The sequence below is a fragment of the Cuniculiplasma thermophilum genome (assembly GCF_052315355.1).
Lineage (GTDB): Archaea > Thermoplasmatota > Thermoplasmata > Thermoplasmatales > Thermoplasmataceae > Cuniculiplasma.
Window position 1 is genome coordinate 1 of the sequence record NZ_JBLSDF010000016.1, and the last position, 40,846, is coordinate 40,846.

Sequence of the window (40,846 nt, forward strand, 5' to 3'; positions counted from 1 at the left end):
ATCCCAGGACGAACGTGGTATCAATGCCATGAAAATCCTGGGAATAGAAAATATGAATTAGCACCCTAAACTTGAATTACATTACAAACTGGAATAGAGCCACTGGGAAGTTCAATTAAAAATTAACCATGTAAAGTCACGCACACGGGTTTATTTTTTTCCAACAAAATTAACTCCGCAAACTAAATATATATATATTTACTCATGTTAGGGGAAATTTAATTAAGAGGTAGTGATACTCATTCGATTTACATGAGCGTCCTTAAAAGAAACGTTCTGATAAAAGCCCTTCAAAACGTATACGGAAGTAAAGGTGTGAGTAAGGCGGATGTTGTGGAGCTTGGCGACTTTCTTTTGGCGTTCTTTGGATATGAGGACTATGTGCTTGACAATGTTCTCTCCTCTCCTGAGAGAGATGCCTTTTATGATCTGGAAGAGAATGGCTTTCTGAAGACGCACAGAGAGGAGATAACTCTTCCCAAGGGAAAGGTGTGGAGAGTTAATCAATGGAAACTCAGAAAAAACAAGATTGAAGAACTTTCAAAGAACATAAAGGAAGAAGAAGAGATAGAAAAGAAATACGAAGAGATTTTTAAAATGATGGAAAATCAGGGGATTACTCAGTAAAATGCCCTGAAAAACTCACTTATTGCAACGAGTACAAACAGGGATCCCAGGAAAAGATATATTGTCGCCGGCTTAAGATCGTTGGCTTTTTTGCCAAAGAAATAGCCTGAGATCAGTCCAAAGATACCTATTATTAAAGCTGCTTCAATATCCACTGTGCCAGAAAGGAGATAGGCGCTTGCACCACTTCCTGCTGAAAGAAACATTGCAAGTGTGGCTGTTCCAACCATAGTTTTTACCTCCATCCCACGGAAGATCAGCATCATCACTGCTATAAACATGATTCCACCGCTTGCCCCCATTGTTCCAGTTACAATTCCAACCAGAATGGAAAGGGATCCTGCGGCTATATACCAGATTCTTCCTCTCTTTACCTCATCACCTTGGACCTGAGATTTAATGTGCTTCTTCCTGGACCTGAATGCCCTGAAAGCCATAAAAAGTGTGAATATGGCAAATGCCACCTCAAGGGGTACTTCTGGCAGCGAGAGAGCTATAAGGGCTCCCAGTTGGGCACCAATAATTGCTCCCGCGCCAAGACTTAGACCTAAGGCTATTCTTACGTTCTTCCTTGCGAAGTATGCATAGGTTACTGATACAGTTGTTATTACATCCACGAGAAGACTTGTCCCAACCGCCTGCTGAAACGTGTGTCCCAAAAAGGAAAGTGCTGGAACAACAATGACAACTCCACTGCTACCAGTAATTCCCGTGAGAATACCGGTCATGATTCCAATGAGGATATAGATACCAATGAAAAGTGTGCTTGTCATTGATGGGGATTCAATTATAAGAGATGTATTTTTTCACTGCTTTGTATACATTTTGTACATTTCTGTATCATTTGTAGAAGACCTGCCTGTTTCTTGAAAACTTCAGGTAAATCAAAAGAAGACTTATAAGTGATATAAAACCGAGGGATACAAAGGAGAATGTATATCCAATCAGTGATGAAAAATATCCAAAAACAGGAGGGACAGCAAGGAAGAGAATATTATTATATGACGTGAAATAGGAATTGGCCGCATTGAGCCTTTCCCTTGGCGTGCCTCTTGATATAAGTATGGTGGCAATAGGAAATATGCCGCCATGTGGAATGCCCATAATGGCAATAAGCGCAAAATAAATATACATATTATTAACAAATCCTATTATAAAAAAGGTTACAACTGTTATCATTATGAAAAAGGTTAAAGGGACTCTCAGATGTTTAAATGGACGAAACTGCATGTATATCCTTGTGAGAAGTGAAGCACCAAAGAAAAAGATAAAAACATAATAGGCGAATGAAGAACTAACACCAAATTTTCCCTTTGTGTAAATATCCATGAAAACAGTGAATGCTGCAAATGGGACATTATAGGCCGTTATTGATATTATAGATGCAAGAAAACCGGGAGTGGTTACAGCACCCTTCACATCTCTTTTTTCTACAATTTCCGGAGCCTTGATTTTGAATGACAGTATGGATGCCACAATCATCAGGGGAAGAAATTCTATAAAAATGCCATCATAACCTACCTTGCTAAGGGAGAACCGTTCTATTATTGGTCCAATTAATAGAGACAGGGAAAGAGCCATGGAATAGGCGGCCAGACCTCTCTCCCTTGATATACCCTCCATATTTGTTGATATGGAAGTTAGTATATTGGTAAAGAGAAAACCCGTGAAAAAACCAAATATTGAGAGAAATGACCAGAAGAGTATAATGCTTTGAAAATACAATCCTATGAGTGAGAGGGAGGTCAAGAACATTGATAGTATGAAAACTTTCTTCTTTGCTAATCCCTGTAATCTAGGATTTACAAAGGCTGTTGATATAAGAGTAAAAAGATAGATCACTGTCCCAGTAAGACCCACATCGGTGCTATTCAAGGAGTAGGTGTATTTAGCCAGGATTGGTGCGGTTGTATTTACCATGTTGTTTGTCATTCTTATGAAGAATGCCAGAGTAACCGCAATCAGTATTATTCTTGTCTGTTCCTTGATAGCCCCCTTACTTATCATTTCCCCAAAATCCTCTTAATGAGTGACAGGGCGACTATAGAAACACCGGTCAGAACCGCTCCGTATACAGGGCTATCATAAAGCAGGTGTTCTACTGGTTTTTTGTAAGGGTCGAACTGATCCACGTGTATTTCATAATGATCTCTGAATTCGACAACGTGTATTCCCTTGGTTGATCCATCAATGGACGATCTCCAGTCGGACATCTGGCCTCTTATTTCACCAAGAGACCTCTTGAAAAGCCCTGAATCCGAAGGTCTCGGAACTTCTTCTCCGTTTTCATCGATTTTATTTATATTAATTCTGCCGGTGGATAGGGCCTCAGAAATAGCTTTTTTCCAAAATAATCTGGCATCATATGTCATATATAAGCAGGTTATTACTTTTATACTCATAACTGTTTTTGAGAAATTTTATGATAGGACTTTATCTATCTCTGACTTGTTATTTGCATATGCATAACCATACTTTAAGGATGTAAAAATTAATGAAAACGTAGTGCCACCTGCATATTAAGGCAGACAAAAGGATGGATGAACATTTGTCAAAATTCAAAATGAACATCGTAATCCAAAAAACATCAGGTTTGGAAATAGATGAAAAATTAGAGATGCAGAGTTTTATACATCTTGTAGAAATTTCTATTATAGATTATTAAGGAATGAGCACCAATTTTGCCCATATGAAAAGTTTCTATGAGGGTTAGACGTCGCATTTTTATGATCTTCACCATGATTCCCCTTACTGTAATATAACGCGATTCAAAAATAATCGAAAGATTACTTTTTCCTACCCTAATTTCTCGTATTATAAATCCATATATTTTCATATTATCCAATAATAATAGATAAACGATACTAGATGCTGATTAAGGTGGAAAATCAAGATTATGATAGAATTCCCCTATGTTAAGATTGGGGCGTATATAATTTCTTAAAGTTAAAATAATGATGGATATCTTCCATATGTTTTAAAGGTAATATTAAAACTGTTTTAGATCTTTAAAATTAAATATACTATCTATATATACTAAAATTAATATATCAAGAACAATTATGACCTATTATGAAGTATAAATTCAATGGAGATATGCTAAATTGTGGGGGCAATAGCATTTACTATAGTATCCTTTGGTCTAACTCCTGATTGAATATGAAAGCTAAAAAATTGACTTTAATTGTTATTTTTGTACTTTCTCTCATTTCGGTCATTGCATTAATAGCCCCCGTTGAAGAATTCCAGATCGAAAGAAGTTCTATGGTTTCCAATCCTCTCTCCCCGGATTCTTTCTATACATACTATTTTTGCACTGAAAGAAATTGCATCGAAAGTGGAACATATGGTCACAATTATAGCGCATTTCCATCAGGACTTATCAAATTTACTGTTCATCAGAATGGTGTTCAGATGAGTGAGAAGATATATGAATCACCAAATAATCCAAATGCAATTGATTTCATAAATGAGAGTTACAAAACGAACAGTTCATTTATTCAATTCTTCTTAAACAATAAGCAGATAAGTAGTGGCTCCTTTTATGAGTTACCCTATGGAATAGTTGGAATACCTGAAAAGGATGGCCAGAATTACGAGGTAATATATTCTACAAAAAATACCACCCTTTTAGGATTGGAGGAAAAAATTGGAATAACCTGCCCCAGGGAAGTGCTGATAAAAAATATAAATGAATCGATGCTCCCCAAGCACGATAGTTACTATCTCAATATAGATCCAAATCAATTTGATTACGACTATTCAGGAGACATAAACATACTGGTTAGGGCTTTCCTGACTGGAAATAACTCATTCCTAAATGATATTTTCCAAACCGAAGGATTGCGATATTCAGTGGGTTTTATGATTTTCCTTGTTGCAACCAATGTAGGACTCAAACCCATAGACTATTTTCATTATATTACACAGTTTCTTCCTCTACTTCCTCCTATATGGATTTTCTCTTTGTTAGTGTTGTACTTAGTCATAAGAAATGCAAGGAAAAGACTCGGGAGAAACGATGCCTAATGCCTTTAATAGATATTTCTGCAATAAAAATAAATTACGCAAATAATAATATGCTGAACAATCTTAAAATTTCAATTAATGAAGGTATTACAGTTATTATAGGTCAAAATGGTGTGGGCAAGAGCAGTTTGATATCAGTGGTGGAGGGACTTACAAGAATAAATGACAGAAATGGCGTTAAGGTGATGGGACTTTCTCCCTATATGGAACCAGAGAGGGCGTTTTCAGAGGTTGCGTTTCTACCAGAGAAACCCGTAGGAATAGGGATTACGGTTAAGCATTGGGTTAAGTATTATTCCTACCTTAGGAAAATCTCCTTTGAGACATTTAAGGAACTCCTGACTCTATTCGACATTGAGTTTACCTTGAAACGAAAGTGGAAGGACCTGAGCAGCGGGGAATTACAGCTCCTTTCCATATCTTTGTGCCTCAGTTCAAAAGCAAAACTCTTTGTGATGGATGAACCTAATTCAAATCTGGATATGGTTAACAGAATGCGTCTTTCAAAAGTTTTAAAAAAAATGAAGACCGAGCAGGGAGCGTCCTTTTTAATAACAAGTCACCTCCTGGATGAGATATTACCAATTTCAGATTATGTTGTTATCGCAAATAAGCAATCAATATCCTCACCCATCTCTTTAGGAGAAATATCTGAGGAAAATGGCCTCCTTGTAATAAGAGTAAAGGATCCAGAGTTCATAAGGGAGAAGATGGATAAAATGGCCGATATAAGTACGGGAGACAATGAAATAATTTTGAGAAATTCCAATCTCATTAAGTTTATTTCCCAAGCTGACCAGGATGTGCTTGAAAATATAGTAAGTGTTCACATATTTCCGGGCATTATGGAGGGGTTTTTGAATGAACGAAAGATTTGACAGAGTGAGATTTGCTGAGTACATTTCAGACCCCTTTTATATAGCTGAAATATTGGGAATAATTTCAGCGGCAGTGATTATGGATTCTTCAATTGCTGGAATCCATCGATCTGAAGTATCATTTTCAGATGGCTTAGTCATTATGCAGATACTATTCATATTATACTCATCACTGGTTTCATACTATTACACTTACAGGATTGAAAGAGGCATAATGGGTTATATTTTCACCATGCCCGTAAATAGATATTCATTCCTTGGGGTTACCTTTCTCTTCGAAAACCTAGTTCCCGCAATCTTAATTATGCTAAGCATTTCACTGGTAATGGCTTTGGCATACTTTTCCATAATGTTATATTATATTACATTTTTATTTTTACTAACCATATCTGAGCTATGCCTGATGACAGCCATTGGAAGATTGCTTGGAACGATCATAAGAAACGGCATTCTGACCTTCGTTTTGCTTTTTGGTTTATTCTATAGTTTAAATTATATATCCCTCTACTTCCCAAAAGGAGGCTTCCTATGGCTAATTGCCTATGGAATTGAGGCTTTGGATTTTATTAAGCCCTCGATCTACTTCACATGGCTTATCATGGCAATACTAGTTGCTTCATTTTTCATATATCAGGCATCTTTCTTTATTCTGAAGCAGATAAATTTGAAAAGTGGGAGGTAATCGATGACGCTTTATAATAAAATAATTGCAATTGGGGTATCATTTCTTATAATTTCTATGGGATTTCTCTTTTTCAGTATAAATGATGGAAAGATGCAGGATATTATGGCGTATCCAAATTTTACCTACGAAAATAATACCCAGAACATTTCCTATAACTCCTCTTTAATTAATTCCTATGGCTATGGAGGTATTCTCTCAATTTTCAGTTCTTATGTATACCCAGGGGTTGAACTTCCCTATGCATATATATTTGAAAAGATATATATTAAAAAAGAGACTCTTTCCGGAAATAACTGGGTTTTATGGAAAAATTATTCAGTTAACATGAGTTTAAAAAACTTCTATTTAATGAATATTCATCTGGTTCCAGGGAGATACAAATTTATGTTTGGAACCTTAATAGACTACAGAAATCAAAGTGCCTTTATTAATGGAACTCTTCCCCCTTCCCATAATTCTTTCATGTTGATTGACCTGCCTTATCCTTCAATTCTGGTTGATCTTATTGTTATAGAAATACTACTTCTGGTTCTAATTGCAATATTGGATTACCGCAGTATTCTTAGAAAAAACCGACAAATATGAACTTGTGGCCTGGTGTAAGGATAGGGATCGGATGGTAGTATTAAATTTGTCAGAGAACTTACAATTACATCTATTATGGAACTTTCATTGTAAAAGAGATCAATGTTTATAACAAAATGGCAAGTTGCATTGGGCAATAAACTAAATTCGTCAGTAAAAAATGAAACTTTTAAATGCTAATTGATTTCAAACGAGAGGAAAATGGAAAATCACAAGAATATTTATTCATTTTTATGAAAATATCATTTTCCAAATATCTGTTTAAGAGCTTCGCTTATTTTATCATACTTTATCTTATAGCCAAGCTCATCCATTCTTTCGCTTTTGATAAGCTGACTCCTGAGAACAAGATCAGAGGCTTTTCCAAACATAGAGCGAATGATCACCTTTGGTATAGGTAAACGGGAACTCTTTCCCATGGCAATTCCTATTTGATTGGAAAATTCCTTTGAGGTGACGGTACCTCCAACGCTGTTAATTGGACCGTGGAATTTATCATTTTGTATTGCCTGAATTATAATACCAGTTTCATCATCTATATGCACCCACGGGAATATTTGATTTCCAGGCGAAACATATCCTCCCAGACCCTTTCTGAAGTATGGTTCAAGTGCTTTTAGAGCCCCCTCTCCTCTCATTAAAACAAGAGTTGTTCTTATCAAAACAGTTCTTACGCCAGACTTCTCTGCTTCCAAAGCCGCTTTCTCCCAATCAGATACAAGTTTTCCCCAGTAATCTTCCCCAGCTGGTGAACTTTCCACTGCTGCCTTATTCTCGTCATAGCCATAAAAACCGGCTGCAGAGGCATTAATAAGAACCTGAGGTTTTTCCTGGCAGTTCCTTATGGCCTCCACAACATACCTGGTTCCTTCTATTCTGCTTGAGAAAATCTCCTTCTCGTAATTACCTCTCCATTTTGTGAGAAGAGGCGCTCCTGTCATGTTTATAACTGCCCGGCCCCCCTCAATCAGGGATGATAGTTCATCAGGTCTGTTTATATCCCATTTGATGCATTCTACCAGTCCCTTTACCTTGGATTTAGCCTCATCAGGGTTTCGTGCCACTCCATAAACTTCATAGCCTTCGTCAATGAGCCTTTTAGCCAGATTTGATCCTATTGCCCCCGTTACTCCTGCCACTATAACTTTTTTGGAATCCATAAAGTAATATGAAATAGAGGCTTATTATATTTTATTAAAAATTTTATGTCAAATTTCTGTTAAAAAATAAAAATAGATGGTAAGCAGTATTAGGTGAAAAATGACTCCCGTATTGTCATATCAGGAATCACTCTTTCCGTAAAGAATGTTGTACATGTTATAAAAGAGCCCTTTTTTATCCATAAGTTGTTTGAAAGTACCGTTTTCCACTATTCTCCCTCCATCTACCACCACTATCTTATTTACCAGGGATATCATAGAAAACCTATGTGTTATAAGGATAAGTGTTCTGTTCTTTGCAAACTTTTCAAGGCTCATGAATATGTCTCTCTCGGAAAAAGGATCGATGTTTGAAGTCGGCTCATCCATTATTATTATGTTGGGTTCTCTTATGAGAGCACGCAATATTGCAATTGCCTGTTTCTGTCCTTCTGAAAGATTTCTCCCCAGCTCTCCAACGTCTGTGTTCATACCATCAGGAAGCTTTGCGAAGATTCTGGCCAGCCCAAATTCCTTGGCCCTTTCTCCTATCTCTTCATCAGTTGCATCCTTTTTAGCAATTCTCACGTTTTCATAAATTGAACCTCTAAACAGGAATGGTTCCTGAAGCACTGGAACTATTATGTCTCTGTATGATTTTGTTTTAATCAATTTTGTATTAACAAGATCAAGATCAATTTCCCCATCCTTTGGAAGATATAACTTTAAAATAAGATTGGATAGTGTTGTTTTTCCTGCTCCAGTGTGCCCAACTATACCTATCTTATCTCCTTTCTTAATCTCCATGTTTATTTCTTTGAGCGTGTCACCCATTCCATAACTGAAATCGACGTCATTGAGTGAAAGATCACTGTTAAAATCTCTCTTTTCCCTTGAACCTTCTGGAACCTCCTCCTTTTCACTGTCTATGATTCCATAAATTCTTCCTGCTCCCACAATAGAGGACTGATATGCGTTATATAACTGAGAGAGTTGAATCACTGGATCAAAGAACTCCTGAACATAGAATATGAATGCCACGAGTATTCCTATGGATATGAGATTGGCCTGAAGTTGTACAGCACCTGCGTATATGACAATAACGATTCCAAGGAATTCAATTACCCTTACAACAGCACCATAAAATGATGAAAGTCTGGATGCCTTTATATTGGCCCTAAGATTTTCCTCGTTTAATGTGTCAAATCTCTCCTCTACATATTCCTCAACGTTAAATGCCTTAATGCTCCTTATTGAACTTATATTTTCAGCCAAATTTCCGGTGATTGCAGCTATTGTTTTTCGAGTTTTTAAATAATTTTCCCTTACCTTCCCTTGAAGGGATATGGTAAAAAGAGAAAGAAATGGCAAAACAATAAGGGCATAAAGAGTCAGATTGAAATCAAGATAGAGCATTATTCCTATTGACAGTATAACAGTGGTGAAACCTGATACTACTTGAGGAATCTGAAATGTGAGAAAGTCCCCTATTGTTTCACCATCATTTGTTATTCTGCTTATTAAAAACCCGGATTTTACCACACTAAAAAATGAAACAGGTACTTTGTGAATGCTTCTGAATGCGCTATCTCTCATATTTTTAACAGTCTTTTGTGATACCTCTGTTGAACTTATGGCCCTGAACCTGTTAGAGAGGAATTGAATTAATCCGAGGCCGATGAATACCAGAGAGAACAAGAGGACTCCGGAAACGCTTCTTTCACTAACGCTATTTACAGCCTCTCCAATAGTTAAGGGTATGAAAGTTCCGGCTACAGCTGTGGTTATGACAGAAATGACAAGTATGGCCAGACCCCTTCTGTTTCTGGCGATATCTTTCATCATTCTGAATAGGGCCTTTCTCCCCTTTAGAGTCCGGATTACCCGCTCCTCTGCATTTTCATAACTCTCTGTCACTGGGAATCACCATAACCAAAAATATCAAGACTCTCCATATCCTCAAGGATTTCTGCCCTGCCATCCTTTATTATATAGGTTTCCTTTGAATATTTCATTGCAGAATATCTTAGTGAAACAAGTATTACTGTGATTCCCTTAACATTTTTCACTATTTCCGAGAATATTTTAAGTTCTGTCTCAGGATCAACGCTGGAAGTGACATCGTCTAAAATCAATATGGACGGCTTTGTTACTATAGCTCTTGCAATGGCCATTCTTTGCCTCTGGCCTCCAGAAAGGGTCAGACCTCTTTCACCAATCAGTGTATCATATCCATCCTGAAGTGAATCGATGAAGTCGTCAATTTTGGCTATTTTTGCTGCCCTGACAACGTCTTCGTGCTTTATTCCGCTGCGTCCGAATATTATATTTTCCTCAATTGTCCCTGAAAGAAGATTTATCTCCTGCGGGACAATAGATACGTTTTTTCTTAGTGTTCCAAGGGGAATTTCTTTAACGTCTATGCCACCAATAAGCACCTCTCCCTCTTTGGGTTCCTCAAGTCTCGGTATTAAATTTACTATACTGCTCTTTCCACAGCCCGTTTCTCCTGTAATACATATAAAGCCACCCTTTGGAATTTTCATATTTAGATTCCGTATTATCTCACGCTTTCCCTTAACAATTCTTATGTTCCGAAGCTCAACGTCATTATCCTCCGGGAAATGGCCGTCTGAATCCAGATTTTCGTCCATATCCTCCTTTAAAACTTCGTTTATTCTTCCTATTCCTGCCCTTGCATTTTCAGACCATACAATTAATCTGCCCAGAAAACTCACAGGCATTGTGACGAGGTTAAATATATTTACAGCGGCGACTAGATTTCCAACCTGTGTTTTAGCAATTATGGATGTGTAGCCTCCGTATAAAATAACCCCCGTAGCCGCCAGGCTTATTATGAATGGCATCAGATTGTTATAAAAGCCCCTTAAGTGAGCTATATCCATATATTGCTCATAATAGGCACCGGTTATGTTTTCAAATTTTTCTATTTGATTATCTTCCAGGGAGTATGTTCTTACTGTTCTCTGGCCATTTATATCCTCCTGAAGCCTTTCAGTCATTTCTCCATATTGCTTTCTTATGGTCATCCAGTGTTTTCTCTGCTTTCTCTGAAATATAATCCCTATATACACAAGAACAGGAACTGTTAATAGGAAAAATAGTGAGTAAACGGGATTCAGGAAAAAAAGATACACAATTGCAAAAATGATTATCATTACTGTAGGTATGAGCTGAGAAAGCGTATTCATGAGGAAATTTCTTGTGGCATCTACATCCATCGTGGTTCTCGATAATAGATCTCCAGAAGTGTTACCCTGGAAAAAGTTAACTTTTTTTCTTGTTAGACTCCCGACCAATTTTTTTCTCAGATTGTATGCATAAATTTGGCTTGAATATTGAGAACCAAAATTGGTTACGAATGTTGATACGGCTGAAACCACTGCAAGGAGCATTATCAGCTCAATGGCAGGTAAAATTGATCCAAATGCCTTTGTTTCGAGTGAATCTATGATAAATCCTATAAGTATTGGTACATACAATCTTGTTGCGGTAGAGATCGCTGCTGTAATTATTAGAACATAGATAATCCAGCGTTTACCCTTCAGGTATTTAAGAGAGAATATTAGGGGTTGCAATACACCTGTTACCTTTTTTAAAAAATTAGTATCAGACAAATTAATAGTTAATTACTTTATTATTTTTAATGTTTACCGGAATTTAATGTAAATTTGGATTACAAATTACCCGATTAACATTATTTTTTTATATTTCTGTAAGAAAATATTCATAGAGATATTGAATTTATTAGTCCTTTATATTGACTAAATATGTATTTATATCATTAGCTCCTTTACGTGCCGTGTCTACCTCAAATAGTAACATTAATACAACTTTTCAAGTTCTATCTGCTTTCAGCGGATGGCTGATGGATGGTTACGTCTCCATAGGATACGTAATTGTTGCTCCCATACTGGCCAGTATATTTTTCCCTTCTAACTTTTCTGAATCTTTTAGTCTGCTTTTAACGTTCCTGGGCCTGGCTGTTGGTGCAATTGCAAGATTTGTTGGTTCGATAGTTCTTGGTAATTTTCTAGGAGATAGACTGGGAAGGAGAAAAATGCTTGTTTATTCCATTATTGGATTCTCAGTATCTTCATTCTTTATAGGTTTTCTTCCCGTGTATTCTCAAGTGTCATTTCTAGCCCCGGTTTTGCTGTACTTTATTCTATTTGTGGTTGGACTCTTCGCAGGTGCTGAATACTCAGGAGGAGCGACATTATCCATGGAGGCCGTTCCTCCGAAGGCCAGACTCCCAGTTGGAGCCTTTGTCCAGAGTGGTTACGGTGTTGGTTTCTTTATAATGTTACTGGTATTGGCCTATTTGAAGACGGTTTTCGGACTATCTGAATATGATAATTTGGTATGGAGGGTTATGTTCTTTACCACAATAATTCCAGGAATTATAGCTCTCATTATAAGAATGTTCACAAAGGAGACCGAAGTATTTTCCGAAATGAAAAAGGACAATGAATTGGAAAAAATACCAGCAACTGGAATTTTTAAGCAATTGGATTCCACAATATCTGCATTTATACTTATAACTGGTCTCCTGCTATTGAATACTGTAACACTTTCCTTCTATCCAACCCTTTTGGGAGATCTGTATACAAGCCTTGCCAATAATCCGATACTTGATGATTATAATGCCGAAATTAACCTCATTTCACTGGTTGGTGTATGGATTGGTGGTTTGATAGCATATTTCATTTTCAGAAGAAAACTTACCCTTGGCATATATTCACTTATCTTCGTTATTCTCCTTTATCCAATGTATGTACTAACAGTATCCGGTAATCTCTTTGACACGCTTCTTGCCTTTTCAGTGATTGCCTTTTTTGAGGCTGCCATTTTTTCCAGTATTCCTGCCTATCTTGCAGAGATCTTCAGCAAATCACACAGAACAACAGCAATGGGGACCATTTATAACGGAGCAGCGATCCCGGCAAGTTTTGGAATATCTGCAATATATCTAATAAGCTCATTCCCACATACTTCCCTTACAAATTCACGGTTTATTATGATGATAGTCGGATCAATATTCCTTAATAACGGAGCAGCGATCCCGGCAAGTTTTGGAATATCTGCAATATATCTAATAAGCTCATTCCCACATACTTCCCTTACAAATTCATGGTTTATTATGATGATAGTCGGATCAATATTACTCATACTTGGGATATTTCTATCAAGAGAAACTGGAATTAAAGGTACTGATCCTATAACAAAATAACACTAAAATTTTATCTTTTATTAAAAAGATTCCTTTCTAAAAATGGTTAGAAAACTGCGAAAATTAAAATTTAATCAATTAATATCTAATACATGAGTGAATATGAAAAATTAGTACCTGAAAAGACTGCTTTGGTAATAATTGACCTTCAGAAAGGAATAACATCTATGGAAACTAAACCCACTCCAACATCAGAAGTTATAAGGAATGCTTCAATTTTAGCAAAAAGTTTTAGAGACAGAAAGATGAGGGTGTTTCCAGTCCATGTAAATCCAGCGCCTGAAATTGCCTTAAAGCCTAAGAGCGATTCCCCCATGTCAAGAAATGGACCTATGCCTGACGACTGGGCTGATTTTGTTCCGGAACTTAATATTTCAAAGGATGATATAATAATTGAGAAAAAGCAGTGGGGAGCATTTTACGGTACTGAACTGGATCTACAATTGAGGCGAAGAAAAATAGACACTATAGTGCTTTGTGGCATTGCAACCACATATGGTGTTGAAAGCACAGCCAGATTTGCCTATGAATACGGTTACAACCAGATATTTGCCTCAGATGCAATGGGTGACATGTCTGAGGAGAGTCATAATGCTTCAATAAAATACGTGCTGAAGAGGATAGGAATGGTTTTAACCACTGATGAAATATTGAAGCTGCTCTGAATTTATAGTTTCTTATAAATAATCAATATATTTATATTGTCTAATTTTTTGTGCATATATGGAGAACATAGATAAATCCACAGACGGGGATTTCCATCTGAATACAGGTCCTGATTCTAATGCAATTTCCAAATATTATTTGCTGATTGGAATAGGCATAATTATCTCCTTTGTTCCTGATATAGGTGGTCTCGGTTTGTTTATAGATTTTATAGGCTTCATTTTACTCTATATAAAGAGACATGCAATGGGAGAGTTTCAGCACAGACTCCTGAACTATGACATAATTATTTTTATATTGTCACTCTTTATCATAACTGTATCTTTTGTGGTTGCATTGGTAACGATCATAATAGGCGTTGGACCTTCTTATGGTACATCAAATTCTGGAATATCCACAGCTGTGGTTAACAGTATTTTGGGTGATGCTCTGTTGTTTGCAATTGCCCTGGATTTAATCCCCTTCGGGTTATGCTACCTGCTCATGGGATATGGTATAGTGAAATCAGTTCAGAGAAGAAACTTTTCACTTTTGATACTCCTGGGAATTGCAATATCTGTTGTCAGCGTATATATGGGAGTCACTTCACTGAATGCAAACGCCATTGTTAACAGTTCATCTAGTGGAACAAACATTAACACCACCAACATTCTTACAGGCAGTATATATGATGGTTCACTGGTCCTTTCTTTTGTCAGATCAATAATTATGGGCCTCGCTTTTATATATCTGTGGAAAGTAGTTAAGGAAGGTTATGGAGATGTTGTGAATCTTTCTTCCATGAGCTCGGTTGAACCCTACTAAATTTTTTAATTGTTCGATTAAGAATCGTTAATTAAGGCCTCCTTTCCTATTTTTCTAACCTCATCCAGAATTTCCCCGTTATCAAGACCTGTAACATCACCAATGCTGGTATCTAAAAATGCTGCTTTTAAAAGCCTTCTCATAATCTTTCCATTCTTGGTTTTTGGCAATGACGGTATACAGAAAACATATTTTGGCCTGAATGACTTTCCAAGGGATCTTTCAACCTGTTGGTAAATATTCTTTTTCACTGCTTCGTCATCATTACCGGTGTAGAAGATTACAACCGATTCCCCTTTTATGGGATCAGGGATTCCGAAACAGGCGCTTTCAACTACAGATTCCACTCGATTTGCCGCATCTTCTATTTCTCCAGGCCCAAGCCTCTTTCCTGCTATTTTTATGACATCGTCCGCCCTTCCGAGTAGTATGTAGTACCCATCTTTGTCTCGAACTGCCCAGTCACCCTGAATCCAGTAACCTTTAAACTGATTCCAGTATGTTTCCAAGTATTTTTTCTCATCTTTCCAGATTCCTCTGGTCATAGAGGGCAAATGCTCTCTTGATGCCAGAAGACCCACCTCATCTGTAATCTCTTTTCCCTCCTGAGATAATACGGTAACTCCCATTCCCAGTCCACGATACAGACACCGTGGTTTGAGTGGAATAACTGGTGTTGATGCAAGAAAGCATCCTATGATATCCGTACCACCTGAAACGTTACATATGGGGATTCTTCCTCCGCCAAGCCTTTGAAATAGATACATCCATGATTCAGTGTCCCATGGTTCACCTGTTGATGCAAAGGCTCTCAGTCCTTTGAACTCCCTTACCACACCCTTAGATTTTGCTGTTCTTACAAACGTTGGAGAGAGACCAAGAACGGTTATTTTGTTTCGCTCAACCATATCCCATACTCTCTCCATATTGGGATAGTCGACGGCCCCTGGATAAATAAATACTGTTGCGCCAATACTGTTTGCTCCAATAATTTCCCATGGACCCATCATCCATCCTAAATCGGTTATCCAGTAAATTATCCCGTCCTCTTTCAGATCTGTGTAATAATAAACCTCCTTGGTTATATTGACAATAGTTCCCCCATGAACATGTACAGTTCCCTTAGGTTTGCCCGTTGTTCCCGATGTATAGAGCATTATGGCGGGATCTTCGGAATCGGTGTGAAGACTATTTACATAAGGGCCCCCCTCAAGAAGATTGTAGAAATCATACTTATAACCACTTCCTCCTACAACTATCAGATCAATTCCTTCAATTCCCCTTATTGTTTCTGCCATTTTCACCTTTTTACCCTTTCTTTCATAGGAATCCACAGTGAAAATATATTTTATTCCGGCATCCTTAACCCTTACCTCAACGCTCTCTCTCCCATATCCCGAAAACATTGGAACAGCAACAGCACCAATTCGCATAATTCCATACATTGCTATGATTGCTTCCGGAATCATTGGCATGTATATACCTACCCTGTCTCCCTTTTTGACACCCATATGAAGAAGGGCTCCAGCCAATTTCCCGGATTTTTCGTCTAACTTCTCATATGTCAGATTCCCTCTTTCGCCATTCTCATTTTCCCATATTATGGCATCTTTCTTCCTCTGTCTGTGCCTTTCAACACAGTTAAAAGTGATGTTTATCTGTCCTCCTGTAAACCATTTTGTAAATTCCTTACCACCTGAGGAGTCTCTTATTTTATCAAACCTCTTGAAAAACCATATACCCATATGGGTTACAATGCCTTCATAGAACCTTTCCATTTCCATGTCAGCATAACTATAGAGTTCTCCAAGACTTCCCAGATTGAAAAATTTTCTTAAAGAATCCAGATTGCTCTTCTCAATTACTTCGTCATTTGGAAAATAAACGAATTCGCTGCTGTCCATATGAAGATAAACGAATACATTATAATTTAATTTTTGGGAGTATAAATTTTCATTGAACAGAAAATGAGGAAAAAACAAAAGTCGAATTTTTTGATAATTATCAAAATATGGATAAATAAGATTTGTATATTGTGATGATCTAAACCTTCATTGAATGGAAGTATATATGAACGGGAACTAGTAGGAATTCTATCTGGTAACAACAAGACAATAGAAAGAATAGGAAAAAAACTGGATTTTCTTGCAAGAGAATCCTTCGAAGATCTTAAAAAGTATCCATTTTATGTTACAAGGGCTGCAGGATCAAAGGGTGCAGACCTTGTAGCGGTGAGATTTGATATTACCTTTGTTATTGAAATAAAAAGCTCTGTGAACGATGTTCTTGCCTTTTCATCATCTTCAGGGAAGAATCAGGAACAGGCAGAGAGGCTCTCTGAAAAATGTAGCAAAGCAGGTCTCTTTCTTACATACGGTTTCAGATTGAAGAACGCAGATGGTGATCCATGGAGGATATTCAAAGTGCCCGGTGAACCGAGAGGAAGATTCAGGAATATCTATTCCATTATACCTGAAATTGAAATAAGCAAAAATGAGAACTATGTCATGAAATGGAAAAATGGCCTTCCATTACATGATCTTCTATCCTACTTGAAGGAATCACATTGACTGTTTGATTCCCTTTTCGAAGGCGTCCATTCCTTCATCTATCTGGTTATCGGTTATTATCAATGGAGGTATTAGTCTTATTGCACTCTCGCCTGTTCCAAGAACGATTACCCCATTCTTAAAGGCGTTCATCTCAACGGAATCCCTGAACTTTACGAATGGCTCCTTGGTTCTTCTGTCCTTTACAAAGTCTACAGCCTGCATCAGTCCTATTCCTCTAACATCACCAATGACATCGTACTTTTCTTTAAGCTCTTCCAGTCTCTTTCTCAGGTGGAGCCCTCTCTTTGCTGCATTTTCAACTGCATTTTCCTTTTTCATCGCTTCGATTGTAGCCAAACTTGACACCGAGGCAAGAATGTTCCCTCCGTATGTATTTGAATGCAGACCTGGCTCTGGGAAGTCCAGTTCTGATTTTATAACCACGGCGCCCATTGGAATTCCGTTGGCTATTGCCTTTGCGAGAGGAATGATATCAGGCTCGACTCCGAAATGTTCTGATGCAAACCATTTCCCTGTTCTTCCAAAACCAGCCTGAACCTCGTCCATTATCAGAAGCATATCGTTGTCGTGAGCCAATTTAATAAGCCTTTTGTGAAAATCCATAGGTGGCACTATATATCCTCCCTCACCCTGGATCGGTTCAACCATGATTGCGGCTACATTTTCCGGGGGCATATACATTTTCAGAGTGTACTTTTCAATAAAATCGATTACAGCATTGGTTAATTCCTGTGGATTTTCGTATCCGTCAATTCCAAAAACGTTTCTGTAAGGATTTGGGAAAGGCACATGCTCAACACCAGGCATTGAAGGGAAAAGCCATTTTTTCTGTATTCCCTTAGATGCTGTAAATGAAAGGGATCCCTGAGATCTCCCATGAAAACCTCCGATGAAACTTATAAATTGCTGCTTCCTCTTATTTACCTTTGCAAATTTGATTGCTGCCTCATTACTTTCAGTTCCACTGTTTGTAAAAAATACCTTCTTTGGGAATTTACCAGGGGTGACTTCTTCAATTGCCTTTGCTGCGTCTACCTGTTCCTTATAATAGAAATCTGTTCCTGCAAAATGCCACATTTTCCATAGCTGTTCCTGAACTTTTTCTGTTATATATGGATGTACATGACCCATATTATTTACACTTATTCCGGCGGCAAAATCAATGAATACATTGTCATCTACGTCTTCAACATAAACTCCTCTCCCTCTTCTTGCAACAACAGGTAAGGATTTTGTACTTGTTGCCAGATACTTCTCATCCTCTGAAACAATCTTTTTTGCGTTTGGTCCAGGGGGAGTGGTTTTAATATTAACTCCAGGTTTAAATGTTTCCTCATAATTTTCTTGCATAAAATCACCTATTTATCTATGTATATTATAAATATATAGATTGTGGAATGAAAATCGAAAATTAATTACGAAATTCGTCATGATAACTTTACATAAAAATTTATCATAGAAGGGATTACGCATTTGATGGAAAGTGACAATGAAATAAAACTCATCAAGGAATTTTATAGAGATGAGATCACCGACAGAGAATTCTATAGAAGACTTTCCTTAAGAGTCAAACAGAATAATATAAAAGAGAGACTGAAAAGCCTATCTGATGTGGAGGATTATCATGCTAATTACTGGGCAACCCGTCTTTCTTCACTAAGTTATGATAGCAAAAAACTTCAGCCATACAGGCTCAAGTTGAAATTACTTCTTATTTTTACCAGAATAATAGGTCTGAGTTTGACCATAAATTTAATGGAGAGAGGGGAAGTTGAAAGTATTATAAAATACAGAAATTTCCTTAAAAAATTAGACGATAAAGAAATTTTAGAAGGACTTTCCAGAATAATTGATGATGAAATAAGTCACGAAAATCTTTTCAATGATATGAACGAAAGGAATGAAAAGTTTGTAGATAAGATTCAATCTTTCATTTATGGAATGAGTGACGGTCTTGTAGAAGTTCTGGCGGCCATAGCCGGACTTACCGCGATTATTGAAAATAATTTCATAATAGCCATGAGTGGCCTTGTTGTGGGTATAGGCGGAACGATCAGCATGATGCTTGGAGCATATCTGTCCAAAGCCTCAGAGAGTGAATTCAGAATATCAACTATTAAAAGAGAGATGCTTGTTGAAGAAAAAACTGAAAGTGAAACCAAGGCAGTAATTAAAAAGGAGACGGGTAGATCGAAGGATTCTGCCGTAACAACAGGTCTTTCCTATGTATTTGGGGCAATTTTTCCAATTTCACCCTTTCTCTTTCCCCTTGGAATTCTGTCGCTCATCATAGCAGTAGCACTTGTAGCTATTGTTCAGGCAATCAGCAATGGACTTATTGCCATAGCCCTGAACACCTCAATACTTAAATCTTCTTCCAGAGCCGCCCTTCTTTCTCTGCTTGCAGCAGGGATAACGTTTTTCGTTGGATTTGTCTTTCACACATATTTGCATCTTTATATTACGTAAAGATAGAGAAGAAAAGGTTGAAGTGCATTTGAAAAATAGTTAGACCAATAACGTTTGTTAATTTTTAATACTTAAACAACTTTCATATGGTACAAATCTTTCAATTGGAATTTTTGAAAACTATTATAACAGGAAGAACATTCTTTTTATCACGAATAAAATTGAAGCAGAAAATATCTCAAAAAAATACGGAAGTAAGTTCGCGCTTTCAGAACTGAATCTATCATTCAATAAAGGTATTGTTGAGGGGGTTATTGGTCCAAATGGATCTGGGAAAACTACAGCACTGAGAATTATTTCAGGCATAATTAAGTACGATTCTGGATTGATAAAGATCGACGGCAACATAATGGAATCCTATGAAAAATTTGCCAGGAGGAACATTGCTTATGTACCCGAAACACCAGTACTCTATGAAACCCTTACAGGAAATGAGTATTGTGATCTTTATTCCGGTGTAAGGGGCGCAGACATTGATGAATACCAGAGCATGAAGGAAAGGATAGCTGACGCACTTGATCTCACTGAGATTATGGACAGACCTATTGGAATGCTCTCCTTTGGCACAAAGCAAAAAATAGCCATACTTTCTGCACTTTCTTCAAATCCAGAGGTTTTAATTTTTGATGAATCCTTAAATGGCCTTGATCCAACTTCAATAATTGTGGTTAAGGAAGTTATAAGGGAAATGATCAAGAACGGTCACTTTGTAATATTTTCCACACATATTCTTGATGTTGCTGAAATAATATGCAACAGGGTCCAAATTCTCGATTCCGGAAGAAAAATATTGGAAGGAAATATGGACGATCTTAAGGGAGATGGAGAGGGCGGTTTTCTTGAAAGACTATTCCTTCAAATTACTGGAAAGGAGGATATAATTGAAAAGGCAAAAAAACTGGGTGATTCTCTATTTCGATCAGAAGAATAATTTTTGAATCAAACCTCATTAATACGGAATACAGATATCAGGCATTAAAGTCATCAGAGAGGTTCAACAGAGAGTTCGAAAAGAGATCATTTTCCAGGGATTATATTCAGCGCATGATCCTGAGGTCAGGAATAATATACGCCTCCATTTTTCTCCTGTTTTCCATCCTGATTACATATAGCGGTATCGACCTTTCCTACAAGGGTATTTATGCAACGGGATTTTCCATATTTCTCTACCAGTGTGGAATAAATACCCTTGGTACTTTCATGTGGCTTCAGACTTTGAAGAATGAAAGAATAATAGATCCAGCGAAAATAATATTTATTGAAGACAGCGGCCTTGTTCTACCCTTTTCTTGGTTCATGAATACAGGTATGTATACAATGTTTCTTGACATACCACCCATCGTCTTTTACTATTATTTTAACAGAAATCTAGATGACGTGTTAATTCAGATGATATGGGGGGCAACATGCATAATTCTTGGATTTTCTATTGGCTCTGCCTTATCCATACTCTCACAAAGAGGAAACTGGAGTGGTAAGATAGGTTCTGGTATTTTCAATTCTCTTAAAATGGTGGGTCTAATTGCCATATTTATACTATTTGATATAACCGTATTCTTTCCACGATATATTTTTATATTTTCATTTTCGCTTCCATATCCCCTGGATTACATATTTCCTGTGCTTGATATAGGGTTCATTGCATTCACAAACCATGTAAATATGGATTCTATAATCGCGTCCTTTTCCTGGAGCCTTTTTTACCTCATTATTTCAGTTTACATTGCCTACTTTCTTTCGCGGTACATTTTAGATAACATTTTTGAAAGAAAGGCTCAGGGCCAATGGAAAAAAAGCAAGAAAGGAGCAAATAAAAAAAGGTTTGGTCCTATCTTTTCACTGACAATAAAGGATCTGAAGGTTGCCACCAGAGACGTGACAAATCTCTCCAGCTTTTTCTTCCCAGTATTTTTTAGTCTTCCCGCTCTTCTGGAGGTATTTGTTGATAAAAGATTTGGAAATTTTCCGCCACTTTATACCTATGCCGCCCTATTCATACTTACAACTCTGTCGGTTTCATTCTATTCAATTCAATCTCTTGTCATGGAGGGAAAAAACTTTGTAAACCTTAGAACCTGGTTAGTATCAAAAAATGAATTAATAGTTTCAAAGACTTTTTCCTCTCTTATAATATTCATTTTATTTGCAATTCCCATTGTAGTAGTAATGATTGGCGCAAATTATGGAGATATTTTTTACGCCGTTCTCATAATTATGGATGCGTCAGTGGCTTTTTTCTTCTCCTCATTGATGACGCTGTCATTTATATTATCAAAGATACCAGAGGAGGCCACAAATATTAATGTCTATTCATTTGGGGGAATCTTTGGTCTCATATTGATATTCTCAATTTCCATAATTTCCGGTGCCTTTGCTCCGTTGCTTTCTTTCACTCTGGGTGCTTTACTGGAAATCCCTGGAATAGACTTTCCATCCATATTTCTAGGCATAATACTCCTCATAAGTCTAATAATGATTCAAATAACAATCACATTCATGTCTAAGGGAGATAAGTCAAAAAGATAAGGAAAATTTATTAATGGTATATAAATGCACTCTGACTGAGTGATAATTCATGGTAAATGTCAAAGAAGTACCTGCAGACCTGCTTGTTAATGAACTTGCACTGCAGTTTGGCGAGATGAAAAATATAGAGGAACCCGAGTGGACACTCTATACCAAGTCTGGAGTTCACAGGGAAAAGGGCTGGACTCAAGAGGACTGGTACTATAGAAGGCTTGCCTCCACATTGAGAAAAGTATATGTTAATGGAGGAATAGGAATCGGAAGGTTAAGTGAACAGTATGGCGGGAAAAAGGATGGCGGTTCAAAGCCATATCATCCGGCAGCTGGAAGCAGATCAATAGTGAGACATATGTTTAACAAGCTTGAGGAACTTGGACTTGTTAAAAAGTCTGAAAACGGTAGAGTTGTAACTCCAACTGGTCAGGCGATGTTAGATAAGGCATCAAAAAAAGTCATGGAAAAACTTGCAGAAGAGAGACCAGAATTAAAGAAATATCTCTAAGGTGGTTATCGTGGAAGGGGACAGAGAACTTGAGGAACTCAGACGAAGAAAAATGGAGGAACTTCAAAGGTCCCAAAGCGAGGCTCAACTTGAGAATGAACAGAGAGCCCAGGAGGAAGCAGAAAGGGCAAGAAAACTGCAAATATTGAGACAAATACTTGATCCTGAGGCTAGGGAAAGATTGGCAAATGTCAGATTGGTTAGACCGGATATTGCCGATAATGTGGAAAATCAACTTGTTCAGTTATATACCATGGGGAGGATTAACAGGGTCATAACTGATCAGGAGATTAAACAGATTCTGTCCAAAATGACAGAAACAAAAAGGGAAACCCACATAGAGAGGAGATAATAATGAGCAGAAATAAGGAAACTGGAAGAAAAATAAGATTGATGAAAAGAACCGTGCAAAACAGAAGAGTACCTGGATGGGTGATAATGAGAACAGATAGGAAGGTTTCTCAGAACCCGTACAGAAGAAACTGGAGAAGAAATAATTTAAAACTTTAGGTGAATCAGATGGCAGATGAAGTAAGCAATGAGATATTAATGAACATACCCTTACGTAAGGCGTTCAGCAGTTCAAAGAAGAGAAGGGCAGATACCGCCATAAGGATCATAAGGGAACATGTATCAAGATACACCAAAACAGAACTCTCGCAGGTATGGATTGATGGAAAAATTAATGAAGAAATCTGGAAGAGAGGAAAATACAAAATACCAGGAAACCTGAAAGTAAAAGTTTTAAAACTTCAAAATGGCGAGACAGAAGTTTTGATGCCCTAAGATGATAAGAAAATTCTCTATTTTTGAAAGTGAATTCATAGGTCTCTACTGCAGAGCTTGGGACGATATGGCAATTGTTCCTGTGCAATTGGATGACCTTTCAAGAAAAACAATAAGCGAAGTGCTGGATGTAAGTATACAGGAAAGCAGGATGGATCCCTCTGGGATGTATGGGGTCTTCTCTGTAATGAATTCAAACGGTATAATTGTTGGTGGGAATTCAGGAAAAATTGATTTTGATCCTGGAAAGAGAAGAGTGCTGTATCTTAGAGATACTATAAATGCTGTAGGCAATGACATCGTTGCCAATGACCATGGTGCCATGGTCCACGAAGATTTTGACAATAAAAGTGTCAAGATGATAGAGGAAACACTTGATGTGGAAACTGTGAAGGGAAGAATGGGTGTTTTTCAGACAGTAGGTTCAGGAAGTGTGGCAACAAACAAGGGAATGATTGTAAATCCAGAGGTTTCTGACGATGATATTGAGATACTCAAGGATATTTTTAAGGTTCCAGTAAGCGCTGGTACCGCAAACTTTGGGAGTCCAATGGTCGGTGCCAGTTTAATAGCGAACACCAAAGGGATACTTGTTGGAGAAAAAACCACCTCAATCGAAATTGGTGGAATTGATGATGTTCTATCCTAAAGTATATCCTTAAGCTTCAATAAAGAGACCAACTCTACACCGTTTTTGCTTAAGAGCTCCTTTCCCCCTTCCTCTCTATCTATTACTGTAATGACCCTATTCACATTCAATCCCTCTTTTCTTAGGAGTTCCACAGCTCTCATAACAGATCCTCCAGTTGTGACTACATCTTCCACTATATCAACTCCTGTGTCCTTGGTTATGTTTCCTATTATCAATTTCTTCATCCCATGTTTTGACTCTTTTCTGATAATATAGTAGGGCATTGATTTTGAATATGCAAGAGCCACTACAATTGGCACCGCCCCTAATTCCACTCCTGCCACTGAGCCTGCTCTGACTCTCTCGGAAACCTCCTTAACAATCTCCTTTAAAATTTCCGGCCTTGCGCATGCATCCTTTATATCTGCGTAATACTCTGATTCTTTTCCTGATGTCAGAATGAAATGCCCTTTTTTTACAGCTCCTTCCCTTATTAAAAGATCTTTTAGCATGACTGGCTATGATTACAAGCATAATTAAATTTAAGAGGCTGAAAAATCGTGAATATGGATACACAATACAATCCATCTCTGAAACTTTAGTGATGTTTATCATAGAGAAACCGGTTATAGAATTTAACAAACGTCAGGATTACGTAAAAAATTCACTGTGATATTTTACTTTGAACTATATGGAGAGAACTTTTCACCTTTGCATGCTGGATTCTCCATATCTTTGATGTGAATAAAGCCCGCATAACAAAAAAGCTTTTTAGGATCAAAAAAAGCGCATAAGGGGCATGTTGGTTTGCCTATTCTTGATTTTTCCTCTTCCTTCTCAATTTCACCATCATATTTTCCTGATACCCTATAATTAATCAGTTCGTCGATAAACTCCTTGAATTCTTCCCTTCCGAATATATTCCCAAAAAGACCGGGGTCCATTTTTGTCTCTATACTTATCTCTGTACTTTCGTTGTCAATTTTCTTAAGTTGAAAGATGAATTTCAAAAATATCTTGGATTTGCCATTAGTTTGATATATAATTTGATCCAAGATTTTAGTCACGGAAACATTTACAACAAACCTCTTTGTTATACCGATTTTTTTAAGAATAAACACTATATCATAGGTGTTTTGGGATATTTTACTGATAGAATAGGTGTGTGGGTTGGACTTTAAAAAAATATCTGGATTGAGAATTATCTGTTGTAGATCATCAAATGATGCAGTTACGATTCCACGGGTACTATAATCCAGCATTATATCAAATATCTAAGAATACCCAATATTATAATCTTACTATTTATTAAAAATTTTAATTGCTAAAATAATATATCCAATCCATATAGAAAGTGAGCTTATTCTCATTTTTGCAAAATATTAAAATACTTCGATGACAATTGTCATACAGGTGTCCACTTTGGAAACGGTAATGGAAGAGGATGAAATAGATAGATTAGCTGAACAGGCCAGTATAAAGATAAGAGTCATAGGTTGTGGTGGTGGAGGTTGCAACACTGTAACAAGCCTGAAGAGAAGCGGTATGCAAGGGGCCGCAATTATAGCGATCAACACAGACGCCTCACATTTAAGAAGAGAGACAGAAGCTAATGCAAAAATTTTAATTGGAGAAAAAGTTACACATGGCTATGGGGCCGGGAATGATCCTGAAAAGGGAAAAGAGGCCGCCATGGACACCCAGGAAGTACTGAAAAAGGCCACTTCCAATTCTGACATAATTTTCTTGGTAGCAACTCTGGGAGGCGGAACAGGAACTGGAAGTGCACCTGTTGTTGCTAAATTTGCAAGGGAAAACAAGGCTATGGTTTTCACCTTTGTGACGTTGCCCTTCAAGGAGGAGGGAGAGGCAAAAATGATGAACGCAAAAAACTGGCTTCCCTACCTGGCAGAAAATTCGGACACCATAATTGTTATACCCAACGATAGACTCAAAACAATTTCTCCTGAATCAAATCTTCAGAAATCCTTCGAGGTAACTAATAGATTTATCATGGAGCAAATAACAGGTCTTGTTGGAACAATAAATGAGAGAAGTCATATCAATATTGATTTCGAGGATCTGAAAAAGGTTCTGTCAAAATCAAAGGCTGCTTACATCGCTATTGGTGATTCCACAGGAGGCGATAACAGAATAGATTTTGCAATCGAAAAAGCATTGAACAACCCACTTATTGATGTTGACATATCCAAAGCGAAGGGATGCCTGATGAGAATCATAGGTGGAGATATCAAGATGAGGGAGTTTGACAGGGCACTTACTAAAGTCCAAGAGATGATGAATGAAGATTGCGAAATAATTGCTGGAATTGACAATAAAGAGCAGATGGGAAGCAACATAAAGATATTCTTTGTATTTACCGGAGTTGATTCGCCATACATTATCGGATCCGGAGAGAGAATGAACGGAAAATTGTTTGGGGAAGAAGATGATGGAATTGACCCAATACAGTAAAAGCTGGATTTAATTTTTCAATTTTTTACCGTAAATATAAAAGATATCCTTACTCTAAAATGACAAATTTAATCATTATATAAATCTTACACCTTCCATGGATAAAAAAATAGTTGCATCTCTCGATCTGACTGATCGAAATCGACTCTTAAGGTTGGCAAAAATACTGGAAGAAGAGATTTTTGCCATAAAAATAAATTGGCCAACAATCCTGTCATGTGGGGTGGACATAATAAGGGATCTTTCAAGTTATGGTAAAGTCATATGTGATCTAAAAATTGCCGATATACCTAACACCAACAGGATGATAATGGAAATAATAGGAGAAAGGGACCCTTTTGGTGTAATAGCCCATGTTTTCCCCGGAACAGATTCCATTCAGGCCCTCATAGACGCATCAAAGGGAGTGAAAGTAATAGGAGTAGTCTCAATGAGTAATGATGGAGCCGACAGATATTTAAATCCACTCCATGCAAGAATTTTGAACGATTTGAAAAATACATCAGCATATGGAATAATTGCACCAGGTAATGATTACAATCTCTTAAGGGAAATTTCAAAAGACAAGGGTAATTTAAAGGTGTTCACACCTGGCATAGGTGCTCAGGGCGGGTCTCCTGCCCTGGCGGTCCGCAATGGATCTGACTATGTTATAATCGGCAGAAGCATATACAATTCCAATGATCCGGAAGGATATGTCAGATCTATCAATGAGGAGATAGAAAAAGAGATGAGCAGGAATTAAGATTGCAATTATGTCGTCATTTGTCAGACAAATGAGAAATAGCCTAATCCTATTGAAAAAGTGAAGAGAAAAATACTATGTTTATAGAAATGAAACAATACGAAAGTTATATATTATAAGGAAAAATAAGGGTTATAATCACTGCGATGTCTGATCATTATGAGTGACGTTCTTCCTGACCTTGAACAAAAAAGAGAGATTTTGCGAAATCTGGTAGAGGATCATATAAAGAAGCGAGATGAGCTTTCTCAGGAAAGTCATTATTACGCCGAAGAGAGAGATAAACTTAACCAGAAATCCAAAAGCATGCGAGAAGCTGTTATGAAAAAGATAGATGAAAAGGGGCAACTTATAGAGCAAATACAGAAAATGAGAGATGAGAAGGAAGCCCATTACAAGGAGTTTTCCGAACTAAGAAAGGAACTCCGAAAAAATAAGGAAAATGTGAAGTCTGTAGGTGTTGATCCTGCTGAACTTAGAAGGAAAGAGAAAGAGTTACAAAGACTGGAAAAGGTTCAACAGACTCAGCCGCTTGAAAAGAAGGATGAACAGAAGATTGTACTTGAAATAAGAAAACTCACTAACGAAATTAGAAAATCCAAGGAAAAACTTGAGAGCGAAATCAAGGAGAATGACCAGGTAAAGGAGATTTCTGCCAAGGTTAATGAAAAGAAGAAAATCGTCGATCAGCTTAAAAAGGAGATAGATGAGATTTCTGCCAGGATTAATTCCATTGGAGAAGAGATAAATAAGGGACTTCAGGAACTCGATGAAACTAGGAAGAAGGCCGATGAGTTTCACGAGCTTTTCATTAAATATAACAAAGAATCAGAGAAAGAGCACGAGGAATTTATTAAGGCCAAAAATGAGCTGAGAGATATAGAAAAAATGCTTGGTGGAGTTAGAGCTAAAAACAGGGCCACAAGAAAGAAGGAAAAGGAGGGAGAACTTCAAGATAGGGCGAACGACCTCTTTGAAAAATTCAAGAAGGGAGAGCAGCTCACCACTGAGGATCTCCTGATCTTACAAAAAGCCGGTTTTCTCTGACCATAAATTTACTTTTCTAAATTCTGTTGTCATTGAGTACTCTGTTTTCTTTTTTCATTAAAAAATTAAAGATTTTCTCAATTTCCTCAGTCCAGATTGTTCATAGATTCTGATGACAGATTTACATCATATATCCTTGATCCATTTTGCAAATTTAGATTGGAAGAGAGAGCGCTGTTGGAGAGTATACATTTCTTTCCGATGTTTGTATTTTTCATTATAACGGATTTTGAAATTTCACTTTCACTCCCTATGGAGCAGCCATCGAATATAATGGAATCCTCAATAGTGACATTGTCGCTTATGGTGACGTTTTCATAGATTGTACTGTTTCTAATCTTGGAATTTTCCCCTATCTTCACGTTTTCCCCAAGATAACAGTTTCCCTCGATCCTATATTTGCTGCCTATCGGTTCCTCTTTCATTATGATCTTACCATTAATTAGTTCCTTATTCACCTCTTTTCCGTATTTTGATACTATAAGGTGATTGGCAAGGATGAGTTCTCTAGGTCTTCCCGTATCAAGCCACGTACCCTTTGCTTCATATGTATTGATTGTAATACCCTCCTTAAGCAACTTTGGAAACAGGTCCTTTCCAAAATCGTATTGCATACCCTCCGGAATGTGCTTAAGGACTTCGGGTTCTAAAATATAGATTCCAGAATTCACCTTATTTGAAAATACCTCTTCCCTGGTAGGTTTTTCAAGAAATTTTTTGACCTTGCCGTCCTGAGTTTCAACTATGCCGAATTGAGTTGGATCCTCAACTTCCGTAAGTAATATTGTAACCACATTTCCACTTTTTTTATGGTTTTCAAGAGCTTCTGTTATATTAAAATCTGCCAAAACATCCCCGCTCCCAACTACAAATGTATCATCGAGAAAGTTCTCAATTATTTTTACACTTCCAGCTGTTCCAGCAGGTTCTCTTTCTACAGAAAACAAAACCTTCTGACCATCCTTTCTCTCCTGTTTGATGAGCCCGCTTATCAGGGATTCAAACTTATATCCTGTAGTTACTATAACATCATCAATGGAAGCTTCATGAAATGCCCTTAAAGAATATTCGATACAGGGAAGACCTGCTATGGGAACCAGTGGTTTTGGAATTGCGTAAGTGATGGGTCTGAGTCTTGTACCCTTCCCTCCAGCCATTAATACTCCTTTGAGTGCCATAACAGGTAAGAAGAAATTGGTTTTAAAATCTTTACAGTGTAATCTATTTATAAAAAAGAGAAGTGTGGATTACTTTTCTTCATTACCATAATATGGTGTTTTAAATCTTACACCCTTTCTTATGAGCTCCTTCGAACTATCATATCCAGCATCGGCATGCCTTATGACACCAATTCCAGGGTCTGCATTGAGAACCATTTTTACTTTTTCCTCTGCCTCTTTGGAACCGTCCGCCACAAGGACAAAACCTGCGTGTATTGCATTTCCAATTCCCGTACCACCCCCGTGATGGACCGAAACCCATGTGGCTCCAGAGGCCACGTTCAGAAGAGCGTTTAGTATTGGCCAGTCTGCTATAGCGTCACTTCCGTCCTTCATGGCCTCTGTCTCCCTGAAGGGAGAAGCCACTGAACCAGTATCATGATGGTCTCTACCTATGGCAACTGGTGCAACCAGTTCTCCGTCGTGAACAAGATCGTTGATTATCTGACCGATCTTTTCTCTTTCACCGTATGCTGCATAACATATTCTGGCAGGCAAACCCTGAAACTTAACCTTCTCCTTCGCAAGTTTCAGCCACTGTACCAGATGCTCGTTGTATCCCAGATGATACATAATTGCGTCGTCAATTTTAAAAATGTCTGAAGGTTCGCCTGAAAGTGCAACCCATCTGAATGGGCCAGAACCAATGGAAAACAGATCCCTTATATAAGCAGGAACATACCCTGTAATTTCAAAGGCCCTTTCTTCTCCTGATTCCTTTGCCCTAGTCCTAAGGTTATTTCCATAATCAAATACCTTCGAACCCATTTCCTTGAATTTTAAAATTGCTCTTACTTCCTTTACTATGCTGTTCCTGACTGCTTTGATGTATCCTTCCATATCCCTGTTTCTGAACTCCTCTGCAGTTTTTATGTCGTATCCTTCTGGGATGTACCCCAGATTGAGATCGTGCGCAGCGGTCTGATCTGTGACAACGTCAGGAACAATGCCTTTCTTTGCAAGATAGTCGTATATGGTAGCTGCATTCCCTAAGACACCTATGGAGATTGGTTCATTCTTTTCTATATTTTCGTCCTTTATTTTGAGTGCTTCCTCTATATCCTTGGCCTGTACATCCAGATATTTTCCCTTAATCCTTCTGTCAATTTTTTCCTGATCTACTTCGATTATAATCCCCACACCATTATTCATGGTGATCGCCAAAGGTTGAGCACCTCCCATTTCTCCCAGCCCAGCTGTAAGAACCCATTTTCCCTTAAGGTCTGGCTGATTGAATTCTTTCCTGGCCAGTGCAAACAGGGTTTCATAGGTTCCCTGTAAAACTCCCTGAGAACCTATGTAAATCCAGCTACCCGCAGTCATCTGACCAAACATGGTCAGGCCCCTTTTTTCCAGATCCCAGAAAATGTCATCAGTCGCCCACCTTGGAACTATCTGTGCGTTGACAATTAAAACTCTTGGGGAAAACTTTGTTGTTTTAAAGGCTCCAACAGGTTTTCCAGATTGAATTATGAGGGTCTCATCAGAATATAATTCCTTTAACATGGCAATAATTTCATCAAAATCTCTCCATGTCCTCGCAGCTTTGCCCTTTCCTCCATATACAATTAGATTTTTTGGATCCTTTGCTACTTCTGGATCCAGATTATTCATCAAAAGTCTTAAAGCGGCTTCCTGTTGCCATCCTCGTGTATTGAGCTGTTTACCTCTTGGAGCATGTATTACTCTATCTTCTACCATAGAACATTAATAAAAATAGGTTTAACAATTTTTCCTATTTTATGATAAATTGATTCGTAGAAGATTGCATCAGCCAGATGCGTTTTAGATTACATTTTTATAATGCACTTAGGACAGATTCTAGAATTTGGGCGTTCCGAAGAATTAATAAAAAATCCCCTCCATACATATATCAAGGCATTGATCTCAGCGGTTCCTAGTATAGGACCTAATTGGGTAAACAAAAATCTCTCTATTGTTTGCGAGATAGGTAGTACCATAAATCCGAAGAAAGGTTGCAGGTTCTATGGAAGATGCATTTTCAGGAAGGATGTATGTAAAGAGGAGGATCCTGAAATGATAAACGTTGATGGAAGATACTACCTTTGTCACTTCACTCAGGAGGAACTTACTCCCAACTACACCATGAAGGAAGCAGAAAACCTTGAGGAGGGTGACCTGAGAGAAGAGAATCAAGATGACTGAAGAAGAGTATAACAGGATAAATGAAGTCAGAAGAACAAGATTCTTGCTGGCTCTCCCTGTTCTTGCTATCCTTTTTTCCATGATCATAGCGGCCATAGTTCTTTTCACCTTCAACAAACGTGGTTATGCTGACGCTTTTCCACTTTTTTTGGTTCTTCTCGGGATTGTAGTTATATTTTTCGGAGCGTTTTATGATCTTGGTGCTAACAAATATATAGAAAACGTCTTTATTGCTAAGGCACCCCTTAAGGAGCACGATGTTACTCAAATTAACAGAGAACAACTCATAATGACCCTAATATACCTAGGAGATGGTGTACCTTATATCATTGCAGGGGTGATTCTAAATTTTGTTTTTACAAGTTTTTAATCCTCTTCTATGCAAATGCAAAAAAACCAAACATAGTGTTTAAATTTTGGATGAATTACTTAGTGAAATTAGCCCGAGTCTTAAAGTATTTCTAATAAGAATGATTAACCCTTTATGGCCACTGTAGCTCAGGTGGTAGAGCAGCTGACTTGTAATCAGCAGGTCGGGGGTTCAAATCCCTCCAGTGGCTTAATAATAGGTTTTTAAAAAGATTAATCACTGTATAGGACAGAGGAAGTGAAACCAAGCGCCCACAGAACCTCCGGTATAAGTATCATCCTTTCCATACCTCCCTCACCTAGACCAAAATAGAAGAAACTGTCTTTTCCTAAAATTCCTATCCCAAAGAGAACAAGAGCAGCTATTGAGATTGTTCCAAGTATGGCCCATATCACAGTGACTACCTTTCTTTCTCTGTACAATACTATGTAGGATGCTGCTGATCCGAAAAGGAATGCAAGAAGTGCAAATATAAGATGAATTAGCCCAAAGTGCTCATTAAAAACTCCCACACCAGCCGAACCGATCCCTCCCAGAATCATGAAGATGAAAAATCCTTTACTATAATTTCTGAAGAAATATCCACCTATAATTTCCAGAATTCCCAGAACAATTATGGCTCCATTGAAGATAAATGGATCAGTGGCAATACCCAGATGGCTTATTGAATTTCTTGATACACTATAACTTGGTTGTAAAAAAGCCGCAATATTTGTTAGAAAATAAAATTCAAGCAAGCCAATAAGTATCAATAGCGCTCCAGTTTTCTTTTCTGAACTATTATTCATAACCCAGAACAAAACTATATTTCTTATACTTTTCACAGGTGATCGACCATTTATAAATAATATTAGTGTATTTTTTGAAACTTATTCTTACAAAATTAAAGACTGATTTGTCACATATTTCTGATATTCGTAATCGCTCAGAAAAAAGTTAAAAAAGAGTAATCGAAATTCCCAAAACTTCCTTATAAAAAACATGGTTGGGGAAAAACAGATATTTATCATGTAGCAATTCTACAGCCATGGAAATAAAGAAAGTGGGCGTCGTTGGAGCAGGGGCAATGGGTTCAGGAATTGCAGAAGTGCTGATTCTTAACGGAGTTAGTGTAACATTAAAGGACCAGAATTTAAAACTTGCAGAAAGGGGAAAGGAAAACGTTAGAAAATATCTTTCTGAAATGGAGAAATACACAAAGAATCTTCCTGAAAGAGAAATAAAGAGAATGGAAAAGTTTGGTGTTAAATTATCAGGAGATCAGGAAAAAACATTAAGGGAACATTTCCCATCTCCGCCTGATGTTGAGAATCTAATGAGAAATCTCAAGGTCACTGACACTTTCGATGATTTCAGGGATATGGATCTTGTTATTGAGGCAATCTTCGAGGACCAATCTGTCAAGAATTCACTCTTTCGTGAAATTTCAGAGTTTCTAAAGGATGATGCCATTATGGCATCAAACACATCCTCTCTTAACATTACAGAGATGGCATCTCACTATAAACACCCTGAGAAGGTAATTGTAATTCATTTTTTCAACCCTGCATATCTGATGCCTCTCATTGAGGTGGTTCCTGCCATTCAGACAGATGAAAATGTGGTGAGCAGTGTGATGGAATTCTTCAAGGGAAAGAGAAACAACAGAGAAGAGATGGTTACAATAAGAGCGAAGGAATCACCAGGATTCGTGGTCAATAGAATACTGATCCCCATGATAAGCGAAGCTGTAAAGGTTGTGGAATCTGGAATTGCGGACTACAAAACTGTTGATATAGGAATGAAAAAAGGTGCGGGAATGCCAATGGGACCATTTGAACTTGCTGACTACGTTGGTATCGATATTGTATACCACGTTATGGAGAGTTTCAGAAAGGACCTTGGGGACTTTTATATGCCGCCCAGAACACTCAAGCAACTAGTAGACGCGGGCTGGATTGGAATGAAATCTGGCAAAGGATTTTATGATCACAAGGAAATGCAAAGATCGTAGATTCTTAAAGGAAATCGCGCTCAGGTGAACAAATTAATTTTTACAAAAACTCCATACTATTTTAGAGAGGTTTTCCCGATCTCCCCTCACCATCCATGAATTTCTTTGCACCCTGGATGTGAATGCCACGATTAATAATACGGGAGCCAAGAACTGCTTCCCGGTAAATACCCTCTGTAATCCGTATCCCATCAAAAACTGCCATTCTATCACCTATTAATGTTTCCTTTGGGAATCCAGATATTATTTTGCCCAGCTCAATGGCCCTTTCCAGTGGATTTGAGCATATTTCACTTACAATATTCATTCTCATTGCCTCCTTTGAGTCTATCAGGGTTCCTGTGGTAATTAGATAGAGAGCGTTTCCAAGACCGGCGATTATAGGGAGCCTCTGTGTCCCTCCATCTATAAGAGGAACACCAAACCTCCTTTCAAGGAATCCAAATCTTGATGTTGAGTCACATATTCTGAAATCTGCCCATAGTGCAAGCTCAAACCCTCCAGCGACTGCGTATCCTGAGATGGCTGCAATGACTGGTTTTTTTAAGATTTTTCTTGTAAAACCAAGGGGACCATTTATATTCATAGCCCTCTTCGATAACCTCTCAAGATCTGTAAGATCTGCACCGGCACAAAAGTTTCCGCCCGTTCCATAGATCACTGCAACCCTTAATTTGTCATCTTCTTCAAAGGATGAGAATATTTCTTCCAGGGATTCCGCGATATCAAGATCGATTGCATTTCTCTTTTCAGGTCTGTTCAGTTTAACAATAAGCACAGGTCCATCTTCTTCTGTAAGCACTGACATCTTTGCGCACTCCTAATTTATAAAAAAGGGTGTTTTACCATATGGTGATTGTCCTGTCATATATGGGTTTTTCAAGGCCTTTAGGAGACTTAAATGCCTTTTTGAATTCTGGATGATTATACACCGGAATAACACCTCTGAATTTTCCAGGAGAGTGGTGATCTATGGATACCAGCATCTTTGATCTTTCCACTTTTGAATTTTCTTTCCAAATCTGAGCCCATGATATGAAGAAACGCTGTTCAGGAGTAAATCCATCTATTTCTTTCCTCAACTCAGGATGCTTTTGAAAATGCTTTTGAAGTGCAGCATAAGATATGCTGACCCCACCAAAGTCCGCAATGTTTTCTCCAAGAGTTAAATTTCCATTCACCTTAAATCCTGGTACAACCTCAAGAGATCCATATAGATCGGAAATCATCTTGGCTCTTTCCATGAATTTCGTTGCGTCTTCCTCAGTCCACCAGTCCCTTATATTTCCGTTCTCATCATAACGCCTTCCCTGATCGTCATATCCATGGGTTATTTCGTGGCAAATAACGCCCCCTATGCCCCCATAATTTACAGGGTCATCAGCTGTGGGATCAAAGAAGGGTGGCTGTATTATTCCTGCTGGGAAGACAATCTCATTCTTTGTAGGATCAAAGTAGGCATTTACGGTTGGTGGAGTCATTCCCCATTCCTCCCTGTCAACCTCTTCTCCAACTCTCTTTGCCTGCCTTTGTACCTCAAACTTAGCTGATCTGAGAACGTTTCCCACATAGTCATTTTCAAGTATTTCTATAGATGAATAATCTCTTAATTTCAAAGGACCTCCAATCTTTGCCCTGAATTTGGAAAACTTATGTAATGCCCTTTCCTTCGTTTCATCGCTCATCCATTCAAGTTTCTTGATCTTTTCACTAAATACCTCCCTTATATCCCTGATCATTGTGTCCATTCTTCTTCTGGATTCCTCCCCGAAGTACCTCTCCATGTATAACTCTCCGAGAGCCTCTCCGATTAATTCATCAATAGTTCTTATTGCCTTTTTCCATCTTTCCTCCTGTTCCTTCTGTCCCATTATTTTTCTCATAAACATATCAAAATGTAAATCCTCGGCCTCTTTGTGGAGCATTGGCATAAAGCTGTTCAGTATGCTCCACTTTACATATGTCTTCAGTTGAGAGAGATCCTTTCCACCCAAAGTTTCTGAAACAAAGGCAAAAAATTCTGGCTGCCCAACTATAACATAGTCTGCCTTTGCCACACCCATAAGGGAGAGATATTTTCTCAAATCCAAAGACCCGTAGGTTTTATGGAATTCATTTAGATTCATCTTATTATAATTTTTTTCAGGATCCCTTAAATCCTCCTGTCTTCTGCTAACCTTTGCTAGTGATGTTTCAAACTCCATAATTATAGATGCGTTACTTCTGGACTCTTCTTCACTCATTCCATACATATTTAGCGCCTTAATTATGTACTCCTTGTAATGTGACCTTACATCCTCAAATTTTTCATCTAAATAATAATCTCTGTTTGGTAAAACCAAACCTCCCTGAAACATATAGAATGCATATATGGAACTATTCTTTTCATCGCTCGCTGACATAGTTGTGAATAGGGGAAATATACCGGATTTATGCAGTTCAATTACCCTTTCGAAAAGCTCTCCAAAGTTCTTAACAGAGTCTATCCTGTCCATATGGGGCCTCACAGGATCAAATTTTCTCCTTTCTATTTCATCCCTGTTCATGATGGATTTGTAAAATCTCCCAACAAGATCCCTGTTGGATTTTTCTGTCTCTGAGCAATTTTTGGCGCACTCCTCAGCTATATCTTTTAGCCTGGCCAGATTCAGTTCTCTGAGCTGTAAAAATGAACCCCAGCTTGATTTGTCCTCAGGGATTGGGTTATTTTCGAGCCATTTTCCATTACAATATTTGTAAAAGTCCTCATAGGGGTCAACCGAAAGATCCATATAAGACCTTGAAAAACCTATTTCAGAACCACTTTTACTATTCTCTGACCCATAATTCTCCATCTAATACCATGGGAAAATTCTATAAAATACTGACGAATGGGAGAACGGAAATGAAACACTCTACAAAAGAGGATCTCTTAAATCTTCGTGATCTACTAGAAGAATTGAGAAAAATTGAAAAAATAAAAGAAAAATCCTACGGACATTTTTATTACAGGGGAAAGGGATTACTTCATTTTCACACGGATTCTGGGAAATTGTATGCGGATTTTCTCAATGAGAGAATTGAACTTGGATATATTGAAAATCCCTCATGGGAAAAGAAGAATGAATTGCTGCTTAAAATAAGGAAATATGTGATTAATGATATATCCTAGTTTTTTCCTTTTTCCTGATGATTGTGATGGTTTCCATGTTCCGTTGGACCAGTCATTTCCTTAAGATTTCCATTTAAAAAACTGTTGATGGCCTCTTCTGTCTTCATTCCCTTTCCATTGTATATCTTTATTCTCCCCTTGGTGAAATTGAATGCTGGTGCCCCGGCCTCACCCAATATAAGAATTTCACAGCCCTTCTCCATGGCCGATTTTATCATGAATATACCTCTGGTGTGTTCCGCCTTAAGTGCAGGATTTTCATACCTCTCAATAAATTTCGATACTTTGTCTTCCACGGAATATATCTCCACTTCCCTGGATTCGCCTGGACCTCCAACATATCCATCTTCCGACGGTATTGCGATTCTCATAAGTTCAAATGCTCTCTCCAAAGATAAGAGAAATGGCTTAGATGTTAGCTAATTATGTCTTCCCGGGGATCAGAGATTATGGTATTGAATTTTCAGATGGGTTTAACTTTAATTTTAAAATACAGAAACATGGATATAGAGAAAATCTTTGAACTTCGATGCAGGAATAAGTCTGTAAAATATATATCCAAGAAGACAGGTATATCTGTTCCTGATATTGAAAAGAAGATTACAGAGAATATCATGGAAACTGACGATATCATAAATGAGATCATTAAGAAGAGGGGAAAAATTGAATCTTTTAAAAAGAACCACATGCTTGAGATTGATCCTGACAGGATGACGATGGATAGAATACTTAATGATAAGGATATAATAGACTACATCTGTCTTAAGGCCTCAGACCATCATGACAGATTTATGGATTGCATAAGATACATTATAAGAAAGAATATCAGGAAATAGCCGGGAAAAGATTTAAACTGTAAATGTTGATTTATAAATATGAGTTTAATGGATTACTTTAAGGAGCCTCCGGGTTTAAAAAATCTAGGACCGGATGAAGTTGAGAAAACAATAAATGAAAAATCTGCTAAGGTTATAGACGTGAGGACTGAACAGGAATACAGACATGGCCATATACCTGAGGTGGAGCATATACCTCTTTCAATGATTAAGAAGAAATTGAAGGATCTTGATAAGAATCAAAATTACCTTTTTGTCTGTGCAACTGGGCATAGAAGCAGAAAGGCGGCCTGGATTTTAAAGAGGAATGGCTATGAGAATATATCCCATCTTGCTGGAGGAATGGGAGCATGGAGGGGCGCCAATAAGAAAGTTGAGCGCCAGAATGATGATTGATTATATGCCTTTAATGAGTTAGTGTAAAATTTATATGAATAAGGATTCAATTTTTAAAGGAACATCTTATGAATCCGTCATTTTCATAAATGTCATAATTTATTTTCAGACTTTCTGCGATTTTTTCAAACATATCTCTGTTAACCGTATGAGATTTTACAACTTTTCTGCTTAGTTCACCATGGTATTCAACCTCGTATATATTAAATGAACCACCTGTGTTCAGATGTTTCATTATGTAGGGTATGGCGCTCTCTCTATCTTTCCAGTGATGAAAAGAAAGGGTGGTGTAAATCAGATCTGCCTTTATGCCATCTGGTATTTGCCTGCTTGAGCCCATTATAAACTGGAGACTAACATTCTGAATCTTTTTCCATTTTTTACTGGAAACATAAACCATGTGTGGTGATGGATCAATTCCTATGTATTTCTGGCCTCTACCTGACATTGCGAGTCTTGATAGAACATATCCATCCCCTGAACCTATATCCAAAACGGTTTGAAATTGAAATCTCTTGAGATCTTTGAGAACAAAATCATAGAAATGTCGCATTGTGGGAACAAGCCGAGAAATGGAATACCCCCGTGATGTGAAGAAACCAAACTTTTCTTCTCCTTCCAGGTAGAGGTCTTCTGACATAGAGGCATATAATAATAAGGACATAAATTTCTTTTCCCGTTTTCCACCTCTACGTTATTAATATATTGTTTTATGTATGAATTTCCAAACCGATCATGTTTCTTCCAAATGGTTTTTATTGTTAAGATTTTAATCTTTCAATCAATGCACTTGCCTCCTTTGAGGAAAGATCATCTATATTTCCCTTCTTTAACCGTGCAAGGTAATCAGAAACGATCTTCTTTTCTCTTTCAGTAGATTGCAATTTTTCAATGAAATCCAGCTGTTTAGGTGACGCGGGCTTTGGTTCATCGGATTGTCTGTTTCCGCCAGTTGTATTCTTTAGAAGATCAATCAGCAGAGATGCCTCCTCCATGGATATTTCATCCAGACTTCCTTTTCCGTGTTCCTTAAGAAATTTCTCAGTGACTTCTAGCCTTTCACTTGATGACTGAAGATTCTTAATGAAAATTATCTGCTTTTTGGTTGCGTTGGAAGATTTTCTTGCGCCAATTGGAGAACTCATGGATTTTAATTTCTCAATCAGTGTGGATGCATCACTCACGGAAAGCTCATCTATTGATCCTAAGCCTTTCTCTATGAGATAATGCTGAACTTCTTCACTCTTTTCCGAAGTTTCCTGACTTAATTTTTCAATAAAATTCCTTTGGCTCCTAGTTAGTTTCCCGGGAGGCATGAATAAACATCCTTTCATGTATAATAAATTATTTTAATTTCGCCAGATGTGAGATAAAAATAAATCATTCATAGAAATTGCCCATTGGCAGTATATCAAGGTGCCAGATTTTGATCATATCTTGCAATATGATCTTCCTTATGAGAGATGTTACTGTGGACGGATATAAAGGCAAAAATCAAAATTTGAAAATTACAGGAAATATCAATGAAATTATTCTATCTTATCCAGTTTCTTTTTCAAATCTGCAAGTTCTTCCTGCAACTGTTTGTTCATTGGATTCTTTTTTATTTTAGCCTCCAGTTCCTCAATCTTTCCCTCAATGCTCTTCTTCTTTCTGGTAAGATCTCTCTTGCTCAAACCCATTCTAATGTATTTTTAGCTTCAAAATAAATATTTCTCATAATTTTCACTGATCATTTTCTCGATGATTTGGAAATATTAAATATTCCATAGTCAATCATAAAATGTGAATAAGACCAGTAGAATGGACAAAATGTGGGAAAGGATACCTTTGATTTTAGGTGTTTTAGCCATTATGTCTGCATGGATCACAATAGGAGTTGCAATATGGCTAAATCCATGGTTTAAAATAACTTCTAATGCCCTTAGCGACCTGGGAGGAGGAAACCTTAAAAATAATGGACATCCGTCCCCTACATATCCCTTTGTGTATAATTACGGCCTGATTGTTACTGGAATTCTAATAGGAGCTTTTTCCATTTCCATGATTAGAGAAATAAAGAATAAAATTGAAATTGTGGGTTTCTCGTTCTTTATAATTGGTGGTCTCTTTCTGGCATTGATAGGGATTTACCACGAGGGCACATATCCTCACGACTTTGTCTCTTCTATGAAAAAAGTTCAATGACATTCATGTAATTGCATCCGATTTATTTATTTTTCCTTCGGTGCTGTTTCTCATTTGCCTCTCCTTCTTAACATTCCTGAGTTCATTCAGGCTATCTTCTATTGTG

Annotated in this window: 47 protein-coding genes and 1 tRNA gene; 28 read left to right on the forward strand and 20 right to left on the reverse strand. The window is 37.6% G+C overall.

What is annotated here, in order from left to right; all coding sequences use genetic code 11:
- Positions 1 to 252: 252 nt before the first annotated feature.
- Entirely contained in the window at positions 253 to 627 is a 375-nt protein-coding gene (locus ACNF42_RS03915) for a DUF6015 family protein (protein ID WP_443339210.1), read from the forward strand.
- On the opposite strand, the gene ACNF42_RS03920 is transcribed toward ACNF42_RS03915, so the two are convergent.
- The 4 genes from ACNF42_RS03920 to ACNF42_RS03935 form a co-directional block, all read right to left on the reverse strand.
- The gene (locus ACNF42_RS03920) at positions 621 to 1,400 is read right to left on the reverse strand and encodes a sulfite exporter TauE/SafE family protein (protein WP_443339212.1); all 780 of its coding nucleotides are present in this window, start codon (positions 1,398 to 1,400) and stop codon (positions 621 to 623) included. The genes ACNF42_RS03915 and ACNF42_RS03920 overlap by 7 nt on opposite strands.
- A 67-nt stretch (positions 1,401 to 1,467) precedes the next feature.
- Positions 1,468 to 2,634, reverse strand: a complete 1,167-nt coding sequence (locus tag ACNF42_RS03925; protein WP_443339214.1) for an MFS transporter — start codon at positions 2,632 to 2,634, stop codon at positions 1,468 to 1,470.
- Positions 2,631 to 2,999: a hypothetical protein gene (locus ACNF42_RS03930; RefSeq protein WP_443339216.1), complete on the reverse strand. Its 369-nt coding sequence runs from the start codon at positions 2,997 to 2,999 to the stop codon at positions 2,631 to 2,633. Before ACNF42_RS03930 ends, ACNF42_RS03925 begins: the two co-directional genes overlap by 4 nt.
- A 753-nt stretch (positions 3,000 to 3,752) precedes the next feature.
- Positions 3,753 to 3,902 (reverse strand): hypothetical protein, encoded by a 150-nt coding sequence (locus ACNF42_RS03935; protein WP_443339217.1) that lies wholly within the window; start codon positions 3,900 to 3,902, stop codon positions 3,753 to 3,755.
- Between the two features lie 139 nt (positions 3,903 to 4,041).
- On the opposite strand from ACNF42_RS03935, the gene ACNF42_RS03940 reads away from it, so the two are divergent.
- Genes ACNF42_RS03940 through ACNF42_RS03955 form a run of 4 tightly spaced genes read left to right on the forward strand, consistent with a single transcriptional unit; the run spans position 4,042 to position 6,804 of the window.
- On the forward strand, positions 4,042 to 4,656 hold the full coding sequence (locus tag ACNF42_RS03940; protein WP_443339218.1) for a hypothetical protein: 615 nt from the start codon (positions 4,042 to 4,044) through the stop codon (positions 4,654 to 4,656).
- Positions 4,656 to 5,534, forward strand: a complete 879-nt coding sequence (locus ACNF42_RS03945; RefSeq protein WP_443339219.1) for an AAA family ATPase — start codon at positions 4,656 to 4,658, stop codon at positions 5,532 to 5,534. Before ACNF42_RS03940 ends, ACNF42_RS03945 begins: the two co-directional genes overlap by 1 nt.
- On the forward strand, positions 5,518 to 6,216 hold the full coding sequence (locus tag ACNF42_RS03950) for a hypothetical protein (RefSeq protein WP_443339220.1): 699 nt from the start codon (positions 5,518 to 5,520) through the stop codon (positions 6,214 to 6,216). Before ACNF42_RS03945 ends, ACNF42_RS03950 begins: the two co-directional genes overlap by 17 nt.
- Before the next feature lie 3 nt (positions 6,217 to 6,219).
- On the forward strand, positions 6,220 to 6,804 hold the full coding sequence (locus ACNF42_RS03955) for a hypothetical protein (protein WP_443339221.1): 585 nt from the start codon (positions 6,220 to 6,222) through the stop codon (positions 6,802 to 6,804).
- Positions 6,805 to 7,046: 242 nt separating this feature from the next.
- Here ACNF42_RS03955 and ACNF42_RS03960 read toward each other — a convergent pair whose 3' ends face one another.
- From ACNF42_RS03960 to ACNF42_RS03970, 3 genes are all read right to left on the reverse strand, one after another.
- A complete protein-coding gene (locus ACNF42_RS03960) occupies positions 7,047 to 7,964 on the reverse strand; it encodes a TIGR01777 family oxidoreductase (protein ID WP_443339222.1) in 918 nt (305 codons plus the stop codon).
- A gap of 120 nt (positions 7,965 to 8,084) precedes the next feature.
- On the reverse strand, positions 8,085 to 9,860 hold the full coding sequence (locus ACNF42_RS03965) for an ABC transporter ATP-binding protein (RefSeq protein WP_443339223.1): 1,776 nt from the start codon (positions 9,858 to 9,860) through the stop codon (positions 8,085 to 8,087).
- Positions 9,857 to 11,581: an ABC transporter ATP-binding protein gene (locus tag ACNF42_RS03970; RefSeq protein ID WP_443339224.1), complete on the reverse strand. Its 1,725-nt coding sequence runs from the start codon at positions 11,579 to 11,581 to the stop codon at positions 9,857 to 9,859. Before ACNF42_RS03970 ends, ACNF42_RS03965 begins: the two co-directional genes overlap by 4 nt.
- A 185-nt stretch (positions 11,582 to 11,766) precedes the next feature.
- Between ACNF42_RS03970 and ACNF42_RS03975 the strand changes: the two genes are divergently transcribed.
- The 3 genes from ACNF42_RS03975 to ACNF42_RS03985 all read left to right on the forward strand — a co-directional run bounded on the left by ACNF42_RS03975 (position 11,767) and on the right by ACNF42_RS03985 (position 14,667).
- The gene (locus ACNF42_RS03975; protein ID WP_443339226.1) at positions 11,767 to 13,197 is read left to right on the forward strand and encodes an MFS transporter; all 1,431 of its coding nucleotides are present in this window, start codon (positions 11,767 to 11,769) and stop codon (positions 13,195 to 13,197) included.
- Between the two features lie 92 nt (positions 13,198 to 13,289).
- Entirely contained in the window at positions 13,290 to 13,862 is a 573-nt protein-coding gene (locus tag ACNF42_RS03980; RefSeq protein ID WP_443339228.1) for an isochorismatase family protein, read from the forward strand.
- Positions 13,863 to 13,920: 58 nt separating this feature from the next.
- Complete coding sequence (locus ACNF42_RS03985; RefSeq protein ID WP_443339229.1) at positions 13,921 to 14,667, forward strand: hypothetical protein; 747 nt, start codon at positions 13,921 to 13,923, stop codon at positions 14,665 to 14,667.
- Positions 14,668 to 14,684: 17 nt separating this feature from the next.
- On the opposite strand, the gene ACNF42_RS03990 is transcribed toward ACNF42_RS03985, so the two are convergent.
- On the reverse strand, positions 14,685 to 16,571 hold the full coding sequence (locus tag ACNF42_RS03990; protein ID WP_443339231.1) for an AMP-binding protein: 1,887 nt from the start codon (positions 16,569 to 16,571) through the stop codon (positions 14,685 to 14,687).
- Between the two features lie 150 nt (positions 16,572 to 16,721).
- Here ACNF42_RS03990 and ACNF42_RS03995 point away from each other — a divergent pair, with 150 nt between their 5' ends.
- Positions 16,722 to 17,237 carry a PDDEXK family nuclease gene (locus tag ACNF42_RS03995; protein ID WP_443339233.1) on the forward strand — a complete coding sequence of 172 codons (516 nt, stop codon included), beginning with the start codon at positions 16,722 to 16,724 and terminating at the stop codon, positions 17,235 to 17,237.
- On the opposite strand, the gene ACNF42_RS04000 is transcribed toward ACNF42_RS03995, so the two are convergent.
- On the reverse strand, positions 17,229 to 18,590 hold the full coding sequence (locus ACNF42_RS04000; protein ID WP_443339234.1) for an acetyl ornithine aminotransferase family protein: 1,362 nt from the start codon (positions 18,588 to 18,590) through the stop codon (positions 17,229 to 17,231). The two genes, ACNF42_RS03995 and ACNF42_RS04000, sit on opposite strands and share 9 nt — an antisense overlap.
- 126 nt (positions 18,591 to 18,716) lie before the next feature.
- Here ACNF42_RS04000 and ACNF42_RS04005 point away from each other — a divergent pair, with 126 nt between their 5' ends.
- The 8 genes from ACNF42_RS04005 (at position 18,717) to ACNF42_RS04040 (ending at position 24,172) form a co-directional block, all read left to right on the forward strand.
- Entirely contained in the window at positions 18,717 to 19,709 is a 993-nt protein-coding gene (locus ACNF42_RS04005; RefSeq protein ID WP_443339236.1) for a VIT1/CCC1 transporter family protein, read from the forward strand.
- A 214-nt stretch (positions 19,710 to 19,923) separates the two neighbouring features.
- Positions 19,924 to 20,640: an ABC transporter ATP-binding protein gene (locus ACNF42_RS04010; protein WP_443339271.1), complete on the forward strand. Its 717-nt coding sequence runs from the start codon at positions 19,924 to 19,926 to the stop codon at positions 20,638 to 20,640.
- Between the two features lie 113 nt (positions 20,641 to 20,753).
- Positions 20,754 to 22,235, forward strand: a complete 1,482-nt coding sequence (locus tag ACNF42_RS04015; RefSeq protein WP_443339237.1) for a permease-like membrane multi-spanning protein — start codon at positions 20,754 to 20,756, stop codon at positions 22,233 to 22,235.
- Between the two features lie 49 nt (positions 22,236 to 22,284).
- Positions 22,285 to 22,737, forward strand: coding sequence for a 30S ribosomal protein S19e (locus tag ACNF42_RS04020; RefSeq protein WP_443339238.1), 453 nt, complete (start codon positions 22,285 to 22,287; stop codon positions 22,735 to 22,737).
- Positions 22,738 to 22,747: 10 nt separating this feature from the next.
- Positions 22,748 to 23,089 (forward strand): DNA-binding protein, encoded by a 342-nt coding sequence (locus ACNF42_RS04025; protein ID WP_443339239.1) that lies wholly within the window; start codon positions 22,748 to 22,750, stop codon positions 23,087 to 23,089.
- A 2-nt stretch (positions 23,090 to 23,091) separates the two neighbouring features.
- On the forward strand, positions 23,092 to 23,247 hold the full coding sequence (locus ACNF42_RS04030; RefSeq protein ID WP_443339240.1) for a 50S ribosomal protein L39e: 156 nt from the start codon (positions 23,092 to 23,094) through the stop codon (positions 23,245 to 23,247).
- Between the two features lie 9 nt (positions 23,248 to 23,256).
- Entirely contained in the window at positions 23,257 to 23,523 is a 267-nt protein-coding gene (locus ACNF42_RS04035; protein WP_443339241.1) for a 50S ribosomal protein L31e, read from the forward strand.
- A 1-nt stretch (position 23,524) separates the two neighbouring features.
- The gene (locus ACNF42_RS04040) at positions 23,525 to 24,172 is read left to right on the forward strand and encodes a translation initiation factor IF-6 (protein WP_443339242.1); all 648 of its coding nucleotides are present in this window, start codon (positions 23,525 to 23,527) and stop codon (positions 24,170 to 24,172) included.
- On the opposite strand, the gene pyrE is transcribed toward ACNF42_RS04040, so the two are convergent.
- Both pyrE and ACNF42_RS04050 read right to left on the reverse strand, forming a co-directional pair.
- Positions 24,169 to 24,666, reverse strand: a complete 498-nt coding sequence (gene pyrE, locus ACNF42_RS04045; protein WP_443339244.1) for an orotate phosphoribosyltransferase — start codon at positions 24,664 to 24,666, stop codon at positions 24,169 to 24,171. The genes ACNF42_RS04040 and pyrE overlap by 4 nt on opposite strands.
- 165 nt (positions 24,667 to 24,831) lie before the next feature.
- Entirely contained in the window at positions 24,832 to 25,416 is a 585-nt protein-coding gene (locus tag ACNF42_RS04050; protein WP_443339245.1) for a hypothetical protein, read from the reverse strand.
- A gap of 160 nt (positions 25,417 to 25,576) precedes the next feature.
- On the opposite strand from ACNF42_RS04050, the gene ftsZ reads away from it, so the two are divergent.
- The 3 genes from ftsZ (at position 25,577) to ACNF42_RS04065 (ending at position 28,421) form a co-directional block, all read left to right on the forward strand.
- Positions 25,577 to 26,629, forward strand: a complete 1,053-nt coding sequence (ftsZ, locus tag ACNF42_RS04055; protein ID WP_443339246.1) for a cell division protein FtsZ — start codon at positions 25,577 to 25,579, stop codon at positions 26,627 to 26,629.
- A 97-nt stretch (positions 26,630 to 26,726) separates the two neighbouring features.
- Positions 26,727 to 27,374 carry an orotidine-5'-phosphate decarboxylase gene (gene pyrF, locus ACNF42_RS04060; protein ID WP_443339247.1) on the forward strand — a complete coding sequence of 216 codons (648 nt, stop codon included), beginning with the start codon at positions 26,727 to 26,729 and terminating at the stop codon, positions 27,372 to 27,374.
- 159 nt (positions 27,375 to 27,533) lie between these two features.
- Positions 27,534 to 28,421 carry a coiled-coil protein gene (locus ACNF42_RS04065; protein WP_443339248.1) on the forward strand — a complete coding sequence of 296 codons (888 nt, stop codon included), beginning with the start codon at positions 27,534 to 27,536 and terminating at the stop codon, positions 28,419 to 28,421.
- A gap of 86 nt (positions 28,422 to 28,507) precedes the next feature.
- Here the strand turns inward: ACNF42_RS04065 and ACNF42_RS04070 are convergent, their stop codons facing one another.
- Positions 28,508 to 29,599 carry a nucleotidyltransferase family protein gene (locus tag ACNF42_RS04070; RefSeq protein WP_443339250.1) on the reverse strand — a complete coding sequence of 364 codons (1,092 nt, stop codon included), beginning with the start codon at positions 29,597 to 29,599 and terminating at the stop codon, positions 28,508 to 28,510.
- Positions 29,600 to 29,668: 69 nt separating this feature from the next.
- Positions 29,669 to 31,342: a urocanate hydratase gene (hutU, locus tag ACNF42_RS04075; RefSeq protein WP_443339252.1), complete on the reverse strand. Its 1,674-nt coding sequence runs from the start codon at positions 31,340 to 31,342 to the stop codon at positions 29,669 to 29,671.
- 102 nt (positions 31,343 to 31,444) lie between these two features.
- On the opposite strand from hutU, the gene ACNF42_RS04080 reads away from it, so the two are divergent.
- The 3 genes from ACNF42_RS04080 to ACNF42_RS04090 all read left to right on the forward strand — a co-directional run bounded on the left by ACNF42_RS04080 (position 31,445) and on the right by ACNF42_RS04090 (position 32,367).
- Complete coding sequence (locus tag ACNF42_RS04080) at positions 31,445 to 31,807, forward strand: oligopeptide/dipeptide ABC transporter ATP-binding protein (RefSeq protein ID WP_443339253.1); 363 nt, start codon at positions 31,445 to 31,447, stop codon at positions 31,805 to 31,807.
- The gene (locus ACNF42_RS04085; protein WP_443339254.1) at positions 31,800 to 32,177 is read left to right on the forward strand and encodes a hypothetical protein; all 378 of its coding nucleotides are present in this window, start codon (positions 31,800 to 31,802) and stop codon (positions 32,175 to 32,177) included. The genes ACNF42_RS04080 and ACNF42_RS04085 overlap by 8 nt, the downstream gene beginning before the upstream one ends.
- Before the next feature lie 117 nt (positions 32,178 to 32,294).
- Positions 32,295 to 32,367: transfer RNA gene (locus ACNF42_RS04090), tRNA-Thr, on the forward strand.
- Positions 32,368 to 32,389: 22 nt separating this feature from the next.
- Here the strand turns inward: ACNF42_RS04090 and ACNF42_RS04095 are convergent.
- Positions 32,390 to 32,965, reverse strand: coding sequence for a DUF998 domain-containing protein (locus ACNF42_RS04095; protein WP_443339255.1), 576 nt, complete (start codon positions 32,963 to 32,965; stop codon positions 32,390 to 32,392).
- A 239-nt stretch (positions 32,966 to 33,204) separates the two neighbouring features.
- On the opposite strand from ACNF42_RS04095, the gene ACNF42_RS04100 reads away from it, so the two are divergent.
- Positions 33,205 to 34,170 carry a 3-hydroxyacyl-CoA dehydrogenase family protein gene (locus tag ACNF42_RS04100; RefSeq protein ID WP_443339256.1) on the forward strand — a complete coding sequence of 322 codons (966 nt, stop codon included), beginning with the start codon at positions 33,205 to 33,207 and terminating at the stop codon, positions 34,168 to 34,170.
- 61 nt (positions 34,171 to 34,231) lie between these two features.
- On the opposite strand, the gene ACNF42_RS04105 is transcribed toward ACNF42_RS04100, so the two are convergent.
- Both ACNF42_RS04105 and ACNF42_RS04110 read right to left on the reverse strand, forming a co-directional pair.
- Positions 34,232 to 34,978, reverse strand: coding sequence for an enoyl-CoA hydratase-related protein (locus ACNF42_RS04105; RefSeq protein ID WP_443339257.1), 747 nt, complete (start codon positions 34,976 to 34,978; stop codon positions 34,232 to 34,234).
- A gap of 34 nt (positions 34,979 to 35,012) precedes the next feature.
- Positions 35,013 to 37,004 carry a M13 family metallopeptidase gene (locus ACNF42_RS04110; protein WP_443339258.1) on the reverse strand — a complete coding sequence of 664 codons (1,992 nt, stop codon included), beginning with the start codon at positions 37,002 to 37,004 and terminating at the stop codon, positions 35,013 to 35,015.
- 50 nt (positions 37,005 to 37,054) lie between these two features.
- On the opposite strand from ACNF42_RS04110, the gene ACNF42_RS04115 reads away from it, so the two are divergent.
- Entirely contained in the window at positions 37,055 to 37,321 is a 267-nt protein-coding gene (locus ACNF42_RS04115; protein ID WP_443339259.1) for a hypothetical protein, read from the forward strand.
- On the opposite strand, the gene ACNF42_RS04120 is transcribed toward ACNF42_RS04115, so the two are convergent.
- Complete coding sequence (locus ACNF42_RS04120; protein ID WP_443339261.1) at positions 37,318 to 37,713, reverse strand: NifB/NifX family molybdenum-iron cluster-binding protein; 396 nt, start codon at positions 37,711 to 37,713, stop codon at positions 37,318 to 37,320. The genes ACNF42_RS04115 and ACNF42_RS04120 overlap by 4 nt on opposite strands.
- 57 nt (positions 37,714 to 37,770) lie before the next feature.
- Between ACNF42_RS04120 and ACNF42_RS04125 the strand changes: the two genes are divergently transcribed.
- Together ACNF42_RS04125 and ACNF42_RS04130 are read left to right on the forward strand one after the other, a co-directional pair.
- On the forward strand, positions 37,771 to 38,157 hold the full coding sequence (locus ACNF42_RS04125; RefSeq protein ID WP_443339262.1) for a hypothetical protein: 387 nt from the start codon (positions 37,771 to 37,773) through the stop codon (positions 38,155 to 38,157).
- 39 nt (positions 38,158 to 38,196) lie between these two features.
- The gene (locus ACNF42_RS04130) at positions 38,197 to 38,553 is read left to right on the forward strand and encodes a rhodanese-like domain-containing protein (protein ID WP_443339264.1); all 357 of its coding nucleotides are present in this window, start codon (positions 38,197 to 38,199) and stop codon (positions 38,551 to 38,553) included.
- A 46-nt stretch (positions 38,554 to 38,599) separates the two neighbouring features.
- Here the strand turns inward: ACNF42_RS04130 and ACNF42_RS04135 are convergent, their stop codons facing one another.
- The 3 genes from ACNF42_RS04135 to ACNF42_RS04145 form a co-directional block, all read right to left on the reverse strand.
- Entirely contained in the window at positions 38,600 to 39,193 is a 594-nt protein-coding gene (locus ACNF42_RS04135) for a class I SAM-dependent methyltransferase (protein WP_443339265.1), read from the reverse strand.
- A 121-nt stretch (positions 39,194 to 39,314) separates the two neighbouring features.
- Entirely contained in the window at positions 39,315 to 39,869 is a 555-nt protein-coding gene (locus ACNF42_RS04140; protein WP_443339267.1) for a hypothetical protein, read from the reverse strand.
- A gap of 213 nt (positions 39,870 to 40,082) precedes the next feature.
- A complete protein-coding gene (locus ACNF42_RS04145; protein ID WP_443339268.1) occupies positions 40,083 to 40,235 on the reverse strand; it encodes a hypothetical protein in 153 nt (50 codons plus the stop codon).
- 103 nt (positions 40,236 to 40,338) lie between these two features.
- On the opposite strand from ACNF42_RS04145, the gene ACNF42_RS04150 reads away from it, so the two are divergent.
- Complete coding sequence (locus ACNF42_RS04150; RefSeq protein WP_443339269.1) at positions 40,339 to 40,740, forward strand: DUF998 domain-containing protein; 402 nt, start codon at positions 40,339 to 40,341, stop codon at positions 40,738 to 40,740.
- Positions 40,741 to 40,846: the final 106 nt, after the last annotated feature.

Coding starts and splice junctions, on each gene's coding strand:
- ACNF42_RS03915 (WP_443339210.1), top strand. CDS start 253: ATGAGCGTCCTTAAAAGAAACGTTCTGATAAAAGCCCTTCAAAACGTA.
- ACNF42_RS03920 (WP_443339212.1), bottom strand. CDS start 1,400: ATGACAAGCACACTTTTCATTGGTATCTATATCCTCATTGGAATCATG.
- ACNF42_RS03925 (WP_443339214.1), bottom strand. CDS start 2,634: ATGATAAGTAAGGGGGCTATCAAGGAACAGACAAGAATAATACTGATT.
- ACNF42_RS03930 (WP_443339216.1), bottom strand. CDS start 2,999: ATGACATATGATGCCAGATTATTTTGGAAAAAAGCTATTTCTGAGGCC.
- ACNF42_RS03940 (WP_443339218.1), top strand. CDS start 4,042: ATGAGTGAGAAGATATATGAATCACCAAATAATCCAAATGCAATTGAT.
- ACNF42_RS03945 (WP_443339219.1), top strand. CDS start 4,656: ATGCCTTTAATAGATATTTCTGCAATAAAAATAAATTACGCAAATAAT.
- ACNF42_RS03950 (WP_443339220.1), top strand. CDS start 5,518: ATGAACGAAAGATTTGACAGAGTGAGATTTGCTGAGTACATTTCAGAC.
- ACNF42_RS03955 (WP_443339221.1), top strand. CDS start 6,220: ATGACGCTTTATAATAAAATAATTGCAATTGGGGTATCATTTCTTATA.
- ACNF42_RS03960 (WP_443339222.1), bottom strand. CDS start 7,964: ATGGATTCCAAAAAAGTTATAGTGGCAGGAGTAACGGGGGCAATAGGA.
- ACNF42_RS03980 (WP_443339228.1), top strand. CDS start 13,290: ATGAGTGAATATGAAAAATTAGTACCTGAAAAGACTGCTTTGGTAATA.
- ACNF42_RS03985 (WP_443339229.1), top strand. CDS start 13,921: ATGGAGAACATAGATAAATCCACAGACGGGGATTTCCATCTGAATACA.
- ACNF42_RS03990 (WP_443339231.1), bottom strand. CDS start 16,571: ATGGACAGCAGCGAATTCGTTTATTTTCCAAATGACGAAGTAATTGAG.
- ACNF42_RS04000 (WP_443339234.1), bottom strand. CDS start 18,590: ATGCAAGAAAATTATGAGGAAACATTTAAACCTGGAGTTAATATTAAA.
- ACNF42_RS04005 (WP_443339236.1), top strand. CDS start 18,717: ATGGAAAGTGACAATGAAATAAAACTCATCAAGGAATTTTATAGAGAT.
- ACNF42_RS04015 (WP_443339237.1), top strand. CDS start 20,754: ATGATCCTGAGGTCAGGAATAATATACGCCTCCATTTTTCTCCTGTTT.
- ACNF42_RS04020 (WP_443339238.1), top strand. CDS start 22,285: ATGGTAAATGTCAAAGAAGTACCTGCAGACCTGCTTGTTAATGAACTT.
- ACNF42_RS04030 (WP_443339240.1), top strand. CDS start 23,092: ATGAGCAGAAATAAGGAAACTGGAAGAAAAATAAGATTGATGAAAAGA.
- ACNF42_RS04035 (WP_443339241.1), top strand. CDS start 23,257: ATGGCAGATGAAGTAAGCAATGAGATATTAATGAACATACCCTTACGT.
- ACNF42_RS04040 (WP_443339242.1), top strand. CDS start 23,525: ATGATAAGAAAATTCTCTATTTTTGAAAGTGAATTCATAGGTCTCTAC.
- pyrE (WP_443339244.1), bottom strand. CDS start 24,666: ATGCTAAAAGATCTTTTAATAAGGGAAGGAGCTGTAAAAAAAGGGCAT.
- ACNF42_RS04050 (WP_443339245.1), bottom strand. CDS start 25,416: ATGCTGGATTATAGTACCCGTGGAATCGTAACTGCATCATTTGATGAT.
- pyrF (WP_443339247.1), top strand. CDS start 26,727: ATGGATAAAAAAATAGTTGCATCTCTCGATCTGACTGATCGAAATCGA.
- ACNF42_RS04065 (WP_443339248.1), top strand. CDS start 27,534: ATGAGTGACGTTCTTCCTGACCTTGAACAAAAAAGAGAGATTTTGCGA.
- ACNF42_RS04070 (WP_443339250.1), bottom strand. CDS start 29,599: ATGGCACTCAAAGGAGTATTAATGGCTGGAGGGAAGGGTACAAGACTC.
- hutU (WP_443339252.1), bottom strand. CDS start 31,342: ATGGTAGAAGATAGAGTAATACATGCTCCAAGAGGTAAACAGCTCAAT.
- ACNF42_RS04080 (WP_443339253.1), top strand. CDS start 31,445: ATGCACTTAGGACAGATTCTAGAATTTGGGCGTTCCGAAGAATTAATA.
- ACNF42_RS04085 (WP_443339254.1), top strand. CDS start 31,800: ATGACTGAAGAAGAGTATAACAGGATAAATGAAGTCAGAAGAACAAGA.
- ACNF42_RS04095 (WP_443339255.1), bottom strand. CDS start 32,965: ATGAATAATAGTTCAGAAAAGAAAACTGGAGCGCTATTGATACTTATT.
- ACNF42_RS04100 (WP_443339256.1), top strand. CDS start 33,205: ATGGAAATAAAGAAAGTGGGCGTCGTTGGAGCAGGGGCAATGGGTTCA.
- ACNF42_RS04105 (WP_443339257.1), bottom strand. CDS start 34,978: ATGTCAGTGCTTACAGAAGAAGATGGACCTGTGCTTATTGTTAAACTG.
- ACNF42_RS04110 (WP_443339258.1), bottom strand. CDS start 37,004: ATGGAGAATTATGGGTCAGAGAATAGTAAAAGTGGTTCTGAAATAGGT.
- ACNF42_RS04115 (WP_443339259.1), top strand. CDS start 37,055: ATGAAACACTCTACAAAAGAGGATCTCTTAAATCTTCGTGATCTACTA.
- ACNF42_RS04125 (WP_443339262.1), top strand. CDS start 37,771: ATGGTATTGAATTTTCAGATGGGTTTAACTTTAATTTTAAAATACAGA.
- ACNF42_RS04130 (WP_443339264.1), top strand. CDS start 38,197: ATGAGTTTAATGGATTACTTTAAGGAGCCTCCGGGTTTAAAAAATCTA.
- ACNF42_RS04135 (WP_443339265.1), bottom strand. CDS start 39,193: ATGTCAGAAGACCTCTACCTGGAAGGAGAAGAAAAGTTTGGTTTCTTC.
- ACNF42_RS04140 (WP_443339267.1), bottom strand. CDS start 39,869: ATGCCTCCCGGGAAACTAACTAGGAGCCAAAGGAATTTTATTGAAAAA.
- ACNF42_RS04145 (WP_443339268.1), bottom strand. CDS start 40,235: ATGGGTTTGAGCAAGAGAGATCTTACCAGAAAGAAGAAGAGCATTGAG.